The organism is Acinetobacter sp. C26M, assembly GCF_023702675.1.
Classification (GTDB): domain Bacteria; phylum Pseudomonadota; class Gammaproteobacteria; order Pseudomonadales; family Moraxellaceae; genus Acinetobacter.
On the sequence record NZ_CP098478.1, the window covers coordinates 1,958,677 to 2,016,347 of the forward strand.

The following is a 57,671-nucleotide window of genomic DNA, read 5'->3' on the forward strand; positions in this document are numbered from 1 at the left end:
TATTTTTACCTGAATCAAAAGCTTATTTGAATAAAACGGCTCAAGTCAGAACACAAAAGCAAAGTGTATTGAATGTACTTTTTGCCAAACCACGTGTGGTGGTGACTTCCACGCTTTGGCTCAGTTTTTTTGGTACTTTGCTGGTTTTAGCATTGTTCCAAAACTGGTTGCCGACCTTAATCTCGGGACTGGGACTCAATAAGCAACAGGCCAGTTATATTCAGATTGGCTTTAATTTGGGTGGTTCTATCGGTGTATTGATTTTAGGTTTGATGTTGGATCGACTGAATAAATTCTTTATCGTTGCAAGTGTTTATGCAGGCATTTTGGTTTCATTGATTGGTCTGGCTTATTCCAATAGCGCGTCGAGTTTTATTTTGTTTGCTACATGTTGTGGGATGTTCGTGATTGGTTGCCAGTCAATTTTATACACCTTGGCAGCCAAATATTATCCTACTGAAATGCGGGGAACGGGAGTCGGGGCTGCTGTTGCTGTAGGACGCTTAGGTGCTTTTTCAGGGCCTTTAGTGGCAGGCTATCTACTCGGAACAGGGCAAAGTGAGATTGTTGTAATTGCCTCTAGTATTCCTATGATCTTATTGGCAGCAATCTCGGCATTAATTTTACTACGCAAGCCAGAGCATTCAATTACTCGGAAAGAACCTTTAGGCACGGTGACATCTTCACTTTAAACATAGCATAAACCTTGACGGTATAAAGTAAACCGTCAAGGAAAGTACCTAAACAGCATTAAAATTTCAATTTTTTCAGACCACGGTTGATACCGTTTTGTAGTGCCGCCTTAATAATTGGACCAATCAAAGGAACACGGCCTTTAAAGCTAATGGTGTAATCCAGTCGAGTGCGATCACCGCCTAGATCAGTAAATTTCATAACACCACGATGCGCTTTAATTGGACTAATACCACTGGTAATCGCATATTCAATTAATTCATTTTCTTGGTAAACCAAGTTGGTTTCAACAAATGAAGGTGCTAAAGGAATCGAAAGTTTACGCGCAGAGCCCACGCCATTTCGAGCATCTTTACCATTATTAATGCGGGTGATTTTTGCAGGTGCAAAAATCTTGTTGAGATTTTCATGTTCACTGAGAACTGCAAAGACCTTATCTATCGGTGCATTGAATTCTTGTATTATCTTGACCTGTTGTGTTTTTAACATATTGGAACCCTTCCAAATAAATTGACATAGTGTATTGTCAGTATCTGGATGTTAGCATGCTTTATGTGCCTCCTGAATTCTCCTTTGTCGGAAATTCGCATGCTTTTTTATACAACTCCGTCATGTCGATTTTCAGATTGAGCATGATACAAAAGATCTTATTCTAGTTGATTATTCGCTTTTGGAATTGGCTTGGCGCGATGCCTGTCCAGCGTTTATAAGCTTGGGAAAACGTAGATAAATCAGAGAAACCTAGATGTTCTGCGACCTGTGTTAGCGTTAGATTTCCTGATAGAAGGTCATTGGCACGCTGATGTAATGCTTCATTTTGAATCTGCCTAAAGGTGGTATTTTCTTCTTGTAAGCGTCTTTTTAACGTCCTTTCACTACTATGTAATCGATCTGCGATATGATTAAGCTTGAGTAATGTGCCTGTCGGGGCATTCATTAGAAAGTCACGAACGATCATGGTCGTCGTTAAGGTGGTATGACGCTGACGAATCAGCTCCTTACATAAGCGTTCACACATCGCTGCCGTGTTCGGATTCGCATGAGGCATTTGCGTGTTTAATTGAGCTGCATTGAACTTTAAGACATTGTTTTTTTGATTAAATATAATCGCTGTCCCTAGATATTGTTCAGGGAGCTGTAAGAATAAATGTTGCGGTGCTGAATATTGTAGATGAAACGCATCCAACTGAAATGAATCTTCATAAATATCCCGGATAACTCTTGCAGTTGCAGCCATTGCCCGTTCAACCACAAAGCGTTGCAAGGCGCTAGTGAGACCAGCAGGTTCAGTAAAGCTGATGATGCATTGTGGATTTTCTTGATGAAAATTAATCTTAACAAAGGTATAGGTGAGTGGCAGGTAGTGTTGTACCAGTTTCATGGCATCTAAGCCTGTGGCACTGCTCATTAGGGCATAACCTAAAATGCCATATGTCGTAAGCTGGTGCTTAAAGCCAGCCAATAAGCCCAAACCTGCTGTATGAGGTGATAATAATTCAATAAGATGATTGATGACACTGATCTCTTCATCTGGTGTGACAACACCATTGACATCATTTAATCTGCTTAGATTCAGTCCCGTTCCTGTCAATACGTTGTGTGGTGTGATGCCGAGTTGTTCACCTAACTCGATTAATAACTGCACACTTGATGGTGCTCTGAGGTAGTCTTGGAACTCAAACACTGATTGGCCTAAAAACTAAAACTGATGTCCCAATCTAGCATGGTTGATTTAAATCCTGAAGCCTAATATTTGTTTATTCGATATGAATGTGTAAGGCAAAACATGAATACAGTTCAGCAGAAGAATTCAGCCATTAGAGTGTCTAAGTTTCTCAACAAACTCGGTATTACTACACTAATGGCATGTGCAATCAGTACGACATCCGCAAAAGAAATAAAAGTTGGAGACTCAAACATGGGCTATGAAAATCAAATTGCTTGGCAGCAAATCGAACAATTTCTTCCTCAACAATTCCATATTCCAAAAGATCAATTACCGAAGGAAGAATGGTGGGCATGGAAAGGTAATAATGTCCATTTAGATACTTATCGGAATCCGAATGCAAAAATTAAAGTCATTCTATTTCATGGTGTGGGTACCAATGGTCGTCAAATGTCGATGATTTTGGGTAAACCATTGGCTGACCGAGGTTATGAAACGATTGCTGTTGATATGCCAGGTTATGGTATGACTCAAGTCGGTAAAGGAAATGTGATCCGATATGATGATTGGGTACAGGCAGGAAGTGACTTGATTGATCTAGAATTGACCAAAGATAATCGCCCAATTGTACTTTATGGTTTGAGTGCTGGTGGAATGCTAACTTACCATGTGGCGGCCAAGAATAAAAAAGTAAAGGCAATTGTAGGAATGACCTTTCTTGATACAAGCGATCAAGTAGTGAAAGATACAGTTGCGAGTAATTTGTTCATGAGCCGTGTCGGAACACCGATTACTCATTGGACAGCGAAAACACCTTTGGCATCGATGCGGGTTCCGATGAGTTGGGCCAGCAAAATGAGCACTTTGGTGAATAATAAAGAGGCTTTAAAAGTGTTTATGAAGGATAAAACCTCGGCTGGGAACTCCGTTTCTCTGACATTTTTAGACTCTTATATTCACTATAAACCCGAGGTGGTAGCAGAAGATTTTGATGTGAGTCCAATTTTATTGACTCAACCTGCCCAAGACCGTTGGACACCGCTTGATTTAAGTACGCCATTTTTGAGCCGTATCCATAAAGTGCCTGTTAAAACCGTGATGTTAGAAAATGCAGGGCATTATCCTTTAGAACAGCCAGGACTAACCCAAATGGTCGATGCGATTGATCAGTTTTACCAAACCACGGTTAACAAATAGAAATAGGTGACACCTAAAAAAGACTATACCTCGGTATAGTCTTTTTTATGAAAGCAAAGAAAACTCAGTTTAGTAAGCGAGTTTTAACAATACTCGAAAGAACATTGCAATCGCCAATAAACCTAAAAATCCAGCGAGCCAAAGTACGATAAACCATTGTGTTTTAGATAGTTTCATTACACTGCCTCCTAGTGATAACCCGTATCTCCAACCCGTACTTTATCTCTAAACACCCAGTACGACAGGATGGTATAGCCGATAATGATTGGGATTAGAATCACTGCACCGACCAAGGCAAACTTCTGACTAGAATGTGGTGCAGCAGCTTCCCAAATCGTGACCGATGGTGGAATGATATTCGGCCAGAGGCTGATTACAAAACCAGTAAACGCCAAGAATACTAAGGCTAAGGTAAAGATAAAGGGTTTAAAGTCTTGACGTTGTTTACATGCTTTTAAAATCAAGAATGTAAATAGCAGTACCAAAACTGGTACAGGGCTAAAATACAGCAGATTCGGCAAGGCAAACCAACGCGCTGCAATTTCAGGATGGGTCAGTGGTGTGTATAAACTAACGCCCGCAAAGACCACAAACAAAACAATGATCAGTTTAGGCATCAGTGCATACATTTGATCTTGTAGTTCATGATCGGTTTTCATAATCAACCAGCCACAACCGAGCGCTGCATACATGGCAACTACACCCAACCCCGTAAATAAGGCGAAAGGAGTGAACCAATCTAAACCTGAACCTGAGAAAATACCATTGGTGGTTTGGATGCCTTGAATATAAGCGCCTAAAATCACGCCTTGCAGGAAGCTGGATAGAATTGAACCCCAGATAAAGGCTTGATCCCATAAATGCTTGGTGCGATTGGCCTTAAAACGGAATTCAAAGGCAACACCACGAAAAATTAGGGCAATCACCATTAAGGTAATCGGCATATATAAGGCTGAAAGAACGGTTGAATAGACCAATGGGAAGGCCGCAAACAAGCCTGCACCACCGAGTACCATCCATGTTTCATTACCATCCCACACGGGTGCAACGGTATTCATCATCACATCACGTTCTTCGCGACTTTTGATGAATGGAAACAGAATTCCGATCCCGAGATCAAAACCATCCAGAATGACATAAATCAATACACCGAGACCGATAATGCCGACCCAAATCAGAGATAAATCAATCATGGTGTTTCTCCTCTTTGGTCTGGTCTTGTTTGTCAATGCTTTCATCGACCGCACTTAAAGGACGCATAGGGGTTTTAAAATGTCCATGGCCTGCTGGCTCAAGATCAACAGCCTCAACAAATTGCGGGCCTTTATGCATCAGTTTCAGCATGTAATAGATCCCGATGCCAAATACAACACAGTACACCACCACAAAAATAATCAGGGTGAGACCAACTTGTTCGGCTGAAACAGGGGAAAGAGCATCTTTAGTCCGCATCACGCCATACACCACCCAAGGTTGACGACCAACTTCGGTGGTAAACCAACCTGCCAGTACAGCTATAAACCCTGATGGCCCCATGACTAAAGCAAAGCGATGAAACCATTTACTTTCAAACAGCTTACCTGTTTTTCTGAGCCAAGCACCTGTGAAGGCAAGTAAAACCATGAGCATACCTAAGCCAACCATGACACGGAAACTCCAGAATACAATGGTTGAGTTTGGTCGATCTTCTGGGGCAAAGTCTTTTAAGCCTTTGACTGTACCATTCATAGAGTGAGTCAAGATCAGACTGCCTAAATTTGGAATCGCGATTGCGTATTTGGTACGTTCTTCTTGCATATCAGGAACACCAAATAAGTACAGTGGCATACCTTCGTCATAATTGGTTTCCCAATGACCTTCCATTGCGGCAAGTTTTGCAGGTTGATGTTCCAAAGTATTTAGACCATGTGCATCACCAACAAATACCTGTAAAGGTGCCAAGACAAGAATGAGCCACATCGCCATAGAGAATGAGGTCTTGACCAAGGCATCACGGCGGCCTTTGAGTAAATGCCATGCAGCTGTTGCAGCAACCAATAGTGCAGCAACCATAAATGCTGCTATCGCCATATGCACCAGTCGGTATGGGAAAGAAGGATTAAAGACGATCGCCCACCAATCGGTTGGCACAATAATGCCATTTTCAATGCTAAAACCTTGAGGTGTTTGCATCCAACTGTTGGAGGAAAGAATCCAGAACATGGAGATACAAGTACCAATCGCAACCATTAAGGTGGCAAAGAAATGGGCCTTGGGACTGACACGTCCCCAACCAAACAGCATGATGCCCAAGAAGCCGGCTTCTAAGAAAAATGCACTCAATACCTCATAGGTGAGTAGAGGCCCTGTAACACTTCCAGCAATACGGGAGAATTCACTCCAGTTAGTACCAAACTGGTAACTCATCACCACGCCTGAAACCACGCCCATACCAAAGGCAACTGCAAAGATTTTAACCCAATACTTAAACAGGTCTTTATAAATTGGATCTTTAGTCCGTAACCAACGCCATTCTAAAACCGCCAAGAAGCTGGCCAATCCGATGGAGATGGCAGGAAAAATAATATGAAAAGAAACAGTAAAGGCAAATTGTATTCGTGCCAGTTCGAGAGCAGTAAACCCTAAAGTCATGATTGCACCTCATCTTGTTGTTGATGAGATAAATCGAGGGCCGAAACAGTCTCTACCCAGTTAAGCGTATGATTAGAAATAGAAAACATGACTATAATCTCTTGAATATAAGTTTTTCAAAACTAAAAAGTTTTGAGCTTCAAGTCAGAATGATAGTAATGGAGGAGGTGCTCGACCCTGAGGAGTGAGAAAGAGTTGCTGAAGCTGAAAGAAAACATGGAAATAGTTTTCAATAAAAGCCAGAAAACGAACCTGAATTCGGACTAGAATTTGCTTTAGATCGACATCTGGTAACGGCAGTACATGGCTGTACACCACGCAGTATTGACACTGATGGTTTGCGTCATGGTGATGATGGTGACTTGCCGATGTTTTAACTTCAGCTGAAAAAGCTTGATGCTCATCTACAGTATCATGCTGAGCAGAAAGATGATGATTATGGAGAGGAGAGGTAGAATGGTGGTCTTGCAATAAAACTTGGGCAATAGTCTCACATACTGGAGAAACTTGATATTTCTCTGGCAGTAATGGCTGTAAGAACACAGCGATTTGTAAAAAGATTGCATAGAATCCAAGCAATCTTCCAAGCATCAACACCCGATTGATCTCTTTCTGGAAATCATTGGTAAAATACTATAGCAAAGAAATCTTTTTTTGAAAGATATAATTAAATTAATTTAATAAACCATGATGCCTTTATGTTGGAAAGTTTATATATTTCAATATTATAAGCATTATCTCTGAATCAGCTATCATTTAAATTTACTTTATAATGGTAATAATATTTAGATAGCATAGATATTTTAAGCAAATAAATAGTTCATATTTGCTCTTATTTCTTATTGAAAAGACCGCAGATCTATCAAGCCTTTCATTTATTAGCGAATAAAAAATAGCTAACATGTTAGAAACTTGAAAATATAGATGATCAGAATGAAAAAAGGCTTAAAGCTAGATCATGACACACTATTTATGCGGTTATTCTTCAAATCTTCATCGGAAGTGACCGATGAAGAAGTGGAATACTACCGTGAATATCCTGACCAAATTGATGAAGTCACCGCCCCAATCAATATCCATAAATTTTTTCTCTGGGCTGGCGCATGTTTAGGTGTAGCTATTGTTGCAATTGCAAAGTTCCTTAAATATTCTCAGGTGCATTGAGCTTTTTATCAGAAGGTATTCTTGAATTTGTGATCGATATCATTTACGAAAGTGGTATCGCGCTCATTGGTGCAGCTGTAACCGCTTATATGCTTGGTGTTGTGCTGAATAAGCAACAAGATAATGCTGCAAAGTGGCGTGAAGAAATTCGCCGAAGAATAAAAAATAGCACAGGATAATAAATGATAGTGTGATCTGAGTGGGGGCAAACGGAAATCAATTTTTGCTTAGACTGCTTCCCACTTTCTAGGCTTTGGTTAGATAATTATAGATCGACTGAATAATCGCATTTCTCAATACCTGTGGTGCGATATTGACGGGTGTTTCAAGCACTGCAGCGTGGATTAAAGATTCTAACAATTGGAGAATCATCCAAACCATAAGCACTGTATCTTTTTCTACGATTTCATCTTGATGTAATTCGACCAAGCGAAAAATTTCCTGTCGAATTCCTGTTTCATCTTCAACCCGATTGATATCAAAAAATGGGAGTTTCTTTTCAAGTAATTGATGTAATTCTGGTTCAAAAGAATGCGCTGCAATGACAGCATCGACTAAGGATTCAATTCTTTGTTTTAAGGTTTGTGCATTTTGATGATCAATCACAGTTCGAAGTAAATCATGAATGTGTTGGGTATGTTTTTTATGTAGTGCAACAATTAAAGCATCTTTATTGGGAAAATACTGATACAGAGAACCAATACTAATACCTGCTCGTTCTGCGACTAAATTGGTATTAAATTTTGCATAATCCATCTCTTTCAAAATTTCAGCTGCACTTTGTAATATCGCATCTACAGTCACTTTCGAACGACCTTGGCGGGGCATTTTTCTGGGTTTAAAGGCTGTTTTCATTTGAATAAATCAGACAGAGTAAATGTGAGCATTAACTCACTTTTTGTAAACGCTTGCAATCTTATCGCTATGACAAAATATGAGTAATAACTGAATTATTCTCAAAAAAATAAGAGAATTTATTCATAACCTATTCATTTAAATAAATTAAAGTACAGTACTGCGAATGCGAGTATCTAATGTGAGCTTTTGCTCATATTATGAATCTACCGTATCACTTCTTCAAATTATTGAGGAAAAAAGCAATGAAGATCAAACTCTCCCTCGCATTTTCACTCATGGTATTGAGTAGCTTTCATGTCTATGCAAATAGCAATGTTGCAGAAAGTAGCATTCAGTATCAACTGACTGCAGCACCTATTGTTCAGGTTGAAAAGAAGCAACTTATTGCAGCTGGAGTCTGGTTAATTCCTGATCCATATATTAACTATGTGCCTAATATTGGGATCATTGAAGGCAAAGATGCGATCTTAGTAATTGATACGGGTATGGGCATGCAAAACGGCCGACATGTTTATCAAGTCGCAAAAGATATCGCTAAAAATAGAAAAATTTATCTCACAACCACACATTTTCATCCAGAACATCAATTTGGTGCTGCTGAATTTAAAGATGCGACCTATATCATCAATCAAAAACAAGAGCATGAGCTAAAAGATAAAGGCGCAAATTATCTTCAGATGTTTCGAGCATTTGGGCAGATCGAAAAAAAAGCGCTTGAAAAGGTGGTGATTCGTAATGCAGATAAAACCTATAGCAAGCGAACAGTAGTTGATTTAGGTGGTCGATTGGTCACTTTGCAGGAAATGCCAGCACATACACGAGGAGATCAGATTATTTATGATCAAACGTCAGGCACAGTTTTTATGGGCGATCTGTATGAAAAAAACTTTTATCCGATTATGCCTGATGCTGACGCGAAAGGGAGTGAATGGATCAAGGTGATTCAACAGACAATTGAAATGAAACCGAAAATTGTTGTACCTGGTCATGGCAGGCTTTCAACAATACAAGATCTACAAGCATTTAAACAGCATATGCTTCGGGTGAAATCTTTAGTCAAACAGCACATTGCATTAGGACTTAATCAGGATCAAATCATTCAAACAATTTCGCCAACGATCTATAGAGAATATCCAGATTGGAATAACCGAGTTTTTCTGCCATTCCAAATTGCAAACTTTTATGCGGAGTTAACGCAGCAAGCAATTGTGCTGCCAAGCTTAGTCAAAGAATTACAGTCTGATCCAACTCAATAACTTTCTTTAGGAGTATGACATGGAATTAAATTTAGAAAATTTTCCTACGGTGGAAATAACACATCAGCATCAGGGCAGTTTGATTGATTTTATTGAGCAGTTAGATCAGCTATTACAAAAGCAGCAAGCTTTTGTGTTAGTTCGGCATTTGCAGTCCAAGTTTAACGAACCATCGCCATCACAAGAGCAATGGAAACAAGCGATTCAGTGGATCAAGGCCCATACACAAGCATTATCGATTGTAAAAGGATGGATTGAAATTACAGAAATGGAGATTGAAGAAAGCTATTTACTCCGTGATCAGAAAGTCTGGAAAATCCCTTTTTATAAAGCACACAACCTGGACGAAGCTTTGCAAATCAGTCACCGACTATTGAATACTGCCGTATGAAAATCAAAAAGAATCCAATGTTACTGAGCATTGGATTACTAATTTATCTACACAAGCTTGTATGGATATCTTTAAAAAAAAACAGCTTTTGAAATTAGACTGGCATATCTAGGTCATCAAATGTTTCTAGTGTTTTTCCTGCTTCCAAATGTTTCTGATAATATTCCAGCCGAACTTGATCTAAAATCGTACTTGAAAGACCAACATTCCAATAACCTGTCACCTGTACATCTTTTTTAGGCAGTGATTTTTCCTCTAAAAAGAATTGTCGAATCGCTCGTGCTTCATTCCGTTCGCACGCCACCCAAACACTTATATTATTTGTTTTTTTAAATTGATAAGCTGCTTTAAGTAACAAGCCCATTTTCCCTGCTTGGTCTTGTCGTTCTCTTTGCAGTAAATGTATTTGGACATTTTCTTGATTTGGAAGATAGTTACAAATATTGGCATCGTGGCTTTCGATAAAAATATCTGCACTTAGATTATTTTGCCAATGTTGCAAGATTGAATAAAGGGCAGGCAGGGCAGTTTCATCGGCAAACATCACGATGTGCTTATCTGCCTCAAAATCTGGGACAAAGTGCGGTCTTGGTCCGATCAGTTGAGTTGTTGTTCCGACTTGTGCTTTATGGATCCATTGCATTGCAGGACTTTCATCTTCATGTTCGATCAGGTCAATTTCAACTTCGGAGTGATTGCGATTAAATGAGCGAATGGTGTAAACACGAGTTAAATTCTCAGCAACTTCGAGACGTACAGCTAAATTGGGTTTATCCCACATATCTGGCTGATCTGTATTAATTTTAGCATGAACTCTTAGAATGCTAGGGAATGGTCTTGAAATTGCAGTAATTGTCATCTCGGTCTGTTCGAGATTTCGCATATGATCTTTTTGTTTGAGTATATTGTTATCGTTTGAGGTCATTTTTTGCGTAGTCATTGTCAATTTACTCATCATAATTAAGTGAAATTTCATTAATTATGCATGATAATGATAATTACTTGCAATAACTTGTGTGTAATATAAAAGCGAGAAGATGCGCTATGCATTTTATCGCTGTGCTTAAAATTTTTTTTTGTCAGAGCTTTTCTCTTATCCAGCCATATGCAGCTGCAAACGGCAAGGCGGTTCTCGCCAAGTAAGGTACATGCCATAAGCCACCATGGTTTGCATTTTCCATGATTAACTCTAATGGATGATTTAGTTGTTTACTTGGATTGGTTGCACTTTCTGGATTATTTAAATCATGTACCCAAAGTGCAGCCATAATGGCATTGGTTGTCTCAGGACTAAATGTTTCTACTTTAAATAAATCCGCACCCGCAAAGGCTGCTTTGAGAATTGGATTTTTAACCACGGAGTGGGTTGTTGTAGAAGGGGCAATATTGATGACTGTCTTTTGGCCACGTGCGCGACTGCGTATTGCAAACCATTGCTGTAGGCGCTTAGCAAGAGCATAGTTCGGTCCTTGTTCAATGACCATACAATCGGAGATGCCGTATTGTTGACCATTATCAGATTGAATTAACTGCTTTGCATTTGGTTTAAAGAAGTTAGTCAAGGAAATATTGTGAATGGATTTAGTTACTAGTTTTTCCAAAACTGGACGTTGTTGGATCTTTTCTTGTATTGAATTCACTACAGATTTTGGAATCGCATAAATATCAGTAGGCGTCAGCATAAACATGATACTACTGTCCGCTTTCTGTTTGCTCACTTGCTCCATAATGCTAATCATGGCGATTGAAACACGGACATGTTTCTCACCATCTAAATAAGCAATACCTGCCAGATCTAAGGTTTCTGTAAAGGTATTCAGCCAATTCGCAATTTCTGGGGTTTGAGTCAATAAGTTCGCACCTAGCTGTTTTTCTTTATTGGCTAAGCTAATCTGTGGCGCAATTAATGTCGCGTTACCTTGCTGAACTGTTTGAGTAATTTTTTCCCATATTTGAGGATTTGGTAAATCAATCGCAATAATATTGGCGCGCCATTTTGCTAACCAACTGAGGGGACCTGCTTCAGAAGCCGCACCGAACAACACCATCGTCCGTGAAGATAGATCAAACCATTCTGGATGGGCTTGAAGTAGGCGCAATGCTTTTGCATGGCTAGGTTCGATAACTTTCTGATTTTCCCAACGATCTATTTGTTCGAGTAATGCTTGTCCCTGTAATTTTTCTCCATTGAAAGGAATATACCAAGGTTCAATAGCAGAACTCCCCATACCCTTTAAAACATAGCGATCAAAAGGTTGGTTTTCAATATCAGACATGGCCTGTTCTAAGGTCGATTTTTGACCAGCTCGGTTAAAGGTGAAGAGACTTTTAGCTGTATCTAGACCACTCTGAGCAATGAGTAATGGATAATGTACGGAGCTGATTCCTGTTTTAACAAGTTCTTGAAAGTAAGCTGGATATTTTTTTCTCCAATTTTTTTCATTTTTAAGTTGTGGAGCTAATGGCGAATTCACACTGCTCAATGCGGCATATAAAATCTTTTTTGCTGTATTTGTTGTACTGGGAGTCTGCTTGCCAGATTGAATTGGAAATTGTATCCCATCATTTTTAGACTGTAATCTATTACTCAACTCACTGCTCCCATCTATTGAATACAGACATCCTAGGTTAGGATGCTTCTATGCTTTATCCATTCTATATTTCAGAATAAAGCCAAAGTCTGAAATACAAAATAGCGAAAATAGCGCAATTGATTGACTTTTTTGAATGGTGAAAATGTCTTAAGAAAATTGACAAAAATCGTAAAAACTCTGTTTATACAACTTGTTATGATGAAATCTATGTTTTTATATTGATTACATTGATAGGTAAAATATTACTTTATACATACTTAAGTAGCTTTAATGAATAACTGAGCAGCAGTCTGATCAGCATTTTAGAGCAACAAGTAATAGTAACAATGCGCAGTGCTACCATCATCCCATTCAAAGCGAATTAGGGGGATGCAGCCATTGTGTTGGCACAATTATTTTTCGCATACTCAACAAATTGCTCTGATCCCATTGTCTCAGCTTTCACTTTACAGCGATATATCACCCCATACATTGGATGTTTTTGCGTATTGGTCATATAGAAGTTTTTAACATGCATAAAAGAATAATAATGGAATGGGGTCGTGTTCTCATCGCCATCATAGACATATTGAGTTCCGGTATAATGTATACGCAAAGCTTTGGTTTGGTTCATCAATTCATCTAAACTATCCATGACTTCATGGGTACACACTTCGAATGCTTTGGCTTCATTTTTATCAAGATTTTTTAAATAATCACCAGCACATTGTCTGATATACGCTTCATAAATAACACCTTGCTCTTTTTTAACCGAAAAATACTGATATTTTTGATCTGCAAGTGTTTTTGTTAGATTTTTTTGAAGAAATTCACTGCCATTGATTGTAATTGATGATTCTTGTGAATCTTTATTTAACAAAAGTGCTAAGTTTTTTGCCAAACAATTTGATGAACTTAGCGTTAAACAAACAATTAAAGCTATACCGCGATAACAAAATTGAGCTGGGATCATGTAAATACCTTTAAACACATCCATTGTTTGTATTTCTCTCAACATAGAAACGATCAATCACGACATTCAAGATTTTTGCTATTTTTCTATGTGACCAATTATAAAATTCTTATGTTAGCGAACTAACATAAGAATTTAGCTATAAACCATTATGATCAAAGTTTATCTTGAGTTTTGGTTTCAAAATCACTTGCATCATGGCGTTCATGCAATTGGGTTGCTAAGTCTCCGAAAGTACGATTGACCATTCGACCTCGCTGTACGGCAGGGCGCGCTAAAATCTTATCGGCCCAACGTTGTACATGTTTATATTGATCTACAGCTAGGAATTCATCAGCATTATAAACCCAACCTTTGACAATGCTGCCGTACCACGGAAAAGCAGCAATATCCGCAATGCTATATTCTGTGCCAGCCAAGTATTCATGTTTAGCTAAATGCTGATCTAGAACATCTAATAGACGCTTGGTTTCCATAGCAAAGCGGTTAATTGCATATTCAATTTTTACAGGCGCATAAGCATAGAAATGCCCTAAACCACCGCCGAGGTATGGTGCACTTCCCATTTGCCAAAATAACCAATTTAGGCATTCAGTACGTGCGGCTAGATCGGTAGGAATAAAGGCTTTAAATTTTTCAGCCAAATAGAGCAGAATCGAGCCCGATTCAAAAACACGTATTGGCGGAGTTTGACTATGATCAACTAATGCTGGAATTTTAGAGTTCGGGTTAATTTCCACGAAGCCACTGCTGAATTGTTGTCCTTCACCAATTTTAATTAACCAAGCATCATATTCAGCATCTTGATGGCCTAAGGCTAACAGCTCCTCAAGCAGGATCGTCACTTTCTGACCATTCGGTGTTGCCAAGGAATACAGTTGAAGAGGATGTTTACCAATTGGTAATGTATGTTCAAAGCGGCTGCCCGAGGTAGGTTGATTTAAATCAGATTTTTCTCCAGTCCATTGCCAAACTTGTGGTGGTATATAGTTTGATTCACTCATTGTTATTTGCCATATGATCAACAGATATTTCTAGTCTAGGCGAGCTGATTCAGGATTGGGTAGCTTTTTTGTGCTAAAGCTTTATCTGTTTTTATGCGAATTTTATTACTAAAATCTTGGTTGGATCGTCTGAAAATGTTGACGGATAACCTCAAGCCAAGCCTGTACAGCTGGTGATATCGGAAGATTCTGTTTCCATGCCATAACTAAATGCCACTGAATATTAGGCTTTTCCAATGGTATTGCTGCAAATAAATTGGGATCAAGCATGTCGGTATAATATCGTGGCAGTAGAGCAATACCCATACGTTGTAACACCATATCCGCCAGTAAATTCCATTGACTGGTACGACAAGCGATACTCGGATAGAAGCCATACTGTTGGCAAGCATCAAGAATAATACTGTTCAGCGAAAAATTTTCAGGAAACATTAAAAAGGATTGATGTTGTAGCTCTTCCAGATTTATTTTTTTTCGTGTTGACCAAGCTGCATCGCGTCGCAATAGAACCATTAATGGGTAATCACATAATTCAATACTATTAAAAGTCTGGCGATCGAAAGGCTGCAATAACACACCAACGTCCAGCTCATTGTTGAGTAGAGCTTGTTCTATTCCTTTAGAACCCACTTCAAGAAAGGAAAGCTCGATATCTGGCCATTGTTGGTGATAATCAAACAGGGCTGTGGTGAGTAGTTGCGAACCGAGTGGTGGAACACCGAGTTTTAAGGTGCCTGTTTTTAATTGTTGATAATTTTCGATTTCCAGAAAGATATTTTGTTCTGCCTGTAATAATCCTACCGCATGTTGATAAACACGCTGCCCAATTTCAGTCAGTTCCACCTGTCTTTTACGACCATATTCAGGTTTTACAAAGAGTTGTACCTGAAGTTGTTGTTCAAGCTGTTGTAGCGTTTTACTAATTGTAGGTTGAGTAAGACATAAATCTTCTGCAGTACGGGTAAAACTTTTGGTTTTTACCAATGTAACAAAGCATTGTAACGATTTGAGTGAAAGCATAATCAAACTAAAATTATTCCATTTGAGCATAATTTTAACATGAATAATTCATATTATATGACTTGTGGCTAGATAAGATAATCATGTTGTTCACCATTTAATTTCTTAAAATGAGTACCGAAGCTGTTTCAAAATCTCTCCCACAAAATTCACTGTTGGCATTAGTTAAACAAATCTTGATTCTCGCTGCGTTTTGGTTGGCGGGTTATGTCTTAAATCAAAAGTTCGGTATTCCTGTTTCAGCAGGGATATTGGGAATGTTTTTATTGCTTTTTAGCTTACTCTTTAAAATTATCAAGATGGATCAAGTTGCCATGGGTGCTACATTTGTCTTAGATGAGCTATTGCTGTTTTTTATTCCCGTCGTGGTGGCAGTGGTGCAATACAAAAATCTGTTTATGACCGAAGGATGGCAAATTGTATTGAGTATTGCGGTTGGTACTGTTTCGGTCATGTTAAGTACATGCTTAACTATTCATTACTACAACCGTTTCAAGAATTTTCTACAAGCACGAAAACACTTTCAACAGAAGCATAGCTAAAGGTCATCCGTATGAACATTTGGTCAATTGTTTGTTTGATCTGGACTTTAATTGCATATGTGTTGGCAAAACGTGTATATCAACAATATCCTCAATTATGGTTATCTCCAGCGATTAGTGTGCCTGTACTTACGATTATCTTGATGATGATTTTCGGCATTTCATATCAGACCTATGCGCAAGATACTCAGTGGATTGTGAATTTACTCGGGCCTGCAACCGTCGCCTTCGGCGTGCCGATTTATCGCTATCGGGAAACGATCCGTAAAAACCTAGGCGTTCTATCAGTTGCGATTATTGTCGGAATGAGTGTTGGCGTAATATCCGCGTATGAAATGGCAAAGTTATTTCATTTTAGTCCTGAAGTAACCAATAGCCTAATGGCACGTTCCATTTCAACACCTTTTGCCATGATTTTAGCTGAAGATATTCATGGTTCCGCTGCTTTGGTTTCGCTATTTACTGTAATTACAGGTTTGGTTGGGATGGTTTGTGGAGACGCAATTTTAGCCATCACCAAAATTCGCTCAAATGTGGCAAATGGTGCAGCATTTGGTAATGCAGCACACGGTTTTGGAACGGTGAGGGCGCAACAACGTAATAGCGAGGAAGGGGTGATTGCAAGTCTGACGATGGTGATCGCTGGAATTTTGATGGTTTTGATTGGACCATTTGCTATTCATTTATGGTTATTAATATAGATTGAGATTTATATCATCATTTTATCTCTAATAGGAATGAAGTAAGTCAGTAACAACGGCTATGGCAGCTATTACTGACTTATTTTGTTTACCACTTATGACTATAAGATACTTTAAGTGTTACACCATTCGCGACCAAATGGCTGGTATTGTTACTATTTCTCATGAGTTGACTATAGAGTGGGTAGTACTGCTTATTAAATATATTTTCTAAGCCAATCGTCATGGTGTCTTTTTTATTCAGTGCGAAACTACTGAGTAAGTCTGCGGTTGCGTATGACTTCACATCATAACGACCAAAACTATTTATGCCATTCAAGCGGTAATCTTCTGCACCGAAATAAGTCGCTTGTAGACGGTTAGTCCATGTATCTGTTGGACTATAAGAGATATATCCCGTGAGTTTTAATGGTGGAATACGATAACCTGTCATGTCTTGTTCAGCACTACTATTCTGTGGTGTCTCACGACCTTTCATCCACGTGACGCTACCACCAGTTCCCCATACTTTAGCATCGTCAAGATAGTCGAGAGTCGCTTCAACACCTGTTACTTTTTCTTTAGTTCGAGTAAGTATGAGTCCATTATAAAAGGCTTGGACAACACCAAGATCCGAGGTGGAATGGAACACTGCAAAACTAGAGCTAAAGTTACCAAAATGACCATTCCAGCCTAATTCATAATTATCGACTTTTATTGGCTCTAAAAATGAAGTGGCTAAGTTAAAGTCTACGGTGGCATTTCGAATCACAATACCAACATCAGGTAATTGAAAACCTTGGTTAAATGCAGCATAAATTGAGTGCTCATCATTTGGTGAAAAGCTAAGATTAGCGTTGTATAGCCAAGCATCTGCTTTAACTTTTCCACCTTGAACCGTATATGGATTTGGCTTACCTAATTGAGATAAAGGAACAAAGCTATCAATTTCTGCATAACTGTCTTCGTAACGCGTACCAACCTCAGCTGCCCATTGATCATTGAAACGGTGCTTTAATTGCGCAAATCCACCGATACTTTGAGTGGTGAGTTCTGGTAAATAAATCAGTTTTCCATTTTTGACAAATTCCAGACCACCAGACTGATCATAAATTTTGGGATCAAAAGTATCTAATGGCATTTCACTTTTTTCACGGCTAAAGTCACCGCCCCAAACAATTGAGGTATCACCTAGGAACTCAAGTGGCGTATTGACTGTTAAACGGCTGCCCAATACGTTATTCTCTTGGTATACCTGATCCACTTGCCCACCGCGAGTTGCTACTTTGCGGGCATCAAATGGAGCAAAGCGTGTAAAGAAATCTCGATAATAGACTTGAGCATCAATTTTATTTCCAAAAAAATCTTTATTGGAATAGGTTAAATTGTAAATTTGATTTTCATTTTTATTTTGGTCTTTTAATTTCAGACCCTTAATTGCTTTAGCAGGGGCAGTACCAGCAGGGAGTAGAGCAACACTCGGGTCAGAGGCATAATCTGAGTCTTGTTCAGCATTATAATAATTTGCTGCAAATTGAAGGTACTGATTATCATCGATATGGTAGCCAAGCTTAGCGCCTATACTATAGGCATCAGCATCAAAAAGATCGCCTTGACTTGGTTCAGGAGCTACACGTCTCCCTCTCGCATCATATGGACTACCAATATGTTGATAACCAAAATCTAATGCATAATCAAAATTATTTAAACTGCCAGAGAAATATTGGTGAATATCTCCACTCAAAGCATCTGAACGGATATTGGTTAAGCCACTTTGCAGCCCAATCACTGTTTTTGCAGTAGGTTCACCACCAGCTGCTTTGGTTGTTATCGAAATAGTTCCACCAGCTGCACCACTGCCATAAATTGCATTACTGCCACGTATCACTTCTATACTTCTAATACTTTGAGGATCAATGGCTGAAATTCCTCGTGAGGTATCTCGAGTTAAATTCATTGGAACGCCATCGACTAAGATCAGTGCATTACGACCACGTAAAGTTTGTCCGTAATCTGTAATGGTACGACTTGAATCAGATAAACCTGGAACTATTTTAGCGAGTACAGTGGCAATATTTCCAGAAGAGGAGTTTTTCAGAAGTTCAATTTGTTTTTCATCTAGTTTGGTAACTTGCTTCGCTGAGGAAGACAGTTCATCTGTACGTGATGCAGTAATTGTAATGGTCGGAAGTACATCTGAGCTTTTTTCAGAATTCGCAGTTTCTGTAGGAGATGCAGCAAAAGATGTGTTGGATAACAAGATGAATCCACTGATTGATAAAAGTGGAATAATATTTCTTATTTCATTTTTCTGGTTAAACAGTTTATCTTTTTTCATCTTATTTCCTTTTATCTCACCCTGAGATTACTTTTGAATTGACGGGATTATAATTGAGAATGATTCTATTTAAAATGTAAAAGCTTATACTCAACTCAAGCAACAAACATTTCTTCAATTGTTTTGTGTCAAAAAAATTATAAGAAAACTAAGATATGGTGCAGAACATGCTTGTTCAATTCCAGAAAATTGTGAATACTCAAGCCCGTAAAATTCATGCTGAAAAATTATCTTCTGGGGTTAGGCAAAGACTGTGAAAACGTATCCATTTTCTCGTTTACAAAAAGCATTATTGGCGGTTGGTTCTTTTTCATGTCTCGGGCTAAGTTCCGTATCAGTTTATGCTGAAACTGAAGCTGATACACCACGCTTAGCACCTATCACAGTAAAGGCCCAGACAGCAGGGGGGATTTATTATCAACCGACTGTTAATTTATCGGGTTTTACTCAACAGAATCTTGCTGAAATCCCAGCATCTATCAGTACAGTAACAGCGGAAAGAATTGCAGATCAACATGCAAAAACACTATCAGATATCGTTAAAAATGATGCAGCAGTTGGTGATGGATATGCACCTATTGGTTATTATCCAAATTTTGTTATGCGTGGTTTTGCTTTGAATTTAGGTTCAAGTTACTTATTAAATGGTAATTTGTTACGGGGTGAGCAAAATGTTGCACTTGAAAATAAAGAACAGGTTGAAATTTTAAAGGGTATTAGTGCCATTCAAAGTGGGATGTCTACACCCGCTGGTGTGGTTAACTATGTGACTAAACGGCCTAAAGATATTCGTTCTCTTACATTGGAAACAGATAATAATGGTGGTAATCGTGTAGCCGCAGACTTAGGTGGTTTACTTGGCGCAGATCAGCAATTTGGCTATCGGGTTAATCTCGCCAAAGAAGAAATCCATCCTTATGTAGAGCATGCTAATGGACAACGTTGGTTTGGTTCACTGGCTTTGGATTGGAAAATTTCAGATCGCTCAAAACTTGAATTTGATCTTGAAACTCAACGTCAACGTCAGCGCTCTGTACCTGGTTACCAATTGCTTGATGGCAAAAAAGTACCTACAGATGTTGAGTGGGATCGTTTATTGGGGCATCAAAGCTGGGGTAAACCTGTAATTAATGAGAGTCTGAATACTGGTTTAAAGTATAGCTACCAAGTCAATGATGATTGGACTGCAAACTTTTCAGCATCACAAAGTCGTGTAGTGGTTGATGATTATTCTGCATTTGCTTGGGGTTGTTATAGCGATGTATGCCAAACTAAGGGCAATTACTTTGACCAAAATGGTAACTATGACATTTATGAGTTTCGTAGCCCTGATGACAGCTATCTAACCAACCAATTTAAAGCAGGATTAAACGGAAAATTTAACACGGGATCATGGCAACACAAGCTTAGTTTAGAGTTATCCCAAAGCTATAAACGCCATACGCAATATGATGCTATCTTTCAACTTGCATCTGAGGCTCCTCAATCCACAGGTAATATTTATGAGGATCCTGCTACCTACATACCAAGCGAAAAAGCTTTAGCTAATCATTACAAGTCATTAAACAGTCAACAAACAGCCCTTAATTTGATTGATCAGATTGATTTTAACAACAACTGGTCAGTTTTAGCAGGTGGTAAACTTTTGCATTTAAATGAGGATGCTTATGATGCTGAAGGCAATAAAATTAGAGATACTGATTTTAATCGCTTCTTGCCACAATTTGCATTGATGTACCAACCTTGGGAACGCACTCATATATATGCGTCATATGCCAAAGGTTTAAGTGATGGTACTCAAGCACCTGCTTATGCTGTAGGTAATCCAGATAAAGGTATTGAAGGCAATGCTTATGCTACTTTGGCTCCTATGCATTCAACCCAGTATGAATTAGGGATTAAACAGCAGTGGCAAAACTTACTTTTAACTGCAGCCTTGTTTGATTTAAAACAAGATAACCAATATACCAATTCAGACAACTATTATGTAGCTGATGGTGAACGACATAATTTTGGCCTCGAACTTGGTGTACAAGGCCGTTTAAGTCAAAACATTGATATTACATCAACTTTAGCACTGACACGTTCACGTCTGAAAGATATACAGGTTGAGGCATATAAAGGGCATCAAACTCAAAATACACCTACTGTGCGTTTCGCAAATTATGTGTCTTATCAACTACCGCAAGTGGATGGCTTACGTTTATTAGCAGGTATGCAGTACAGTAGCAGTAAATATGCGGAGAAAACAGGTACAGTAAAAGTGTCTGGTTATAGCGTATTTAATGTCGGAGCAGCTTATAATTTCCGTGCTTATGGTTATGACAACACGTTGAGATTCAACGTAGATAACTTATTCAACAAGAAATATTGGCGAGATGTTGGTAGTTTTGCTGGGGACGATTATTTATTCCTTGGCGCACCACGCACGGCACAGTTGTCATGGAATATACGCTTCTAATCGATAAAACTAATTTTTTTGATTTCTACATTTTTTGTCGATCAAAAATAGCCCTAGAGATTTGTACTAAGCGATGAATCACAAATTTTTAGGGCAGAGTTTATTTCAATTATAAGCTATCTCTTAAGATTGCTTGCCCAGTTGTTGGATTGGTAAATGTCACATTTTCTAGGGCACGAATCAACCAACATCCGTTCTGTTTGCATAAGACAGCAAGAATCAATGTATCTACCTGATGTATACCAGCAGGGTGAGCTAAACCTGCTGTTAATCTGCTCCAAAAATGGATAATAACGACATCATCTGTGATTGGGCTCAGCTCTATGATTTCATTCTGAAGCGTCGAATCGCGATAGATGGTTTCATGAATAGGAAGATGTAAGGCAACAATTTCTTTTATACCTTTTACATAATGCCCAAAGCGATTCACAAAACTTGCATCCTCACAAAAGAGCGAGGCAAACGCAGCCATATCATGCTCATTCCAAGCAGTTTGGAATAAATATGGGATTTGCGCTGCGGCAGTTGCTTTAGCCATGATCTTTTCCTTAGCTCAATCCCTTGATCAATGCACTGATCGTCATCTCTTTTAAAGTATTTGGATTTCCCCAAGGATATTCTGGAATACCAATCAGACTTAAGGTAATCCCTAACATACTGCAGAGTAAAACGTTCTTGATTTCGTTCGCATCACCTGCACGTATTTCACCACGGGCTTGTGCTTCCTTAATGGCACGGGTGTAAATTTCTAATTGAGGGACTGCTTGCGAAGCATCGACAAAATAATGTTCCTCAGCATTCTGTGGATGATCTTCAATCAAAAAAATTGCTCTGCAATCATTTGGTCGATTTAACCAAAAATCAACTTGAGCAGTACATAGCTTTTGTAGTCGTTCTGATTCAGGACTATTGTTGTAGCATTCTTCAAGTTCAAGCATTAAATCTAAAAAAATCACTTCCCAAATATGGTGCAGTAACTGTCTTTTACTCGGAAATAAGGTATAGAGCGTTGCGGGTAAACAGTCTGCTTGGGCTGCAATTTTACGCATAGATACACCTTCGTATCCATGTGCTGCAAATAGGTCTCTGGCCGCCTGAATAATCACATTTCGATTGGCATCAATTTGTTCCTGACTGCGCGGAGGACGTCCACGGCGGGGTGCTTTTGTTTGATTATTTTCCATAGCTATTGATTTTAGTGAACACGTTCCATAAAATCAAATTTAATTTTAATGAACACGTTCATTAAAATATGGATGATAATTTTAATAGCAGGAAATAATGATGGATACTCAAACAACTGAAAAAACGTGGGATGTAATTGTGGTCGGTGCTGGTTTAGCAGGTTTAAAAGCAGGATTGGAATTAAAGAAAGCGGGTAAAGATGTATTGCTTTTAGAAGCGCGTGATCGTGTCGGTGGGCGCTCAAAAGCAGGTGAAATCTATGGAGAAACCATTGATCTAGGTGGGCAATGGGTTGGTCCGCAACAACAACTGTTATTGGCACAGGCCAAAGAACTGGGTGTTAAAACCTATCCTCAATTTATCAAAGGCGCGAGCTTGGTCAGCCGTAAGGGTTTAGTCAAATCATATCGCTCCAATATCCCCAAGCTGCCAATTGCTTCACTGCTTGAAATTGCGCTACTTGAGCGCCGTTGGAATAAAGAAGCTCAAACATTGCCGAATGGTGAACCTTGGTTAGCAGCACAGGCAAAGCAATGGGATGCAGAGTCGGTTGAAAGTTGGCTGTTAAAACATGTGCGAACAGACGGTGCGCGAGATTTTATGCGAACCATCGTAGGGGCACTCTTCTGTTGTAACACCTCTCAATTGTCCTATCTGTTTTTTCTCGAATATTTTAGACAAGGGCATGGACTTGAAAGTCTTATCTCAACTGAAGGTGGAGCACAGCAAGATAAATTCATCGGTGGTGCATGGCAAATTTCCAAGCGTATTGCAGATCAATTACAAGAGCATTTAATCCTAAATTCACCCGTTTTAGCTGTTGAGCAGCATGCCGATCATGTCAGAGTTGTGTGTAAAGCCCACAGCTATAAGGCAAAAAATATCATCATTGCCACACCGCCTGGACTTGCATCCAAAATTCATTACACACCACCGTTACCTACAAAGCGTGAACGGTTATTACAAAGTATGACCATGGGTGCTGTGATTAAAGTTCATTTGGCCTATAGCAACGCTTTTTGGAAGCAACAAAACTTAAATGGTGCTGTGGTTGCGACAGATCGAGCAGTCAGCGTTGTGTTTGATCAATCTCCAGAAGGAGCAAGTCATGGTGTCTTATTGGGATTGATCGAAGGTGATTATGCAATTGAATTAAGTTCGCTTGATGTTGATATGCGTCGCCAACGGGTCATTGCAGATTTTGTTTATTACTTTGGTCAACAAGCAGCACATCCTTTGGAGTATGTGGAACAAGATTGGCTCACTGAAGCGTGGTCTCAAGGGGGATATGTTGCGCATATGCCACCAGGAGTGATGACCACTTATGGCGATTGCATCAGACAGCCCGTCGATCGAGTTCATTGGGCGGGTACAGAAACGGCAACCGAATGGAGTGGCTATCTAGATGGTGCTTTACAGTCTGGTATACGTGCTGCCAAAGAAGTTATTTACAAAACAGACATTAAGTCTGTGATTGTTCCGTAGTCGCCTTGTATTACATGATCTTCATTCTGATGAATAAGGAATAAAAATGTTGTCTCAACAGTTTCTAAATGGAATTCACTATGAATTGCAAAATCGTGCTTTTGCGCTTATCGCAATTGCACGTATCGCCAATCGCTTAAAGGGAACACAAGAATATATTTTCTGGAGTGCCTATGAAAAGTTAGAACAGTTCAATACAGCACATTATTTTGCATATGCAGAGAAGTTAGGTCTCGATGCAACGCCATCTTTTTTGACTAAGGCAAAAGCATCACTGATCAGTTCAACGCCATCTTTCTTGTTGGATGAGTTACTTAAACTGGTTTATTCAAAAACCAAAGTTTATCTGGAGGACTTAAAACAAGTCCATGCTTTAGGAGCAGATACTGATCGTGAGTTTTTAGACTATATGCTTGCACAAGAACAAGTCCAAATAGAATTGATGGAACTGGCAATTAAAAAACAATATCGTGAAATCCCCTCTAAAATTGAGCAGTTTATCCAGCACTATCAAGATACAAAACTCGTCTAGCGCGTGTTTTCTTCTTATTAAGTTAAAAGTAAATCGTCCTATACCTGCATCGATATAGGACGTTTAAAAAAAATTAATGACTCAGTCATTTAGCACACAATTATTTATATTCGGACTTTATCATATATTTCGCTCGCAGCTGATGTGATCGCTAACATATGAATAGCACCATGAATCATGCCTGCTAACAAATGGAATTTCACATTGACCCCAGCAGCTTGCAATTTCTCTGCATACTTTTCACCATCATGTCGAAGTGGATCGTATTCACATACAAAAATCGTGGCATCGGGTAAGCCTTGTAATGAATGCGCGAGCAAAGGGCTGACTAGTTCATTTACTTTGTCTGACTCAGTATTAAGATACTGATCCCAACAATAAGCCATGGTTGCCGTCGTTAAACCAAAACCCTGCGCATATGTTTGATAAGAAGCGTTACTCATGGTGGCATCTAATGCTGGGTAGAACAGCAGTTGATGACTGATTTTAATATCAGGGTGTTGTTTTGCCAGTAGGCAGGCTGCTGCTGCGATATTTGCTCCAGCACTGTCTCCACCCACTGCAATACGGTTTTTATCAAGACCAAATACCGAAGCATTTTGCTGAATATAAGACAATGCAGTAAAAAAATCGGTTAATGGGATCGGGAACTTAATTTCAGGTGCTAAACGATAGTCGACAGAAAATATCACTTGCATCGTTGATTCTGCCAATAAACGACAAGTACGATCCCATGCATCTAGGCTGCCAAGACACCATCCACCACCGTGTGCAAAGACCATCGCAGGGCGTTGTTGCACATGTTCTAAAACATAGGGAACATATACACGAACTTCAATTTCTGCTTGATCCTCAGTCATAACAGTAAAGCTGTGTTGATAAGATGAATCTCGATCAATACCTTGTTGTTGGATAATCGATTGATTTATCTGTGCCCTCAGTTCATCCAATGTATTAGCAGCGGGCAGCGCAGACTGAGACTTAAGCCAATTTTCGATTTCAATATTTAAAGTCATCTTGCTTTTTCCTGCTGTAAAAAATTAAGAATCAATGAACAAAATACTTCTGGTTGTTCTTCCATAATGAAATGTCCGCAATCTTTGACAATTGCACTCGATAACTGAGTGCTCACCTTTTTCATGGTTTCATAAGGCGCATTGTTTGTTGCATGCTCAGCACCAATTGCGAATACGGGCATGTTTAAATTTTTGGTTCCCCTTAATTTATTTTGACGAATGGTTTCAGGGATGGCGCGATAGTAATTAAAACCTGCTGTTAAACGTCCTGAAAGCTTATAAGCCTCTATATAGGTTTCAGCAGCAACTTTATCTCGATGCCATGACCATTTATCAAAAATATAATTGAGATAAGTTTCTTCACGCCCCATGACTAAAGCTTCAGGCAAATCGCTAATCTGGTTAAACATAAAATGCCAGAGAAAAATATTCTGTTCAGGTGGAACAAAAACTGCGGGCGGTGGAGCCAACCCCGGAATAACAGCTTCTGTGAGAGCAAGATGAGTGACGGATTCAGGAAAGTCGCAGGCAAGTGCATAGCCCACCCACATCCCGATATCATGCCCAATAACCGCATAGCGATGATGTCCAAGTTCAGACATCAGGCTAGATAGAATGGCTGCAATACGTCCAGTATCATAGTGGCCATCAAGTGGAGCTGAGTAACCCGTTCCAGGTGGATCAACGGCAATCGCTTGATAACCATGTTGAGCCAACTCAGCCATGACATGGCGCCATGCATACCATGTTTGCGGCCAGCCCGGAATCAGTAAAACAACAGGCCCATTACCTATGGATACATAATGTAATTTTTTAGCTTCAATGTTGATGTAGTGATGATTAAATTGCTTTGATAATTTTTCAGTATGCGTCGTCATCATTATTTCTCGTTCTACGCTTAAATGCCCAATAGTTGGTTGATTTGTGTTTGATTTACTGGCGCAGCGGCAAAGTCATCAAATATCTTGTCGGTTACATGGATAATATTTTTCTTAATAAATTCAGCACCTTCACGTGCACCATCATCTTTATTTTTTAGACAACATTCCCATTCTAAAGTTGCCCAACCCTGATAGTCGTTATATGCTAATTTTGAGAAAACCGATTTAAAATCAACTTGGCCATCTCCTGTAGAACGGAAACGACCAGCTCGATCTCCCCAATTTTGATAGCCACCGTACATACCTTGACGGCCTGTTGGTGTGAACTCGGCGTCTTTTACATGGAACATACGGATGAAGTCCTTGTAGATATCTAAGTATTCTAAATAGTTCAACTGCTGAAGAATAAAATGACTAGGATCAAACAAAATGTTGCAACGCGGATGATATTTGGTGCGTTCTAAAAACATTTCAAAACTCGCACCATCATGTAAATCCTCAGCTGGATGAATCTCATAGCAAAGATTGACATCGTACTCATCACAGGCATTGAGAATTGGCATCCAACGACGCGCAAGTTCATCAAAAGCAGTTTCAATCAGTCCTTCAGGACGTTGCGGGAAGGGAAAGATATAAGGCCATGCTAAAGAACCAGAGAATGTTCCCATCTCATGTAGCCCTAGACGTGCAGAGGCTTGAACCGAAGCTAACATCTGTTGCTCAGCCCATTGCATTCTTTCTTTTGGCTTTCCATGCAAATGATCTGGTGCAAAACCGTCACATAAAGCATCATAAGCAGGATGAACCGCCATTAATTGCCCAAAAATATGTGTGCTTAACTCACTAATTTGCAGACCGTTATGATCTAAAATCCCTGTGATCTCATCACAATAGTTTTGACTTTGCGCTGCTAAATTGACATCAAATAATCGCTTATCCCACGCAGGAAGTTGAACAGCCTTGAAGCCATTGTCCGCAACCCATGCTGAAATGCTTGCTAAATTATTGAATGGAAAAACATGATCACTGAATTGCGCGAGATGAATACTTGGGCCTTTGATTGTTTGCATCTTTGAAACTCAATTGGTTGTCGATCGACAAACAATAGGCTTTATGTGATTTAAAAACAACTCATTTTTTAAATCACAGTCATAAATTGGGTATAGATACAACAAATCATATTGATTTATTTGCGAAAAATATTTTTCCGATTAATAATAAAAAACACTAAATTTGATAAAAGAAGCACTATGGCGGGTAGACCAAGAGAGTTTGATCGAGAAAAAGCCTTGGTCAAAGCACGAGATTTTTTCTGGCAGCATGGTTACGAAGGAACATCCATGTCAGATTTAGTTGAGGTTTTGGGTATTGCTTCAGCACGTATTTATAAAGCATTTGGTTCAAAAGAAGCGCTTTTCAGAGAGGCTGTTAAACATTACGAACAAAATGAAGGTGGCTTTGCAGTCAAAGCATTGCAGCAGCAAAATATCAAAGCAGTAATAACCCAATTATTTCAAGAAGCGATCAAGTTATACACTCAAACAAATCACGCGTATGGTTGTATGGTTGTTTCTTCAGCAAGTGTATTAAGTGAAGAAAATCAAGATCTTCTCGTCTGGATGAAACAGCAGCGCATTCAGCGTGTTAATGGTCTGATTCAACGTTTTGAACAAGCTAAACGAGATGGTCAATTGCTGGAGGATGCGGATCCTGAACAATTAGGGCAATATTATGGGCTGGTTTTACATGGCTTATCTGTACAGGCAAGAGATGGTTATTCGGAACAAATACTATTATCAAACATCAGCTTGGCACTAAAAAATCTGGATCAATATCTTGTAAGAGCATAAGTTGATTTTAGATATCAACGGCTAGATTGCATAGCAGAAAGAAGGAACAACAATGTTCCTTTATTTAGAGTTTTGGTGAAAATAAGAAAGGAATGGAAGCATAATTTCAACCTATGAATAGGGATGAAAGTTTAGTGATAAATTACAATTGAATTTAGAAAGACTTTAAATGATAATAATTATTATTTGTATAATCGAATGGCGTATTTTATGTCATCTCCTGCGATAGACCAGCAAATTTCAATGCTATACCAGCAGCACCACACATGGATTTATCACTGGTTATATAAAAAACTAGGAAACTCAGCAGATGCTGCAGACTTAGCTCAAGACACTTTTTTGCGTCTGTTGGCACGACAGCAACAATTAGAATTTCAGCAACCCAGAGCCTATCTCGTCAATATCGCGAAAGGGCTGATGGTGAACTGGTTACAACGAAAGGAAGTAGAACGTGCTTATCTTGAGGTTTTAATCGAGCAACCTGAAATACAACAACCATCACCAGAGCGTCAAATCATAATTATTGAAACCTTAGTAGAGGTTATAACGTTATTAGCAGAGTTACCCTACAGCGTGGTTCTAACGTTCTTGTATGCCCAGTTAGAAAAATTAAAATATCAAGAAATTGCAGATCGCTTGGATATTTCAGTTAGTACCGTGAAACGTAATATTCAGCGGGCTTACCTTCATTGTTTGCAAGCAATGTTGGCTGCTGAGGATCTCTAAACTCATGTCCAATTTGGATAAACAACAAGTTTTAGAGCAAGCGATTGAATGGCTCATACGCATGCAAGAAAATGAGCTGTCATCACATGAACTTGAACAACTACAGCAGTGGCAATCACAAAGTGCTGTACATCAAAAGGTTTGGGAAAAGGCGTTATTACTACAAACAAAATTTTCAGATGTCCCGATCGATCTTGTAATACCTGTCGTACAAAAAGTGGGCTACTCATCAAAGCAATATCATAAAAAATATTTATGGTTATTGGCACTTATTCCGCTGTGTTCAGGTTTTTATTTAAGTAATCAACAGATGCAATGGTTTGCTGACTATCGCAGTGGCATAGGTGAGCGAAAAAGTATTACCTTGCCAGATGGCGGAGTCATCTTACTGAATGCCGCTTCTGCCATAGATGTTGAATATACAAACCAACAACGAACCATTATTTTACGCAAAGGTGAAATCTGGATTGAAACTCGACATGACCAACTTAATCGCCCATTTGTGGTGAATACCCAACAAGGTTCAGCACAAGCCTTAGGAACAAAATATTTGGTAAAAATGACGCCAGAGTATTCAATGGTCACTGTAACACAAGGAAAGGTCCGTGTTTCTGCACAGCAATCAAAGCACAAGCAAATCGTTGAAGCAGGACAACAGCTGAGCTTTAATGCGCATGCGATAGATAAAACAAAAAACTATGAGGAAAGCAGTATCGCATGGACGAAAGGTTTTTTAATGGTGAATGAAATGAGCTTAAAAGAGTTTGTTGCTCGTTTACAACCCTATCAAAAAGGCATAATGCGAACCAATACTAATGTTGAAAACATTAAAATATCAGGAACCTATCCAATTGATCATTTGGAAAAAGTCTATGCAATGCTTGCACAGACTTATGATCTTAAAATTGAGCAGTACGCAGGTGGTTATTTCACCCATATTCAAGCCGCAGAATAAATAACAGAAAAAAATCATTTTTTTATGAGCTGATTTTAATTCTCAACTGGCATAGATGATAAGGAACATATCATTGTTAATGACAAGGGGAAAATATGTACGCTCAACAGGGAAAAAATGTGCTTACAAAAGCAATCGGGATCGCAATACTCAGTGCTATATACGGTATTTCAGCCACAGCCTATGCTGCCGATAAGCAAACACAACAACACTTTGAGATTCGATCAGGTCAGTTGGGACAAGCATTATCCAGTTTTGCTATGCAATCGGGTATCGCATTATCATTTGATCCCAATTTAACCAAAGGACTAAATACCCTAGGGTTAGAGGGCTCTTATACTGTTGCAGAAGGATTCGAACAGCTTTTAAAAGGTACAAAATTACAATTAGTTCAGCAAGACCATGGTGGCTGGACGATTGAGAAAAATAACAAGACTTCTCAGCAGCCCAAACAAATTCGCGAAGTCGGACAATTAAAAAGTATTGCCGTGAATGGTATAGAAAAATCAACAGATGCTTCTCAACTTCCCGTGATTAGTGTTTCTGCACAAGACCAGCCACGTGGATTAAAAAGACAGACACAATCGGGGGTTTTAGGCAATAAGTCGATACTGGATACACCTTTTTCTATAACAGTTGTTGAAAGTAGTGACATTGAAAAGCGCGGTGCAAAATCGATCGGACAGATTTTTGCCAATGATGCATCTGTTTATACTCCAACCAACTCAATGTCTACAGATTGGTGGGGTACCCAAATTCGTGGATTAGGTGTTCGCAACTACTATGTTGATGGTGTTCCTGTGTATTTATCTTGGGGTGGTGATTTTCCTGTAGAGGTTGCTGAAAGTGTCACTGCTTTAAAAGGACTAACTGGTTTTATGTATGGCTTTGGCACACCAGGAGGAGCCATTAGTTATCAAACAAAACGCCCTACAGCAATTCCAAAAAGCAGTTTACAACTTGATTATCGCAATTCGAGTTTATTTTCTGCTTATGTTGACAATAGCAATCATTTAGACAGCCTAGATATAGACTATCGCTTCACTTTGGGGGGAGATGCAGGCACGGCCTATAATGAAACAGATAACCGCCGCTTTGTGACATCATTTGCATTCGATAAGCAATTAACTGATGATTTAACTTGGGAAAGCAATGTTATTTACGAATATAACAATCGAAAACATGAGCCAATTCAGTTCTATCTTGATAGTTATGATGTGATTGGTAGTAATGGAAAACTACCCCAAATCAACTATGACTATGATCATATCAACATTGATGGTTCCTACTATAAAACAGCGACCTTGGTTGCTTCTACAAATTTAAAGTGGAAAATCAATGATGACTGGACTGCCAAATATGATTTTGGTTATACCCGCAAGAAACACCTATCGAATAAAATATTTGCCAACCTTGCAAATGAGCAAGGCGATTATGAAGGGAATCTATATAGTTTTGCGGGTTTATCGCAGTACTTTTTAAACCAGTTGCAAGTAACAGGCAATATCCAGACTGGATCAATTCAACATGAGCTGGTTGCGGGTACAGGCTATATCCGAAATTTTGATAAATATTCGGAATTTTTCTGGGGTGATTATTTTACAGGCAACATCTACCGAAAACCTGACTATAAAATAACCCATACGCCTAACTTTTATTTATCACCAGAAAGCACACCAGAAAGTCAGACCTATGGCTTCCTAAGCGACACCCTTCATTTTGGTTCGCAATGGCAAGCTATTCTCGGTGTGCGATATACCTATTTTGATAATGAAGCAGCAAGTGGCTCTGACAATGGGTATAGTACCAAGAAGGCGACGCCTACCGCTGCTTTGATTTATAAACCGATTCCGGATGCGACTATTTATGGCAGTTATGTAGAAGGAATAGAACGGGGGCAACGCATTGAAGCACCGTATGCCAATGCGGGTGAACAACTAGATGCCACAGTCAGTAAGCAGTATGAAGTGGGGTTTAAATATGATCTTGATCAATTTAGCTTGAGCTCAGCTTTATTTAAAGTTGAGCGTGTAGAAGCGATGGATGTTATTCGCAATAGCTTAAAATATTTGACTCAAGATGGCCTGACCACTTATCAAGGTTGGGAAATGAATGGGACATATAAACCATCTGATCAATTGAAGTTCGGTGTAGGACTACTTCGTTTAGACAGTGAAATTAATCGTGTATCTGATGAGAATAAAGCCATTGAAGGTAATAGCCCTGCATTTGCAGCAAAATGGCAAGCAGTGTCCAGTGCTGAGTATAGTTTTCCAATGATTGAAGGTTTAAGCGTACATGGGAATGTTCGTTATAATGGATCTTCATATATTACCAATACCAATCAAATGAAAGTCCCAGCTTATACGCTTGTTAATTTGGGAACATCTTATAATTTTAAATTCAATAAGTATGATGCGGTATTGAATGTCAATATCAACAATCTATTCAACAAAAAATATTGGGCAGGTGGTGGATATGGGGCTGGAAATGTGGGTGAAGCATTGAATGGTTCACTCGGTTTAAAAATAAACTGGTAAATGGAATTATTAAAAATCATGTTGTGAGGATTTATTCACGCACGACCAAGTGCAGCACCAACAACAAGAGTGGGGGTGCTGTTTTTGATTATCAATTAATATCTCCATAATAATGCTGATCTAGATTAAATACTTAACAGATCAACAGCAGTCGATAATCGCCATTTTTTTCAATAGGCGCTCTATGAACACAAGGCAATGCTTGTTGTGTTGGATGGTCTACCGCTAGACGCCAAAGATGGCCTGTACCTAAATTGACAGGTTTGGCATTGGGTTTAGCTTGATAATGTAAATCAAAAAAATATTCTTCTAAGAACTTTTCAAATTCAGCTTCTGAACCCTCATGTAGTTCTTTAAGTTTTTCTCGTATTTCTGGAATTACAATTTTTTGCTGAACCTGATCAGAAGGGAGGATTTCACTTGCAGGACCATAATAGGTACATAAAAACGTATCTGTTTCGATAGGTGAACGATCCACATGATAGGAATATACATCGGTTGAAATGAAATCGAACTCTTCATCGCGTTCGTAGCATTTAAGTAAATTAAGAGAGGGAGACGCACCAAAATCAGTTAATTGCTGGATATCCTCTAAAAGAATTTCTCTTGCTACAAGACCTTGTTCTGAAAGTTGCAGTGCTAAGAGATCTTCAACGGAAACTTCAGTAATATTGTCTTTTAACTCAAGTTTAGTTACGACTTCCTTAAAATCTCCAACCAGCTCTCTATGCCAGCAAATCGCATTCATATCTCCTTGAAAATTCGAATTTACTAATTCAGAAAAGGTAGAAACCACACTAATTTGAGTGCTGTCAGAAAATATTTGCTTCATTTGAAAACTAAATCATAAACCATGTCTGATTATACAATTAGCTTGAGCGACTTTGAAATTCTTGATCGTGCTACTTTCATCGTTCCAACCTGAAACATATTCAAAAAATCATAATATCAACCTTGTCAGATGTTTCTAATAGCGACTCAATTCGTGCAATTTTGAACACAATTAGGATTCACGATGAAAACTATAAACAATAAGAATGTGTGCCAATTTTAGATGTATTTGAAAAAATATGGGGCTGTCTCTAATTATCGATAGGAAGAGGCTTTGCCTTTTGAGCTGCTGTGAAATCAACACTGATTTAAAAAAATGATGAAATATAAACAACAAATAGATATTGAATTTTAATTAAGCTATTGAAAAATATAAACAATCACATTTGGCATAAAAGCTGCTCAATACAAGTGATATGAAATTGGAAATATCCTAAGGAATACCTATGTCACTTGTTCTCGATAAAAAAGAAAATTCTAAAGAATTTGTAAAGAGTAGTTTATCTGAAATTTGGGTCACTCGATGTCCTGTACCAACAGCAACTGGTATCTCACTAAAACGTGGAACACTGATTGAAAAGTTTGAACAGCACGGTATTGATGTTGCTGTTTTACAAGATGCCCGTAAAGGTCTATCTGTTCATCATTTTGATCATCAACTGCCTGCATTATTTCGTGAGGGTGGAAATGTTCCAGCATTAGCTGCTCGTTCTGAAGGCGCTCCAAGTCGACTTATTGGTTTGACGTGGATTGATGAATGGCAGGTGATTATTGTTCGCCCTGATTCTGAAATCAGTAAGCCAGAGCATTTAAAAAATGTGAAAGTTGCTTTACCAGAGTACGCCGATAAGCGTGCTGGCAGCATTTTTAGAGCAATGTCATTACAAGGTATCCGAGGTGCTTTGCAACTTGCAAATTTAACCTTCCGTGATGTGGATTTTATTGAAGTCCCTGAAAGAGCTGAGTCGCCTAATCAAGTACGTGATGCCAGTACTTATTGGTCTGGATTAGATGCATTAATCACAGGTGAAGTTGATGCCGTTTATGTAAAAGGTGCATCAGCTGTTGAAGCTGCTACAAAGCGCGGTTTAAAAGTTGGGATTGATTTGGATCAATTTGAGGATGTGACTTCTCGTGTAAACAATGGTACGCCTCGTCCAATCACTGTACATGAAGACTTATTGAAAGATCACTTTGACGTTGTCGTTGATTTTTTGGAAGAGCTGTTTGATACCGCTGATTGGGCGCAAGATCATTTAGATGAAGTGCTGGTTATTCTTCAAGATGAAACGATTGCTGGTGCAGAAAGCGTAGCGACAGCCTACCGCAATAACTTTCATAAGTCTTTACATCCATCATTAAGTGAAGAGCGCTTAGAGCTTTTAAGACAACAAAAAGATTTTCTTTGGTTACACGGTTTTCTCGAGCGCGATGTTGATCTTGATACTTGGGTGGATCACCGTCCTTTGCTCGAAGTTTTAAAGCGCCGCCAAAATAAACAATTTTAATAGGATATTGATCATGACAACGCTTATTCAAACTCCGCTATCTCCTGAACTAAATGACTTTATCGAATCGAACCGTGAAAAAGCTGAATTTGCTTTTGAAGTGTTTCGTGAAACCAGAACAATCACGGCAAATGGAACAGTCAATTTTGTTGAACGTGGACCTGATAATACCTTAATCACTTTTAACTATGCAGGACCTTGGTCTAAAGATAAAAAAAGCAAAGTACTTGTGGAGACAATTGATGGTGAAGTTTTATTGGGACGAAAAAATGCAGGTGGGCGTTATAACAAACTTTTTCGCGAGCATGCAGATGTCACCACAATATCTCATGTACACGCGCCGAATTTAGGGGCTTGGGCGCAAACCCATCGGACCTTACCGATTCGTTATGTGCCTGTTCAGCGCTTTCATTTATTTAAAGAACTACCAATTTATATTGATCGTCGTCAGGCCGAGGTAGATTTCATTTTAGATCAACTCAAAGTTGATATCGAACATCGAGCAATTTTAGAAGCCAACGGTGGTGCGACTGTATGGGGGCGTCAGGGCTTACAAGAAACAGCTGAATTTATCTTGTTGCTTGAGGAAGGTGCACAGATTCAGTTACTTGCTGAATTAGCTGGGGGAAGCCGTGAATACGGACAAGGTGTTTTACACCAGCAGTGGCGAATGAGTGGTTTAACCGATAAAGCGAAGTCGCTTGGATTACTTCCACTTCACTAGAAACCTGATTCAAATATAAATATAGAGAATATTATGGCTGTAAAACTTTTATGGTATCTCACTTCTCCAGATGGACCATATCCTTGGTTGGAATCTGGGCGGTGGGATACCGATTATGAACACTTGCAACAGGTTGCGATTACTGCAGATCGGCTTGGTTTTTACGGTTCACTTATGGGTACCAGCGAGTATGAAACACTTGCTGTTGCTGCAAGTTTAATTCCAGTTACTGAACGTTTAAAGTTTCTGGTTGCCCAACATCCTGGAGAAGTCCAGCCAGCAGTTTTGGCAAAATATGCGCAAACGTTTGATGCATTTTCTAAAGGGCGCTTGTTGTTTAATGTCGTTAATGGAAATGATAAGGGATTGGCAGCTTTAGGTATTCACTATACGCATGATGAGCGTTATGACTTTAGCAAAGAATACTGGACTGCATTTCAGCAAAACTATTTAGGTGATACATCTGGATTTGATGGCGAATTTATTCAAATTGCGCCACGTCTAGAAGGGGGATCTCCTATGTCCAAATGGCGTGGTCCAACTCAAAAGCAGGGTGTTCCTTTATGGGGAGCTGGAACTTCTGCCAAAGGCGTTCAGCATTCTGTTGAATTACTCGATGTGTATTTGAGTTTTGCGAATACGCCACCGCTACTTGGAGAAAAGTTTAGCAAAGTTGCGGCTGAGGCGGAAAAAATTGGACGTACTTTAGCGTTTGGTACTCGATTACAAATTATTGTACGGGAAACAGAAGAAGAGGCTTGGCAGTATGCTCAGTCGCTACTTGACAAGATTGATGTCAATTATGCAATCGAAGCTGTTAAACGGCAGCTTCCACCCGATGAGACTTTTGAGAGTTATCAAAGCCCAAATCCGATCGTTCAAAGGAATCTTACATTGCTCCGACATGGAGTATTACCTCGTGCCAAAGATTTTGAAATTTATCCTAATGTTTGGACTGGGCCATCTTTATTTGGTTTTGATATTTTAAGCCCAGCAGCGGGCACAGCCTTGGTCGGTAGTGCTGAAAATATTGCAGAACGGATTAAAGAATACGAAAGCTATGGTGTATCTGCCTTTATCTTATCTGGTTTCCCTTTAATTGGAGAAGCCTATCGTGTAGCTGATTTATTGTTCCCTTTATTAGAGCTCGATCATGGTTTTGAGTTACCTAAACTTAATAAAAATTCATCCATTGATTCTCTCTTGAATCAAGCAGTCGTCGTTTAAGGGGGAAACATGCACAAAATTACGCGTCGAGAGCTCATCAAACAGACCGGATTGGGAATTGGAGCTGTTGCTGGGATGAGCCTGATAGGATGTTCTAAAACTGAGTCTTCATCTTCGGAAAATGCTGATCCGAGTCAAACTCAAGATGATACCCCGAAAAAAGGCGGTGTGATTAAAATTGGGGTGATCAATGGTAATCAAGCAGGTAATCTAGATGCACATAAGCCTATTGGCATGTCCAGTGCATTTAGAGGCTGGCCGTTATATGCAAAATTATGGGAATGGGGCAGAGATATTCAGCCCAAACTCGCACTTGCAGAATTTGCAGAACCAAATAATGATGGAACGAAATGGACCATTCGCCTAAAAAAGGGTCTCGAATTTCATCACGGTAAAACCATTACTGCTGATGATGTTATTTTTTCCTTACGCCGTTTGACTGACCCTAAACTCGCTTCACCATTTGCTGCCTATCTTTATTCATTGCAAAGAGATGGTATTAAAAAGCGAGATGAATACACCGTTGAGATTCCTTTTGTTCAAGGAAAAGGCTTGGTTGCTTTACCTGAAGCATGGATGAGTTGGGGAGGCATCGTTCCTACAGATTATGACCCTGTTAAAAATGTCGTAGGTGCTGGGCCTTTTAAGCTTGAAAGTTTTACACCGGGTCAGCGCTCACGCTTTGTCCGTTTTGAAAATTACTGGAAAGAAAATCAACCTTATGCTGATGCAATAGAAATCATTGATTTTAAAGATCAGACAGGACGTCTTGCTGCTTTGCAATCAGGTCAAATTGACATTGCTGCAGGGGTAAGTGCCGAGCATATTGCTTTAATTCAAGCCAATAAACGACTGAATCTTGTTTCCTCTGAAACAGATGCTTGGCAATCTTTTGATATGAATACCTCAAAAGCACCGTTCAATGATCCTCGAGTACGTCAAGCTTTTAGATTGATTGCCAATAGAGATGATTTGGTTAAACGGGCTTTAGCTGGACAAGGACGAGCTGCAAATGATCTCTATTCCTTTAGTGACCCTGTATATGACCACAGTATTCCACAACGTAAGCAGGATTTAAATAAAGCGAAGGCGTTGTTGAAAGAAGCTGGTTTTAGCAATAGCTTGGCAGTTGATTTATATACAGGTCCGGATAGCAATGCTGCATTGGTTTTTGCACAGCATGCAGCTCAGGCTGGTGTTATCGTTAATGTTAAACAGGTTGAAGCTGCCACCTTTGCTGATGCTGTAAAACAGGATTGGGCATTTAGTACAGGTTCGAACGTTTCACGCCCTTTTTTATTAACCGTCTTGCAAATTGATGGGCCAGGTGCGGCAAATAATAAGACCCGCTTTAACAATGAGCGTTTTACAGAACTAGTGCATGCGGCATTGCAACAAACTGATTTGGAAAAACGCAAAGTTCTTGTTCATGAAGCACAGCATATTCAGCATGAACAAGGTGGTTTACTCATTTGGGGTTTTAACAATGTACTCGATGCACATTCGAGCCAAATTGGTGGAGTAACTCCTGATCGCACAGGCTTTGCTGCGTGGCGTACAGATGAATTTTGGCGTAGGGGGTGACCGCTATGACAACGCAATCCAGCAAAATAGAGACAGCCATTTCACATCAAACTATCACTAGATCATTTGAAGTACCAGCATGGTTACCTTGGTTTTTCACACGGTTGTTGTCAGGTGTATTGGTTGTTTTTGTGATTAGTCTCATTGTTTTTATTGCTACACAAGCACTTCCATCTGATCCTGCTCGCGTCATTTTGGGCCCAGAAGCGCCTGAAGCGACAGTTCAAATACTTCGTGAACAATTAGGCCTGAATGATCCAATATTGATTCAATACTGGCATTGGTTGAGTCAATTATTACAAGGTAATTTTGGTCGTTCGATTGATTCCAATGTACCTGTTGTGCAAATTGTTCAGAATTATTTCGGAAACACCGTTGCATTAACGATCTTGGTTATTGTCATCACTGTACCACTTTCAGTGGTACTGGGTGTGTGGCTATCACTCCGTCGAGATAGCAAACTAGATCGCATTATTGTTTCAAGCTCTATTCTATTCAAGGCTGTTCCAGGGTTTGTGATTGCAATCTGGTTAATGATGTTTTTCTCAACCTCAATCCTTCATATATTGCCAGCTGCGTCCTTGTTGATTCCAGAGCAGTCAGCTTTTAGCCAAATCGAGTTTCTAGTTTTACCGATTTTAACGTTGGCCTTATCGCTTATTCCATATCTGATGCGTTTAGTTCGTGGTTCTATGATTGATGCACTTGAGTCTGACTATGTAACCTCTGCACGATTGCGTGGTATTCCTGAGCGTCGGATCATATGGAAACATGTTTTACCCAATGCATTGGTGCCAGTGGTACAGGGAACAGCATTAACGATACGAGTTCTGCTGAGCGGTGCTCTCATTATTGAGGTGGTTTTCAGTTATCCCGGTATTGGTAATGCACTCAATGCCGCAATTGAATTAAGAGATATCCCGACCATTCAAGCAATTGTTTTATTACTGACCATTTGTGTGGTAGCCGTTAATTTAATCGCAGATTTAATCACGACTTTACTCACACCAAAAATACGAACAGCCAAAAGACATAAAGCACGTTCGCCTGGTCTGCGTCAGGCATTACGTTTATGGAAGTCAGGTCGACCAATTACCGTCAAACCTGTTAACCGCCGTAATGCGTTAAAGAACATTCAGCAAGGAGGTGGGAAATGAGCTCACTTCATTGGTATCAAAGAAATTTTTTTCAAACATTAATTCGTGAAAGACAGGTACGTTTTGGATTTGTAGTCACGACCTTAGTGCTGATTTTTGCACTTGTTGGCCCACTATTGGCTCCATTTGAGCCTACGGCTTTAATCGGTATGACATATGGTCCGCCTGAGGGAAAATCTTTTCTTGGCTATGATTATATTGGTCATGATGTCTGGTCACGCGTACTTTCTGGAGGGGCTTCTATCATCTGGATGACACTGGCTGCCAGTTTGATTGCATTAATGATTGGCACTAGTTTAGGTGTATTCGCTGCTTTTGCCCGAAATAGGATTGATCAGTTCGTGACATGGCTTACAGATGTTTTTATGGCCTTTCCTGATCTTATATTGGTCTTGCTGATCGTTTCCATGTTAGGTCGGGAACCTTGGCTTATTGTTTTAACGGTTTCAATTGCTTTTATTCCTGGCGTAGTACGTCTTGTACGAAGCGTTGCACTTAATCTCGTAGAACAAGAATATATCGAAGCAGCCAGAATTCTCGGGTACTCAAAAACCTATATTTTATTTCGTGAAATTTTACCCAACATGTTGACGCCTTTACTCATCCATCTTGGTGTGATGCTGACATGGGCTGTGGGTATGTTATCTGGTTTGGCTTTTCTTGGTTATGGTGTAGCACCTCCAGCAGCAGATTGGGGACTCATGATTAATGAAAATCGTGCTGGTTTATTGGTGCAGCCGTGGGCGGTATTTGCTCCTGTCATCTTCATTGCCTTGTTTGCGCTCGGAACGAATGTATTGGCTGAGGGCGTCGGACGTGCAGCAGCTCGGATTGAGGAAAAATAAGCATGGCAGATCTATTTAAAAATACCGTATTGACTGTAAAAGACTTAACTGTGGCATTGGTAAACACTGGTAATCATATCGTTTCTGATATTTCATTTAATCTACGAGAAGGTGAAGTTCTAGGATTAGTTGGCGAGAGTGGTTCAGGTAAAACCACATTATCCAGTGCCTTATTGGGCTATGCACGATATGGAGCCAAGATTATTCAAGGCACAATTGAACTGGATGATGAAGATATTCTCAGTTTAGATGATCATGCTTTACGTCAAGTGCGTGGTTATAAAATGAGTCACGTCGCCCAAGATCCAGGAACAGCACTCAATCCAGCATTAAGTATCGGTCAACATTTATTTGAACTATTAGAAGTCCATCAAACACAGCTATCTAGTACGGAAAAATACCAAAAGGTTGCCAAAATTTTAAATGAAGTAGGATTGCCGCATGATGAGCTATTTCTAAAGCGCTATCCTCATCAGCTTTCGGGTGGGCAACAACAACGAATTTTATTGGCCTTGGCATTCTTGCTACAGCCACGTTTGATCGTTCTGGATGAGCCAACCACCGCATTAGATGTGACGACGCAGACATTGGTGTTGAATATCATTCGTAAATTATGTCGGGAATATAACGTTGCTGCTATCTATGTATCGCATGATTTAACCGTTGTAAAAGATATAGCCGATCGAGTGATTGTTTTGTACTCAGGGCGGATTACTGAAGATACGGTATTAACCCAACTATTTGAAACGCCTAAACATCCTTATACACAAGGTTTACTTAACGCGATTCCTGATGTGGCTATCCGTAAATATTTATCTCCAATTGAGGGACGGGCACCTTCACCAAATGAGCGTCCAGTGGGATGTGCATTTGCGGCACGTTGTAGTTTCGCCACAGATATATGTCGTCAAAAACAACCGGAATTAACTCAATTAAAACATGGGTTTGATCCGCATTTTGTTGCTTGTCACCATTCGGATCATGTCGGTGTGATTGATTTTAAAGAGATTGATCATCAAGTGATTGAAAGAGAAACAGATCGGGAAGCCTTGTTAAAAGTTGAACATATTAATGCATGGTATGGGCAGCAACAGGCACTTTTTGATATCTCACTTCAACTCAAAAAAGGCGAATGTTTAGCATTGGTGGGTGAATCGGGTTCAGGAAAAACCACTTTATCGCGTGTCATTGCTGGTCTGAATGAAAATGCAGATGGACGAATTACATTGGCAGATGAAGTCTTGTCGTTGCGTGGGCAACAGCGTCATTTGCAGCAGCGGCATAAACTGCAATATATCTTTCAAAACCCTTATAAGGCTTTGAATCCAGCACATACGATTGGTCAGACATTAATTAAAGTTGTACAGCATTTCTTTGGAGCATCTCGACAAGAAGCCATAGAAAAAGTCACGCAGGTACTTAAACAAGTCTCTCTGCCTATACAAGTTCAGGAACTCTATCCAAGAGATTTATCGGGTGGGGAGCGACAACGAGTGGCGATCGCACGAGCTTTGTTGTGCCAACCTGAGATTTTGATTTGTGATGAGATTACATCTGCTTTGGATGTTTCAGTTCAGGCTTCTATCTTAAAACTGCTACAAGACCTCCAACAGCAAGGTGTGACCTTACTATTTGTGACCCATAACCTAGGGGTTGTTCGAGCAATCGCAGATCGAGTCGCCGTATTAAAAAATGGACATATTGTTGAATATGGCGAAACAGATCAAGTGCTTAGTCATCCTCAACATACATATACCACAACTTTGCTTACCCATGCGCCAAGCTTATTTAAAAACAAGGTCCTTGAAGTTTGCGCATAAAAAAGAATAGATTTTCTGGAGTTAACAATGAACGACATTAACCAACGTAATTTTTTAGAATTAGGCAGTATTAGGCATATTCAAAGTGAACAAGAAGCACTTGATATTGCAAAAGAGGTGGCAGATCAACTGAATCAATTTGCTCGAGACCCCAGTTATAATAAGACCATACCTTATGAACAGGCACGCTTAATTTCAGAAGCTGGTTTAACTGCAATTATTGTACCCAAGCAATTTGGGGGCTTAGGTGCCAGTATTTCAACTTTGGTCAATGTGGTGAAAATTATTTCATCAGCAGATGGTGGTGTTGGGCAGTTATTACAGATTCACTTCACCATGTTCCGAGGAATTCTAACTGGCTACGATGAAGACATTCGTAATCAACTACTTGGTGATATCTTAAGCGGAAAGCGTTTGGGCAATGCACTTGCAGAAGTGGGTGGTAAAGATAAATTTCAGCATAAGACGCGTGTAGAGCGAAATACAGAAGGGCAATTAATTTTAAATGGCAGTAAATTCTACTCTACGGGTTCTTTACTCGCAGAATGGATTTCCTTATTTGCGGGTAGTGATGATGGACCTGTCTCGATTTTAATTCATCGTGATACGCAGGGTGTAGAGTTACTCGATGATTGGGATGCGATGGGACAAAATAATAGTGTCAGTGGCACTGTTAATTTTAAAGATGTGATTGTTGATGAACGTTATGTTGCCAAGCGGAATACGGGTGGTTTAGGCACTGTTTTACGTACCGGGCTGACTTGGCCTCAGATTTTACATGCTGCAATGGACACAGGAATTGCCAAAGGCGCGCTACAAGGTGGGATTGATTATTTACAACATCATGCTCGACCTTGGGTAGAAAGTGGGGTCGATTCGCCTACGCATGAGCCTCATATCATCAAACAGATTGGTGAATTTGCTGTTTTGGTTCGTTCGGCTGAGGCATTATTGGATCGTTCCGCACAGATTTTTGAACAGCATTTGGCAAATCTAGAGGATGAAGACTTGCAAACTGAACTGATTTTATCGGTTGCTGCCACTCGTAGTCAGTCTGACCATGCATCTTTAAAAATTTCGAGTGAAATTTTTGGATTACTTGGTGCTAGTTCAACTTTATCGAAATGGAACCTAGACCGTTTCTGGCGTAATGCACGAACCCATACCACGCATGATCCAATTCGCTGGAGGCTATATCATGTTGGAAATTATTATTTAAATAATATTCCACCAGGAGAATATAACTCTGTACTTCTGAAGAAGCAGGCGGAAAATGTGACTAAATTTAATTAAACTGAGTTCGACTTAAATATTTCTATAACTTATTGAAAAAATATCTTGGTGGAATCTTACCAAGTTCTCATCCAATTTCAGGATAAGCTGTCGGCTCGACCTACTTTTGTTTCGGCATGAGGAGCGAAGCTCCGCAAGGGCAACCATCTTGCGCAGCTATCGCTGCTCACTGCAAAACCTGTTCATTTTTTTGGATTTATTTCAAATGTATCGTAGAAACATTATTTTACGTACATCACGCAGGTTGCTGATGACGTTTCCGAGTATCATATTTCTTGTTGAATTCAGCTTAATTAATAAAATCAAGTTGTAAAAAAGGTTGTCATCATGACAACCTTTTTTATTTTAAAGTATTAAGCCACTTGAGTTTGAATAGAAATATCTTGTGCCAGCCATTCACGAACATTAATTTGTGCTGGTACAAAGTTCCAGCGATAGAGAAAGTCACTCAAGTCTTGTAATGCAATAATAGAGATTTCATCAAAGTTAGTGTTCAGTTTCAGGTGTGCATCCGCACCGTATGCTGCATCAACCCATTGCTCACTACTATTACATTCTTTTGCGAGATAGCGATGAGTTTCATCAGCGTGCGCATGTGCCCATTGTTCTGCTTGTAAAACAGCATCAACAATCAATTTTGCCTGCTCTGGATATTGCGTTAGAAAATCTTCATCAACAGTGAGCGTTCTTGGTGTTCCATTATTGGAGCGTAGAATAGGATCTGGATGTGAACCAATATCAATAATCGTGTGCAGGGCGAAATCATGAGCAATTTGTGCAGCATGTGCACCTTTTAGAAAAATGGCATCTACATCACCTTTAATTAATGCCACGATCTCTGCACTTGCGCTGATTTTATTGCGACTACCATAAAAGCTAGAATCATTTTCTTCTGGCTGTTGTTGCTGTGCGGCTAAAATATCTGCTCGTAAACAATCGACTAATTCAAGATCGTTTACCTTCAAATTTACTGTTTTTAAAGCATTTTCTAAACCACGAATCGCCTGTGCACGTGAGAAGTCAATAATTGCATCTTGATTCAGTGGAATTCCAAAACGTTTGCCTTTTAGGTCAGCAACAGTTTTGATGTTTGAATCATAGCGTGTTAACAACAATTGGACTTCATCCGCCCAAGATAAGCCAATCACTTTGGTTTTTTGACCAGATGCATATGCCCAAATTGCAGGAATACTGCCGCCATGCCGAACTGAATTGGCAAGGGTATGGTTAAAATGAGAGTTACGAATATCTTTGGAATTTGATTCTCGAATTGATTTTATTTCAATCTGCTGCTTATCAAACTTTTCTTTGAGCCAACCCTTTTGAATTGAAATGCCTAAGCCTGTTGGAACAGGGCAACGTGTGTACCAAAGTGTGTTTAATGGTTGAGTTTGAAGTGTTGTCATTGTGACATCCTTTTGTGATTTGTATGCTTTAAAGCAAAAATGGTGCCACTCATTAATTTATTGATATTTATAGGTTATTTTTAATATCTTTTTTTATGATGTTGATATATCAATTTTTGTTGCGATTACAGCAAATCAATTTCAATAGTGTTTTAAAATCAACACTCACAATAAATAAAGATCTATAAAATCAATATAAAACAATAATTTAAAATATTTTTTTAGATTATCGATCTGGCATGAATCTCGCACTAATACAAAATCTTAAATTTATTCTATCTTTTATGTTTAAAAATTATCCATTATTACGAAGTTTGGCTTTGTATCGATTTATGCCATTTCGTTTCTTATTGACGACGACCTTATTTGTTATTGCAAATATAGGGTTAGCACTCCAACAATATTCAATTGGTCATGCGATTGATACCTTAAGACATAGTGAAAGAGAAACCTTATTTCAACATACGCTTTCTGATCCTTTGAACCCCTGGTTTTGGTTCATTCTTCTTGCGAGTATTGCTGGCATTAGGGCTGTTATTCAGTATCTGGCAGGGTTAAGTGCTTTAACCATTGGTCAGCAATTACTGAGTATTTTAAGGGAAAGAATCTTTTATCAAGTACAGCATTTAGATGTTTCGTGGCACTGGAAGCATGGGTTGGGAGAGGTATTATCTCGAACCACCCGTGATTCAGACAAATTAAAAGAAGCGCTCATCAATTTTTGGCGACAAGTGTTTGAGTCAAGTTTGGTTGTCATCGTGACCGTTGGACTCTTGTGTTGGTACCACCCTTGGCTGGGATTAGTTCCTTTATTATTTATTTTTTTAGGGCTTTGGGTCCTATTTAAGCTGACCAATCAATTGGTCGTATTGGATCATCAAGTTGCTTCTGCCTACGAAAAAGTCAGTGATAGCTTAGCGGAAAGCGTGAATGGGATTCGAGTGGTCAAAGCGTTCCAGCTTGAAGAGAAACTTTCACAGCGCTTTAATCATGCTGTAGATCTATTTATTCATCATTCTATCCAGACCATCAGGACTAGTGCAAAACGATTACCTATCCCACAAGTGATTATTGCCTGTTCCTATTTATGGGTCATTGCTTTTGGTGCTTATTTAATTGGACAAAATCAGTTGCAAGTGGGGCAATTTGTGGCTGCCATTCTCATGGCAAATTTATTGGTGTTTCGTATTGAAAGCATTGGTCAAGTTTTACATATTTTTGCTGATGCACGTTCATCTGCAACAAGAATATGGCAAATGCTAGATCAGAAGTCCGCAATAGAAGATCAATTATACCCTCTGCCGTTGCAATGGCGTGATGAGTTAAACATTAGATTAGAAAATGTAAGCTTTCAGGATAAAACAACGCATAAGTATATTTTAAAACACTGTCATGTTGAATTTCGAGCAGGTGAAATCGTCACTGTTGTAGGAAAAACTGGCTCAGGTAAAACGACTTTGATGAATTTACTCAATCGGTTTATTGATCCAACAGAAGGTCAAGTTCTGATTGGTTCTGAGCAAACAGGCTGGACCAATATTAAAGATTTAAGCTTATTTGAATTACGTCATTTGGTTCAGATCATTCCTCAGGAAAATTTCTTTTTTAGCGGCACATTGGCAGATAACTTGAGAATTGCGAAGCAAGATGCAACGGAGCAAGAGATGAGAGATGCGTTACATTTAGCGTCGGCATCAGAACTATTACAACGACTTGATAATGGACTAGACACGCTGATTGGGGACAAAGGTGTGACTTTGTCAGGAGGACAAAAACAACGTCTAGCTTTGGCCCGCTCTATTCTAAAGAATTCACCAATTTTAGCTTTAGATGACTCAACCAGTGCCTTAGATGCGACGACAGAAAAACAAGTTCTACAGCGACTATCAGCGCTTTCTAATAGTGGAAACCTTTTAAAAAAAACCATCATTATTAACTCCAATAAACAGACCACGATTGCTTTATCTGACCGAGTTATTGTTGTTGATCAAGGGCGTATCATTGCTCAAGGTACACATGTTGAATTAGTTCAAGATTGTTTATTTTATCGTGAGTTGATGGGCTTTCAGTTACAACAGCAGGAGATTAATGCATGAATAGCAGTGTTAAAAATTTCCGCCCATCTGAAAAATCTGCTGATTTACAAATCGAAGAAAATTTGGCAAATACCTCAATTCATAGAGGGGTGCTAACAAAACTTATTCCTTTAATTTATCCCATCCGTTACTTGTTGCTTGCCTTAATTGCTGTAGAAATTTTACAAGTGATGAGTGTTTTTGTTCGCCCTTGGGTTGTGAAATATATTCTGGACTCGGGCTTTCAACAAATTGCTGGAAAAATGATAATGCATCAGCCCGTTTTATTGATTGCGATAAGCATTCTGGCATTGAGTTGGATGTGTCGTTTTGCTTTAGCAGGCTTATCAAAATATCTTTCAGGCCAAGCAGCGTTGAAAGTGATTAATGGCTTAAGACGTTCTTTGTTTCAGCATATCCAAAGTTTAAATATTGGATATTTTGATCGTACCAAGGCTGGCAGGATTATTTCGCGGGCCGATCGCGATGTTGAAACGCTAGAGCCTGTTTTAATACAAGGGCCACCAGAGCTACTTTCCGCAATTTTGCGTTGCGGATTAGCTTCAGTACTGCTTTGGCATATCTATCCACCTTTTTTTTGGTGCTTATTTGCGACGCTACCCATTTTATTTGGGATGACTGCGATTTTTAAGAAATCATCGCAAAAACATTGGGGACGAGTTGCAGAGGAACGCAGTCGATTTACTGCTCATTTGGTTGAAACAGTAAATGGAGCTAAAATCATTCAGCAGTTAAATTACACCGAGACAAATCAATCTCGTTATCAGGGTTTATTAACAGATTTTAATAATTCTATTATTTATGGCAGTAAGCGGACCAGTTGGTTTGCTCCTTTTACAGGCTTACTTTCAACGCTAGCCACTGCTGGATTTATTGTGATTGGTAGTTATGCGTATAGTGATGGCTTGATTAGTATTGGGCAATTTGCAGAAAGTATTTTCTATGTATTTTTATTCTTAGCGCCCTTACAGGAACTGACCGATCTATTTGAACGTTATGCCAATGGCGCAGCATGTGCACAACGTATATTTCTACTTTTAGATACACAATCTACGATTCAAGAACAACCGAATGCTGTGAAGCTTGAACAGTTGAATGGTCATATTCGATTTCAGTCGGTAGATTTTGCTTATACTCATAAACCTGTTTTACAAAATTTTAATTTGGATATTGAAGCTGGAAAAATCATTGCGATTGTCGGTCCCACAGGACATGGAAAAAGTACTCTGGTCCAGTTACTAACACGGTTTTATGAACCTCAGAAGGGTGGCATCTTTCTAGATCGTTATCCAATACAAAATATTCAGCTTGCCAGTTTAAGGCAGCATGTGAGTATTGTTTTACAAGATAATGTTTTATTTAGTGGAACAATTTTAGATAACTTACGTCTAGTTCAACCTAAAGCTTCAGATCAGCAGCTTATCCAGGTGATTGAAGAGTTGGGGGCCGATGAGATATTGCAACAGCTATCGCAGGGCTATTTCACCGAAGTTGGAGCACTTGGTAAAAATCTTAGTCATGGACAAAGGCAACTTGTTTGTCTGGTTCGTGCTTATTTGGCAAACCCTAAAATATTAATTCTAGATGAAGCGACTTCTGCAATTGATATTTATACAGAGCAAAAAATACAATATGCGCTTAGACGATTATGCCAAAATAGAACCTGTATAGTCATTGCGCATCGGCTGAGTACCATTCGTGAAGCTGATAAAATTGTTCTAATTGAAAATGGTCATGTCGTAGAACAAGGTTCGCATGAGCAGTTAATACAACAACAGGCAGCTTACTTTCAATTGTATCAGTCCTATCTACAAAATCAGCTGGTTTAAGCGGTTTGGAAATTTAAAACTGTAGTTTTATGAACATTTTTTTGAATCATTGTTTAAATTTAAACAATGATTCTTTTATTTTTTTACTCAATATATTGATAATAATAAACAAAATACTTGGCATTGGCTTTGCTATATCGGTTTAGATCGTTAAGGAAGCTTATATGCGTACATATTTTTCTCATTTCATTCTTCACTCCTCACTTTTTGCACTGAGTACACTCACTGCCTCAATTGCTATGGCAAATGATCAAAAAAATTTGTCAGAGAAAGAGGATGTCATCACATTGCAATCTGTCGTTATCACTGGGTCTAGGCGGGCAATTCATAGCTCGCTAGATGCACCGGCACCTGTTGATATTTTAACTGCTAAAGAATTGCAGGAGACTGGCGCGACTGATCTTGCTGCAGCGTTAACACGGCTGTCTCCTTCTGTGAGTTTACCAACTTCTCCAGCAGGTGGATTTGGTGCATCAGTTCCACCAAGTATTGCGCTCAGAGGATTATCTGCAGATCAAACTTTAATTTTGATTAATGGGAAACGTCGACATACAGCAGCGTATTTCACCCGCCAAGCATATGCTGGTGGAAGGGGAGCAGCAGTAACTGATTTAAGTTTAATTCCCGTGAGTGCAATTGAACGCATAGAAATTTTGCGGGATGGTGCTGCGGCACAATATGGATCGGATGCAATCGCTGGTGTTGTTAATATTATCTTGAAATCACGTGATCATGGGGGCGGGCTAAGCTATCAAACTGGTGGCTATACTCAAGGCGATGGTGAACAACATAAAGTTAATCTTTGGAAAGGTTTTACACTTCCTAATGATGGTGCATTGACGGTTGCATTAGATTTAGGCAAACGTGAAGCTGCAAGTAACACGGCACCTGATACACGAACTTTTTATGATGGTTCAACTAAGGCTCAATATACAGAACAAGATACCCCCTATAGAACATGGAAATTTGGCTCACCAGAGCAAAAAGATCAAGTCAATGTGACTGCAAATCTAGATTTACCTTTGACTGATGACGTTGCAATTTATGGTTTTAGTAGTTATGGACATCGCAAGACGATAGGTGAAAACTTTTATGAGCCACCTTCAACCAAAACAGTACTAAATCAATCCAGCTATTTTAAAGAACGTTATCCAGATGGACGTTCGCCGTTGAGCTTAGTCAATGTAGATGATTTTGCAACGACAGTTGGAGTAAAAAAAGGGGAACAGAAGTCAGGTAAATATGATCTTTATGCGACTTACGGACAAAATAAAGTCAGCACAGAACAGGGCAATGGCATTAACCCAAGTTACGGCTCCAACTCACCTTCAAATTATGACTTGGGGGAAAATATCTTTGCACAATTAAATACAGGGCTAGATTATAGCCGTGATATTGCAATTGATGGGTTAGCAAGTCCGCTGACGCTATCTACAGGGGTGTTATATCGCTGGGAGCAATATAAGCAAAATGCTGGTGATCCGATTGCCTATACCCGAGGTCCATATTTCAATCCAAGCACAACTTTGGGAGTTGGTGTTCCTGGGATATATGCCGGAATTACTGACCAAGATCAACGAAAAATTAGTCGTGATGTTTATGGTATCTACCTAGATTTAGAAGCAGATATTGTTAAAAATTTGAATGTTGGGGCTGCCATTCGAAGTGAAAAATATTCAGACTTTGGGTCGACCACCAACGGAAAATTATTTGCCAAATATGATGTATCACCTCAGTTTGCAGTACGTGGTTCAGTCAATACAGGCTATAGAGCACCGTCATTGGCACAACAAGGATATTCGGCTTATAGCGTACAAACGGTGCAAACCCCTTCTGGTTGGCAAGATGTGCAACAAAGAACTCTAGTTGCAGGCAGTGAGGCTGCCTTACTGATTGGCGGAAGCTCACTTAAACCAGAAAAATCCACGAATTACTCATTAGGTTTTGTGTGGAAGCCGTTTGCGAATACCTCAGCAACCTTAGACCTTTATCAAATCGATATTAAAAATCGTATTTTGCTTTCAGACAATATTACTGGAAGTGTAATCACCAATGCATTTGCCAATTCACCGTATTCAAATATTGCCAATGTAGCGTTTTTTAATAATTTACTAGATACACGTACTCAAGGTTTAGAGTTCGCGCTTAAGCATGATTTAAACCTTGAACAATATGGCAAGTTAAATCTGAATCTAGGTCTGGCCTATAACAAAAATGAAATCACGGAAACCAGAGATTCTATCACTACAAAAGGTGAGCGGATTCCCGTTTCAAGTATTGCAGGACGAAATACGCAAAGCCTGATTGAATCTACTGCACCGAAAACAAAACTGACATTTGGTGCGCTTTGGTCAAATCAAGCGTGGAGCGTCAATACTGCAATTCGTCGCTATGATAAATGGACCACCTTAAATAATACCAATACGGCATTAGACCAAACCTTTGATCCGCAGTGGATTGCAGATTTGGATATCGGCTACAAAGCAGATGTATTTGTGAAAGGTCTCAAGTTCAATTTAGGGGCGATCAATTTATTGAATAGCCATCCTGATAAAGCCAAAGATTCTTCGGTCGGCAACATTGTCAAATATAGTTTTAATGCACCTGAAGGTGCATTTGGAACGTATTTATATGGCCGCGTAAGTTACGAATTTTAAATCAAAAATGATGAAACAAATTTTAAGGTAAATGACAATGCAACATACTTTTTTATCAACGTTATGCAAATATTCTTTAATCACAACGATATTAACTGCGAGTTGTTTAACGAAGGCTCAATCAGCGCCAGCACCTGACAATAGATATGGTGATGGTCGAGTTTCTGAGTTTTATACATGGAACTCTGCTATTCCTACACAGGCAGGAAAATTATTAAAAACAGAATCTATTCATAACCCGTATATTCGCTTGGAAAATGATAGTCAGGCGATTCGAATTCTTTATAGCTCTACCAGTGGCAAAGATAGTAAAACACCTATTGTGGTTTCAGGAAGTATTCATTTACCAAAAGGGACACCTCCTAAAGGTGGTTGGCCAGTGGTGTTATGGGCACATGGTACGGTCGGTTTGGCCGACGCTTGTGCGCCGTCTTGGAGTGGACGATCATACCGCGATGTACAATATTTAAACCGTTGGCTTAAAGAAGGATTCGCTGTTGTCGCTACAGATTATGAAGGGTTAGGTGTTGCAGGACCGCACTTATTAATTAATAACCCCATGCTGGCCTATAGTATTTTAGATAGTGGTCGAGCTGCTCTAAAAGCAAAGTTGCCACTTGCCAATAAGTTTGTGATTGTGGGTCAATCTCAAGGAGGCGCGGGAGCTGTTTCGGCTTCTTCCTATTCGGCTACGTATGCACCTGACTTAAATATTAAAGGTTCAATTGGTACAGGCGTGATTTATCAAGATCCTGAGGCGACGCCTGAAAAGAATCAGTTAAAGTTAAACCCTTATGAGGTCAGTCCGTCGCTTGCTTATGGCATCTATAGTTTTTTAGTGACGCAAAGTTTATATCCAGAGATAAAAACAGAAGATATTTTCACACCTGAAGCAGTGCCTTTAGTTGAACAAGCAAGAAATGCGTGCTTAACAAGCTTTATGGGGGATATTCAAACTGCGGGTCTTTCGCCAGCACAAGCGTATAAACCTAATCCACCTGCAAACTATAAAAAACTGCAAGAGAAACAATCGAATGATTATGGTTATTATCCGACATTAAAAATCAGTCACCCATTATTTATCGGAACAGGGGCAAACGATCGCACACCTGATGCCCGATCTCAAATGAAGCTCGTGGCCGATGCGTGTAAAGCGGGTACCGTGGTCGAAGGTCATTTGTATCATGGCTTAGGGCATAGCGAGACCGTCAATGCTTCATTACAAGATTCAATTCCCTTTGCTAAAAAGGTGATTGCAGGAGAAAAAATTCAGGCTATTTGTAAGCCTGATTTACAATAAATATGACATAAAGATTTTCTCACTGGAGAAAATCTTTATTTTAAAAAGCCGCTCCTCAAAGATGTTGAAGAGCGGCTTGATGTTTTAAATGTTTAAGCGATGCGCTTTAATCTTTTTGCAGCCTCTTCACGTACAGTAGGGATGATATAGCGCCCATAATCGACCGTGTCATAGATCGGATCGTAGCCTCGATTTAAAAAGGTGCTAACGCCTAAATCTACATAATCGAGTAATGCTGCAATAATGGTGTCGGGTGTACCAACTAAGGCTGTCGTATCACCATAAGCACCTACAGCTGTTGCAGTAGGCATCCATAATGCACGATCATGTCGATCACCTTGTTGGGCTGCTGCCAATAAGCGTTGTGAACCGACTCCCTTGATTTTGTGCCCAGATAATGTTCCGTTATTTTGAAACGTTGGATTGTTCTGAATATCTGCCAGAATCTGTTCTGCTCGCTGCCAAGCAAGTTCTTCGGTTGCACCAATAATAAGGCGTACGGATAAACTCACAGGGGGCTGTGGTTTATTGGCTTGTTCTGCTGCGAGCTTTAATTTATTGATTTGATCTTTTACACCAGCCAGTGGTTCTCCCCAAAGTGAATACAAGTCGGCATGGCGGACTGCAATTTCATAAGCAATATCGGATGAGCCACCGAATGAAATCGGGATTGTTCCGTTGACTGGCTTTAACGGGCAAAAAGCATTGTCGAGCTTAAAGTATTTACCTTCATAGCTAATGGGTTGATCGCTTTTCCAGAGTTTCTGGATGATATCCAGATATTCACCCGTTCGTTCGTAACGTTGAGTTTTATCGACAATATAATCGCCTTCTTGAGGCTCCGCAGTAATCCCTGTGATCGCATGTAATCGAATTCTTCCACCACCCGTCGTATGGTCAAGTGTTGCAAAAGAACGTGCAGCTAGATTTGGAGTGACAAGAGCGGGACGATGAGCAATCATGAACCCGAGTTGCTCAGTATGCTGTGCCAGATATGCTGCGATTTGTGTACTGTCTGGACTGCTTGGTCCGCTAGCAATTAGAACTTTATCAAAACCAGCATATTCATGCGCCCGTGCATGATAACGTAGATAGTCGAGGTCTATTTTATGACCAATACGTGTACCTTTGGTTTCTGACCATTGGTTAGGAAAAACCATGCCAACAAATTCTATGCTCATTATTAAACCTATTTTGTGGATTTTTAACCAATGAGCAAATTAAGTGCCAAATTTAACCTGATATAAAATAAGTGATTAGGAAATAGTATTTTAATTAAGTGTCTAAATTTGATCAGAAGCATTTATATTCTGCTTGAAAATCAACATTTCGTAAAATGAGAATTATATTCTTAATAAAGTTATAAGGTTAATTTTTAGGGTATCGAATATTTAAATCGTGGATTAAATATCTGTAATTATTATTTATCAGTTTTGTAATTGAATTGTACTATTCTATTTTAATATCATCCTCATCTATTTAAAGGATTAATTATGAAATCCTATTTGGATAATGATTATAAAGTAATTACTTTGCCAGATAACGGGGTACCTGTAAAACCAATTCGAGCAAAAGCAATTATTTTTTCAGATCAAAACTCCCGTAAATTGTTAAATCAAGTTGAAACCATTGCTCCAAGCTCTGCTAGCGTTATCATTCAAGGTGAGTCGGGCACAGGTAAAGAGTTGATTGCACGTGAAATTCATTTAAAAAGTGATCGTAAAAACAAACCTTTTCTTGCCGTGAACTGTGGGGCACTCGTTGAAACACTGGCTGAGTCAGAGTTATTTGGCTATGAAGCTGGTGCCTTTACAGGGGCAAATAAGACACGCGCTGGTATTTTTGAAACAGCCGATGGTGGTACTTTGTTCTTAGACGAGGTGGGTGAGTTGCCACTGTCTCTGCAAGTGAAGCTATTACGTGTATTACAAGAAAAAGAAGTGGTACGCGTAGGTGGGCGTAAACCGATTCCAATCGATGTACGTATTTTGTCTGGTACGCATGTAGATTTGCGTAAGGCTGTGGCAGAAAACAAGTTTAGACTCGATTTATACTACCGTTTGAATGTCGTGGTACTGAATATTTTGCCATTACGGGAACGCAAAGGCGATATTTTACCTTTAGTCGATTTTTTCTTAAATTCGTATTCTCAGAAGCTGATTACAACAAAGCCAAATATTAGTGACAGGGCTAGAAATGCACTCCTAAATTATAGTTGGCCAGGCAACATTCGTGAGTTGGAGAACAATATCCATTATGCATTACTGATGAGTAGTGGTAAAACGATTGATATTGAACATCTACGATTTTCTGAAGAAGGTGGATCCGCAGCATTACCAGATAGTGATTTAATTCAGGAATTTGAAGATATTCTGAAGCGTTTATTTCAGGAATATGATGGTGAAGCGTGGCATATTATTGAAGACAAGATTGTGAATACTGCTTTTTCCAGTTGCTGGAATAATCAGGTCAAGACTGCAAAAATGTTAGGTCTATCCCGCAATGTTCTGCGTAATCTTCTATCTCGGTATAATTTATTACCCAATAAGAATGAAAATGAAATTGCATAGAAAAAATATTCTATTTTAAGAACATCCATGTTTGAGCTATGGATGTTCTTTTTTTATGGTTGTTAATTTGGTGATCCATAAACCTAATTCAAATAATAGCCACATGGGGACGGCAAGGGCGAGCATACTAAACACATCTGGAGGGGTAATGAACATTGCAATAAAAAAGAAGAATACAATGATGTGTTTGCGATGTTCTTCCAATTGCTGAATAGAGAGAATACCAATAAAAATAAGAATATAAGTCAAAACTGGGATCTGAAATGCTAGACCAAAAGCAAGAAAAAGCTTTAAACAGAAATCCAGATAGCTATTGATATCCGTCATTGGTAATACATTTTCAGGAGAGGCCAGAACAAAGAATTTTAAGGCTAAGGGTAAGATCAGACCATAAGCAAACAAGAGACCGAGATAAAATAAAGAAATACTGGAAAGGGCTAGAGCGACTCCAAATTTTTTCTCGTTTTGGTAGAGTGCAGGCGCAATGAATTGCCAGAACTGATACAGAATAAAAGGAATACTAACTAAAATTGCCAGATAAATATTGAGTTTGAACGGAGCTAAAAATGTACCCATGACGTCCGTTGCGATCATGGTTGAGTTAACAGGTAACAATGAGATTAAAGGTCGAGCAAGAACATGGTAGTTTTGTTGGGCAAGTGGCAGAAGCAGTAAAAAAATGGCAACAACCGCACCGATGCTATAGATCAAACGTTTTCTTAAATCTTTTAAATGCTCGCTATATCTCATTTCGGTGAGATTTTCACTGACTATGTGTTCGGTCATGCCGCTTGATCCTCACTGAATTTATTTGCTGAGTTAAAATGAGTTAAAAATGGCGTCTTTAGCTTGTCATGTGAGTGGATATAAACACAATTCTGGGTGTACTTTGCTTTGGTCCCTTGTTCCAGAAAAACACTTGATTGTACATTTTCAATTTCTTGTTGCATGAGCGCGAGTTGTTGTTTGAGCTGCTCTTCATTTTGTTTTATTTTTTGCAGCTCTTCTTGCATGATTCTTTTTAGTTCAATCAACTCCAGTTCATTTTCTAGATCATGCTGGATTTTACTGAGGTGATTTTTAATTGCCCTATATTTTAATAGTACCGTTCTTAATGTTTGGGGAAGATTTTCAGGACCTAAAATAATAAGCGCAATAATGCCAAAAGCAAATAGTTCCCCAAAACTGATATTAAACATGACAATCTATCACTTATAACTTGGTCTGCTTTTCGCTATTTGATTCTAACGAATTGATATCTTTGTATTGCTGGTTTTGTATTAGTTTTGGATCATCTGGATTAACAGAGTCTTTAAAGTCTTTAATTGCACCACCCAAATCTTTGCCTAGGTTTTTTAGCTTTGACGTACCAAATAATAAAATAACGATAACGGCAAATAATAGAATATGCCAAATTGATAAACCCATGCTAAAACTCCTGAATAATATATAATAAAGACTATTAATATCACGACATCGCCTGTTTTCTAAATCATATTAATATCGATCAATATTCGATTTAATTATGCGCTATGATCCAGTAGATGAAGTGCTTGATTACGAAAATTGAATAAGCTTTCACTGTCTTTATGTCTTGGATGAGTCAAGGGAATGGGGATAATTTCCTTGATTTTCCCTGGTCGGGCTGACATCACAATTACACGATCTCCAAGATAGACAGCTTCTTCAATATCGTGCGTCACAAGAATCATGGTGATTTTTTCATGTTGCCAGATACGTTGCAGTTCAGCCTGTAAATGACTCCGAGTCATGGCATCCAATGCACCAAACGGTTCATCTAGAAGTAAAATATCGGGTTTGTTGACTAGCCCACGTGCTATTGCTACCCGCTGTGCCATGCCACCAGACAGTTCATGAGGATAGGCATTCTCGAATCCAGTGAGCCCAACAATTTCGATATGCGCTTTCACCCGAGCATTTTTTTCTGAACGACTTAACTCTGTTTCTTCCAGTGCCAAATGGATGTTTTCGGAAACGGTCAGCCAAGGCAGCAAGCGATGCTCCTGAAAAATTAAACCTCGTTTTAAATCTGTCCCTTGGATTGGAATTTGATTGAGTAAAATTTCACCTTGATAGTCTGGGTCTAGTCCTGCAATTAGACGCAGTAGAGTCGATTTTCCACAACCACTGCTGCCGACAATGGAGATAAATTCGCCTTGCTCAATGTCGAGATGAATACCATCTAA

Annotated in this window: 50 protein-coding genes and 1 pseudogene (2 of these 51 only partly in view); 27 read left to right on the forward strand and 24 right to left on the reverse strand. The window is 39.3% G+C overall.

The features are described from left to right. On the forward strand, positions 1-692 hold the 3' portion of the coding sequence (gene mhpT / locus NDN11_RS08930; RefSeq protein WP_251111450.1) for a 3-(3-hydroxy-phenyl)propionate transporter MhpT. Its footprint begins 571 nt before the window's first position; 692 of the gene's 1,263 nt are visible here — the last part of the coding sequence; the start codon falls outside the window, past its left edge; the stop codon is at positions 690-692. Positions 693-750: 58 nt separating this feature from the next. On the opposite strand, the gene NDN11_RS08935 is transcribed toward mhpT, so the two are convergent. Together NDN11_RS08935 and NDN11_RS08940 are read right to left on the reverse strand one after the other, a co-directional pair. Continuing rightward, a complete protein-coding gene (locus tag NDN11_RS08935; RefSeq protein ID WP_005188446.1) occupies positions 751-1,182 on the reverse strand; it encodes an SRPBCC family protein in 432 nt (143 codons plus the stop codon). A gap of 163 nt (positions 1,183-1,345) precedes the next feature. Then, positions 1,346-2,377 carry an AraC family transcriptional regulator gene (locus NDN11_RS08940; RefSeq protein ID WP_251111451.1) on the reverse strand — a complete coding sequence of 344 codons (1,032 nt, stop codon included), beginning with the start codon at positions 2,375-2,377 and terminating at the stop codon, positions 1,346-1,348. 102 nt (positions 2,378-2,479) lie between these two features. On the opposite strand from NDN11_RS08940, the gene NDN11_RS08945 reads away from it, so the two are divergent. After that, entirely contained in the window at positions 2,480-3,556 is a 1,077-nt protein-coding gene (locus tag NDN11_RS08945; protein ID WP_251111452.1) for an alpha/beta hydrolase, read from the forward strand. 188 nt (positions 3,557-3,744) lie between these two features. Here the strand turns inward: NDN11_RS08945 and cydB are convergent, their stop codons facing one another. The 3 genes from cydB to NDN11_RS08960 all read right to left on the reverse strand — a co-directional run bounded on the left by cydB (position 3,745) and on the right by NDN11_RS08960 (position 6,778). Continuing rightward, a complete protein-coding gene (cydB, locus tag NDN11_RS08950; protein ID WP_251111453.1) occupies positions 3,745-4,749 on the reverse strand; it encodes a cytochrome d ubiquinol oxidase subunit II in 1,005 nt (334 codons plus the stop codon). Next, positions 4,742-6,187: a cytochrome ubiquinol oxidase subunit I gene (locus tag NDN11_RS08955; protein WP_251111454.1), complete on the reverse strand. Its 1,446-nt coding sequence runs from the start codon at positions 6,185-6,187 to the stop codon at positions 4,742-4,744. Before NDN11_RS08955 ends, cydB begins: the two co-directional genes overlap by 8 nt. A gap of 144 nt (positions 6,188-6,331) precedes the next feature. Continuing rightward, a complete protein-coding gene (locus tag NDN11_RS08960) occupies positions 6,332-6,778 on the reverse strand; it encodes a DUF2946 family protein (protein ID WP_167247846.1) in 447 nt (148 codons plus the stop codon). 342 nt (positions 6,779-7,120) lie between these two features. Between NDN11_RS08960 and NDN11_RS08965 the strand changes: the two are divergent. Next, positions 7,121-7,530: pseudogene (locus NDN11_RS08965) on the forward strand (hypothetical protein). A gap of 67 nt (positions 7,531-7,597) precedes the next feature. Here NDN11_RS08965 and NDN11_RS08970 read toward each other — a convergent pair. After that, positions 7,598-8,206: a TetR/AcrR family transcriptional regulator gene (locus tag NDN11_RS08970; protein WP_251111455.1), complete on the reverse strand. Its 609-nt coding sequence runs from the start codon at positions 8,204-8,206 to the stop codon at positions 7,598-7,600. Positions 8,207-8,451: 245 nt separating this feature from the next. Between NDN11_RS08970 and NDN11_RS08975 the strand changes: the two genes are divergently transcribed. Together NDN11_RS08975 and NDN11_RS08980 are read left to right on the forward strand one after the other, a co-directional pair. Beyond that, entirely contained in the window at positions 8,452-9,465 is a 1,014-nt protein-coding gene (locus tag NDN11_RS08975) for an MBL fold metallo-hydrolase (RefSeq protein ID WP_251111456.1), read from the forward strand. A gap of 19 nt (positions 9,466-9,484) precedes the next feature. Then, positions 9,485-9,856: a hypothetical protein gene (locus NDN11_RS08980; RefSeq protein WP_251111457.1), complete on the forward strand. Its 372-nt coding sequence runs from the start codon at positions 9,485-9,487 to the stop codon at positions 9,854-9,856. A 94-nt stretch (positions 9,857-9,950) separates the two neighbouring features. Here the strand turns inward: NDN11_RS08980 and NDN11_RS08985 are convergent, their stop codons facing one another. The 5 genes from NDN11_RS08985 to NDN11_RS09005 all read right to left on the reverse strand — a co-directional run bounded on the left by NDN11_RS08985 (position 9,951) and on the right by NDN11_RS09005 (position 15,426). Further along, positions 9,951-10,796 carry a siderophore-interacting protein gene (locus NDN11_RS08985; protein ID WP_251109389.1) on the reverse strand — a complete coding sequence of 282 codons (846 nt, stop codon included), beginning with the start codon at positions 10,794-10,796 and terminating at the stop codon, positions 9,951-9,953. 139 nt (positions 10,797-10,935) lie between these two features. Next, on the reverse strand, positions 10,936-12,447 hold the full coding sequence (locus tag NDN11_RS08990) for a hypothetical protein (protein WP_251109390.1): 1,512 nt from the start codon (positions 12,445-12,447) through the stop codon (positions 10,936-10,938). 364 nt (positions 12,448-12,811) lie between these two features. Beyond that, positions 12,812-13,402, reverse strand: coding sequence for a hypothetical protein (locus tag NDN11_RS08995; RefSeq protein ID WP_251111523.1), 591 nt, complete (start codon positions 13,400-13,402; stop codon positions 12,812-12,814). 155 nt (positions 13,403-13,557) lie between these two features. After that, positions 13,558-14,406, reverse strand: coding sequence for a glutathione-dependent disulfide-bond oxidoreductase (gene yghU, locus NDN11_RS09000; protein ID WP_251109391.1), 849 nt, complete (start codon positions 14,404-14,406; stop codon positions 13,558-13,560). A 108-nt stretch (positions 14,407-14,514) separates the two neighbouring features. Then, positions 14,515-15,426 carry a LysR family transcriptional regulator gene (locus tag NDN11_RS09005; RefSeq protein WP_251111524.1) on the reverse strand — a complete coding sequence of 304 codons (912 nt, stop codon included), beginning with the start codon at positions 15,424-15,426 and terminating at the stop codon, positions 14,515-14,517. 110 nt (positions 15,427-15,536) lie between these two features. On the opposite strand from NDN11_RS09005, the gene NDN11_RS09010 reads away from it, so the two are divergent. Both NDN11_RS09010 and NDN11_RS09015 read left to right on the forward strand, forming a co-directional pair. Then, the gene (locus NDN11_RS09010; protein WP_251109392.1) at positions 15,537-15,968 is read left to right on the forward strand and encodes a CidA/LrgA family protein; all 432 of its coding nucleotides are present in this window, start codon (positions 15,537-15,539) and stop codon (positions 15,966-15,968) included. Between the two features lie 11 nt (positions 15,969-15,979). After that, on the forward strand, positions 15,980-16,669 hold the full coding sequence (locus NDN11_RS09015) for an LrgB family protein (protein ID WP_251109393.1): 690 nt from the start codon (positions 15,980-15,982) through the stop codon (positions 16,667-16,669). Positions 16,670-16,757: 88 nt separating this feature from the next. Here NDN11_RS09015 and NDN11_RS09020 read toward each other — a convergent pair whose 3' ends face one another. Next, entirely contained in the window at positions 16,758-18,986 is a 2,229-nt protein-coding gene (locus tag NDN11_RS09020) for a TonB-dependent receptor (RefSeq protein WP_251109394.1), read from the reverse strand. A 253-nt stretch (positions 18,987-19,239) separates the two neighbouring features. On the opposite strand from NDN11_RS09020, the gene NDN11_RS09025 reads away from it, so the two are divergent. Then, complete coding sequence (locus NDN11_RS09025) at positions 19,240-21,447, forward strand: TonB-dependent siderophore receptor (protein ID WP_251109395.1); 2,208 nt, start codon at positions 19,240-19,242, stop codon at positions 21,445-21,447. A 109-nt stretch (positions 21,448-21,556) separates the two neighbouring features. On the opposite strand, the gene NDN11_RS09030 is transcribed toward NDN11_RS09025, so the two are convergent. Both NDN11_RS09030 and NDN11_RS09035 read right to left on the reverse strand, forming a co-directional pair. After that, the gene (locus tag NDN11_RS09030; protein WP_251109396.1) at positions 21,557-21,985 is read right to left on the reverse strand and encodes an SgcJ/EcaC family oxidoreductase; all 429 of its coding nucleotides are present in this window, start codon (positions 21,983-21,985) and stop codon (positions 21,557-21,559) included. Between the two features lie 10 nt (positions 21,986-21,995). After that, positions 21,996-22,631 (reverse strand): TetR/AcrR family transcriptional regulator, encoded by a 636-nt coding sequence (locus tag NDN11_RS09035; protein ID WP_251109397.1) that lies wholly within the window; start codon positions 22,629-22,631, stop codon positions 21,996-21,998. A 100-nt stretch (positions 22,632-22,731) separates the two neighbouring features. On the opposite strand from NDN11_RS09035, the gene NDN11_RS09040 reads away from it, so the two are divergent. Both NDN11_RS09040 and NDN11_RS09045 read left to right on the forward strand, forming a co-directional pair. Continuing rightward, positions 22,732-24,117 (forward strand): flavin monoamine oxidase family protein, encoded by a 1,386-nt coding sequence (locus NDN11_RS09040; protein ID WP_251109398.1) that lies wholly within the window; start codon positions 22,732-22,734, stop codon positions 24,115-24,117. 46 nt (positions 24,118-24,163) lie between these two features. After that, positions 24,164-24,649 (forward strand): hypothetical protein, encoded by a 486-nt coding sequence (locus NDN11_RS09045; RefSeq protein ID WP_251109399.1) that lies wholly within the window; start codon positions 24,164-24,166, stop codon positions 24,647-24,649. Positions 24,650-24,753: 104 nt separating this feature from the next. Here NDN11_RS09045 and NDN11_RS09050 read toward each other — a convergent pair whose 3' ends face one another. Genes NDN11_RS09050 through NDN11_RS09060 form a run of 3 tightly spaced genes read right to left on the reverse strand, consistent with a single transcriptional unit; the run spans position 24,754 to position 27,616 of the window. After that, entirely contained in the window at positions 24,754-25,665 is a 912-nt protein-coding gene (locus NDN11_RS09050; RefSeq protein ID WP_251109400.1) for an alpha/beta hydrolase, read from the reverse strand. Further along, positions 25,662-26,546 (reverse strand): alpha/beta fold hydrolase, encoded by an 885-nt coding sequence (locus NDN11_RS09055; RefSeq protein ID WP_251109401.1) that lies wholly within the window; start codon positions 26,544-26,546, stop codon positions 25,662-25,664. Before NDN11_RS09055 ends, NDN11_RS09050 begins: the two co-directional genes overlap by 4 nt. 17 nt (positions 26,547-26,563) lie before the next feature. After that, positions 26,564-27,616, reverse strand: a complete 1,053-nt coding sequence (locus tag NDN11_RS09060) for a sugar phosphate isomerase/epimerase family protein (RefSeq protein ID WP_251109402.1) — start codon at positions 27,614-27,616, stop codon at positions 26,564-26,566. A gap of 180 nt (positions 27,617-27,796) precedes the next feature. Here NDN11_RS09060 and NDN11_RS09065 point away from each other — a divergent pair, with 180 nt between their 5' ends. From NDN11_RS09065 to NDN11_RS09080, 4 genes are all read left to right on the forward strand, one after another. Beyond that, positions 27,797-28,396, forward strand: a complete 600-nt coding sequence (locus tag NDN11_RS09065) for a TetR/AcrR family transcriptional regulator (protein ID WP_251109403.1) — start codon at positions 27,797-27,799, stop codon at positions 28,394-28,396. A 210-nt stretch (positions 28,397-28,606) separates the two neighbouring features. Then, positions 28,607-29,122: a sigma-70 family RNA polymerase sigma factor gene (locus tag NDN11_RS09070; RefSeq protein ID WP_167247192.1), complete on the forward strand. Its 516-nt coding sequence runs from the start codon at positions 28,607-28,609 to the stop codon at positions 29,120-29,122. 4 nt (positions 29,123-29,126) lie between these two features. Beyond that, positions 29,127-30,077 carry a FecR family protein gene (locus tag NDN11_RS09075; protein WP_251109404.1) on the forward strand — a complete coding sequence of 317 codons (951 nt, stop codon included), beginning with the start codon at positions 29,127-29,129 and terminating at the stop codon, positions 30,075-30,077. 95 nt (positions 30,078-30,172) lie between these two features. Further along, a complete protein-coding gene (locus NDN11_RS09080) occupies positions 30,173-32,617 on the forward strand; it encodes a TonB-dependent siderophore receptor (RefSeq protein WP_251109405.1) in 2,445 nt (814 codons plus the stop codon). A gap of 133 nt (positions 32,618-32,750) precedes the next feature. Here NDN11_RS09080 and NDN11_RS09085 read toward each other — a convergent pair whose 3' ends face one another. Beyond that, the gene (locus NDN11_RS09085) at positions 32,751-33,449 is read right to left on the reverse strand and encodes a DUF1826 domain-containing protein (protein ID WP_251109406.1); all 699 of its coding nucleotides are present in this window, start codon (positions 33,447-33,449) and stop codon (positions 32,751-32,753) included. A 445-nt stretch (positions 33,450-33,894) separates the two neighbouring features. On the opposite strand from NDN11_RS09085, the gene NDN11_RS09090 reads away from it, so the two are divergent. The 8 genes from NDN11_RS09090 to NDN11_RS09125 are packed head-to-tail and all read left to right on the forward strand — an operon-like array spanning position 33,895 to position 43,606. Then, the gene (locus NDN11_RS09090) at positions 33,895-34,956 is read left to right on the forward strand and encodes an ABC transporter substrate-binding protein (RefSeq protein WP_167247200.1); all 1,062 of its coding nucleotides are present in this window, start codon (positions 33,895-33,897) and stop codon (positions 34,954-34,956) included. 13 nt (positions 34,957-34,969) lie between these two features. Then, a complete protein-coding gene (locus NDN11_RS09095; RefSeq protein WP_167247202.1) occupies positions 34,970-35,680 on the forward strand; it encodes a class II aldolase/adducin family protein in 711 nt (236 codons plus the stop codon). Positions 35,681-35,713: 33 nt separating this feature from the next. Next, positions 35,714-36,907, forward strand: coding sequence for an LLM class flavin-dependent oxidoreductase (locus tag NDN11_RS09100; protein ID WP_167247204.1), 1,194 nt, complete (start codon positions 35,714-35,716; stop codon positions 36,905-36,907). A gap of 9 nt (positions 36,908-36,916) precedes the next feature. Next, positions 36,917-38,491, forward strand: coding sequence for an ABC transporter substrate-binding protein (locus NDN11_RS09105; RefSeq protein ID WP_251109407.1), 1,575 nt, complete (start codon positions 36,917-36,919; stop codon positions 38,489-38,491). Positions 38,492-38,496: 5 nt separating this feature from the next. Further along, positions 38,497-39,648, forward strand: coding sequence for an ABC transporter permease (locus NDN11_RS09110; RefSeq protein ID WP_251109408.1), 1,152 nt, complete (start codon positions 38,497-38,499; stop codon positions 39,646-39,648). Then, on the forward strand, positions 39,645-40,493 hold the full coding sequence (locus tag NDN11_RS09115; RefSeq protein ID WP_251109409.1) for an ABC transporter permease: 849 nt from the start codon (positions 39,645-39,647) through the stop codon (positions 40,491-40,493). Before NDN11_RS09110 ends, NDN11_RS09115 begins: the two co-directional genes overlap by 4 nt. Positions 40,494-40,495: 2 nt before the next feature. Beyond that, a complete protein-coding gene (locus NDN11_RS09120; RefSeq protein WP_251109410.1) occupies positions 40,496-42,313 on the forward strand; it encodes a dipeptide ABC transporter ATP-binding protein in 1,818 nt (605 codons plus the stop codon). Between the two features lie 27 nt (positions 42,314-42,340). Continuing rightward, positions 42,341-43,606 (forward strand): acyl-CoA dehydrogenase family protein, encoded by a 1,266-nt coding sequence (locus NDN11_RS09125; RefSeq protein WP_251109411.1) that lies wholly within the window; start codon positions 42,341-42,343, stop codon positions 43,604-43,606. Between the two features lie 353 nt (positions 43,607-43,959). Here the strand turns inward: NDN11_RS09125 and NDN11_RS09130 are convergent, their stop codons facing one another. Next, entirely contained in the window at positions 43,960-45,012 is a 1,053-nt protein-coding gene (locus NDN11_RS09130; RefSeq protein WP_251109412.1) for an ABC transporter substrate-binding protein, read from the reverse strand. A 284-nt stretch (positions 45,013-45,296) separates the two neighbouring features. Here NDN11_RS09130 and NDN11_RS09135 point away from each other — a divergent pair, with 284 nt between their 5' ends. From NDN11_RS09135 to NDN11_RS09155, 4 genes are all read left to right on the forward strand, one after another. Beyond that, on the forward strand, positions 45,297-47,108 hold the full coding sequence (locus tag NDN11_RS09135) for an ABC transporter ATP-binding protein (protein WP_251109413.1): 1,812 nt from the start codon (positions 45,297-45,299) through the stop codon (positions 47,106-47,108). After that, positions 47,105-48,937: an ABC transporter ATP-binding protein gene (locus NDN11_RS09140; RefSeq protein ID WP_251109414.1), complete on the forward strand. Its 1,833-nt coding sequence runs from the start codon at positions 47,105-47,107 to the stop codon at positions 48,935-48,937. Before NDN11_RS09135 ends, NDN11_RS09140 begins: the two co-directional genes overlap by 4 nt. Before the next feature lie 164 nt (positions 48,938-49,101). Further along, entirely contained in the window at positions 49,102-51,594 is a 2,493-nt protein-coding gene (locus NDN11_RS09150; protein ID WP_251109416.1) for a TonB-dependent receptor plug domain-containing protein, read from the forward strand. 37 nt (positions 51,595-51,631) lie between these two features. Continuing rightward, positions 51,632-52,894: a lipase family protein gene (locus tag NDN11_RS09155; protein ID WP_502801315.1), complete on the forward strand. Its 1,263-nt coding sequence runs from the start codon at positions 51,632-51,634 to the stop codon at positions 52,892-52,894. Positions 52,895-52,986: 92 nt separating this feature from the next. On the opposite strand, the gene NDN11_RS09160 is transcribed toward NDN11_RS09155, so the two are convergent. Then, positions 52,987-54,075, reverse strand: coding sequence for an LLM class flavin-dependent oxidoreductase (locus NDN11_RS09160; protein ID WP_251109417.1), 1,089 nt, complete (start codon positions 54,073-54,075; stop codon positions 52,987-52,989). A 312-nt stretch (positions 54,076-54,387) separates the two neighbouring features. On the opposite strand from NDN11_RS09160, the gene NDN11_RS09165 reads away from it, so the two are divergent. Continuing rightward, positions 54,388-55,464, forward strand: a complete 1,077-nt coding sequence (locus tag NDN11_RS09165) for a sigma-54 interaction domain-containing protein (protein WP_167247227.1) — start codon at positions 54,388-54,390, stop codon at positions 55,462-55,464. Between the two features lie 36 nt (positions 55,465-55,500). Here the strand turns inward: NDN11_RS09165 and tatC are convergent, their stop codons facing one another. The 4 genes from tatC to NDN11_RS09185 all read right to left on the reverse strand — a co-directional run. Further along, positions 55,501-56,250 carry a twin-arginine translocase subunit TatC gene (tatC, locus tag NDN11_RS09170; RefSeq protein WP_167247229.1) on the reverse strand — a complete coding sequence of 250 codons (750 nt, stop codon included), beginning with the start codon at positions 56,248-56,250 and terminating at the stop codon, positions 55,501-55,503. Beyond that, positions 56,247-56,663, reverse strand: a complete 417-nt coding sequence (tatB, locus tag NDN11_RS09175) for a Sec-independent protein translocase protein TatB (RefSeq protein WP_251109418.1) — start codon at positions 56,661-56,663, stop codon at positions 56,247-56,249. Before tatB ends, tatC begins: the two co-directional genes overlap by 4 nt. 13 nt (positions 56,664-56,676) lie before the next feature. After that, positions 56,677-56,892: a Sec-independent protein translocase subunit TatA gene (locus NDN11_RS09180; protein ID WP_004655037.1), complete on the reverse strand. Its 216-nt coding sequence runs from the start codon at positions 56,890-56,892 to the stop codon at positions 56,677-56,679. Between the two features lie 95 nt (positions 56,893-56,987). Beyond that, positions 56,988-57,671 carry the 3' portion of an ABC transporter ATP-binding protein gene (locus NDN11_RS09185; protein WP_049175663.1) on the reverse strand. It continues 72 nt past the right edge of the window, so the window shows 684 of its 756 coding nt (coding positions 73-756); its start codon lies off the right edge, out of view; the stop codon is at positions 56,988-56,990.

Excerpts from the sequence above, each read along its gene's own strand:
- NDN11_RS08935 (WP_005188446.1), bottom strand. The coding sequence starts at position 1,182 with ATGTTAAAAACACAACAGGTCAAGATAATACAAGAATTCAATGCACCG.
- NDN11_RS08945 (WP_251111452.1), top strand. The coding sequence starts at position 2,480 with ATGAATACAGTTCAGCAGAAGAATTCAGCCATTAGAGTGTCTAAGTTT.
- cydB (WP_251111453.1), bottom strand. The coding sequence starts at position 4,749 with ATGATTGATTTATCTCTGATTTGGGTCGGCATTATCGGTCTCGGTGTA.
- NDN11_RS08955 (WP_251111454.1), bottom strand. The coding sequence starts at position 6,187 with ATGACTTTAGGGTTTACTGCTCTCGAACTGGCACGAATACAATTTGCC.
- NDN11_RS08960 (WP_167247846.1), bottom strand. The coding sequence starts at position 6,778 with ATGCTTGGAAGATTGCTTGGATTCTATGCAATCTTTTTACAAATCGCT.
- NDN11_RS08970 (WP_251111455.1), bottom strand. The coding sequence starts at position 8,206 with ATGAAAACAGCCTTTAAACCCAGAAAAATGCCCCGCCAAGGTCGTTCG.
- NDN11_RS08975 (WP_251111456.1), top strand. The coding sequence starts at position 8,452 with ATGAAGATCAAACTCTCCCTCGCATTTTCACTCATGGTATTGAGTAGC.
- NDN11_RS08980 (WP_251111457.1), top strand. The coding sequence starts at position 9,485 with ATGGAATTAAATTTAGAAAATTTTCCTACGGTGGAAATAACACATCAG.
- NDN11_RS08985 (WP_251109389.1), bottom strand. The coding sequence starts at position 10,796 with ATGACTACGCAAAAAATGACCTCAAACGATAACAATATACTCAAACAA.
- NDN11_RS08995 (WP_251111523.1), bottom strand. The coding sequence starts at position 13,402 with ATGATCCCAGCTCAATTTTGTTATCGCGGTATAGCTTTAATTGTTTGT.
- yghU (WP_251109391.1), bottom strand. The coding sequence starts at position 14,406 with ATGAGTGAATCAAACTATATACCACCACAAGTTTGGCAATGGACTGGA.
- NDN11_RS09005 (WP_251111524.1), bottom strand. The coding sequence starts at position 15,426 with ATGCTTTCACTCAAATCGTTACAATGCTTTGTTACATTGGTAAAAACC.
- NDN11_RS09010 (WP_251109392.1), top strand. The coding sequence starts at position 15,537 with ATGAGTACCGAAGCTGTTTCAAAATCTCTCCCACAAAATTCACTGTTG.
- NDN11_RS09015 (WP_251109393.1), top strand. The coding sequence starts at position 15,980 with ATGAACATTTGGTCAATTGTTTGTTTGATCTGGACTTTAATTGCATAT.
- NDN11_RS09020 (WP_251109394.1), bottom strand. The coding sequence starts at position 18,986 with ATGAAAAAAGATAAACTGTTTAACCAGAAAAATGAAATAAGAAATATT.
- NDN11_RS09030 (WP_251109396.1), bottom strand. The coding sequence starts at position 21,985 with ATGGCTAAAGCAACTGCCGCAGCGCAAATCCCATATTTATTCCAAACT.
- NDN11_RS09035 (WP_251109397.1), bottom strand. The coding sequence starts at position 22,631 with ATGGAAAATAATCAAACAAAAGCACCCCGCCGTGGACGTCCTCCGCGC.
- NDN11_RS09040 (WP_251109398.1), top strand. The coding sequence starts at position 22,732 with ATGGATACTCAAACAACTGAAAAAACGTGGGATGTAATTGTGGTCGGT.
- NDN11_RS09045 (WP_251109399.1), top strand. The coding sequence starts at position 24,164 with ATGTTGTCTCAACAGTTTCTAAATGGAATTCACTATGAATTGCAAAAT.
- NDN11_RS09050 (WP_251109400.1), bottom strand. The coding sequence starts at position 25,665 with ATGACTTTAAATATTGAAATCGAAAATTGGCTTAAGTCTCAGTCTGCG.
- NDN11_RS09055 (WP_251109401.1), bottom strand. The coding sequence starts at position 26,546 with ATGATGACGACGCATACTGAAAAATTATCAAAGCAATTTAATCATCAC.
- NDN11_RS09060 (WP_251109402.1), bottom strand. The coding sequence starts at position 27,616 with ATGCAAACAATCAAAGGCCCAAGTATTCATCTCGCGCAATTCAGTGAT.
- NDN11_RS09065 (WP_251109403.1), top strand. The coding sequence starts at position 27,797 with ATGGCGGGTAGACCAAGAGAGTTTGATCGAGAAAAAGCCTTGGTCAAA.
- NDN11_RS09070 (WP_167247192.1), top strand. The coding sequence starts at position 28,607 with ATGTCATCTCCTGCGATAGACCAGCAAATTTCAATGCTATACCAGCAG.
- NDN11_RS09075 (WP_251109404.1), top strand. The coding sequence starts at position 29,127 with ATGTCCAATTTGGATAAACAACAAGTTTTAGAGCAAGCGATTGAATGG.
- NDN11_RS09080 (WP_251109405.1), top strand. The coding sequence starts at position 30,173 with ATGTACGCTCAACAGGGAAAAAATGTGCTTACAAAAGCAATCGGGATC.
- NDN11_RS09085 (WP_251109406.1), bottom strand. The coding sequence starts at position 33,449 with ATGAAGCAAATATTTTCTGACAGCACTCAAATTAGTGTGGTTTCTACC.
- NDN11_RS09090 (WP_167247200.1), top strand. The coding sequence starts at position 33,895 with ATGTCACTTGTTCTCGATAAAAAAGAAAATTCTAAAGAATTTGTAAAG.
- NDN11_RS09095 (WP_167247202.1), top strand. The coding sequence starts at position 34,970 with ATGACAACGCTTATTCAAACTCCGCTATCTCCTGAACTAAATGACTTT.
- NDN11_RS09100 (WP_167247204.1), top strand. The coding sequence starts at position 35,714 with ATGGCTGTAAAACTTTTATGGTATCTCACTTCTCCAGATGGACCATAT.
- NDN11_RS09105 (WP_251109407.1), top strand. The coding sequence starts at position 36,917 with ATGCACAAAATTACGCGTCGAGAGCTCATCAAACAGACCGGATTGGGA.
- NDN11_RS09110 (WP_251109408.1), top strand. The coding sequence starts at position 38,497 with ATGACAACGCAATCCAGCAAAATAGAGACAGCCATTTCACATCAAACT.
- NDN11_RS09115 (WP_251109409.1), top strand. The coding sequence starts at position 39,645 with ATGAGCTCACTTCATTGGTATCAAAGAAATTTTTTTCAAACATTAATT.
- NDN11_RS09120 (WP_251109410.1), top strand. The coding sequence starts at position 40,496 with ATGGCAGATCTATTTAAAAATACCGTATTGACTGTAAAAGACTTAACT.
- NDN11_RS09125 (WP_251109411.1), top strand. The coding sequence starts at position 42,341 with ATGAACGACATTAACCAACGTAATTTTTTAGAATTAGGCAGTATTAGG.
- NDN11_RS09130 (WP_251109412.1), bottom strand. The coding sequence starts at position 45,012 with ATGACAACACTTCAAACTCAACCATTAAACACACTTTGGTACACACGT.
- NDN11_RS09135 (WP_251109413.1), top strand. The coding sequence starts at position 45,297 with ATGTTTAAAAATTATCCATTATTACGAAGTTTGGCTTTGTATCGATTT.
- NDN11_RS09140 (WP_251109414.1), top strand. The coding sequence starts at position 47,105 with ATGAATAGCAGTGTTAAAAATTTCCGCCCATCTGAAAAATCTGCTGAT.
- NDN11_RS09150 (WP_251109416.1), top strand. The coding sequence starts at position 49,102 with ATGCGTACATATTTTTCTCATTTCATTCTTCACTCCTCACTTTTTGCA.
- NDN11_RS09155 (WP_502801315.1), top strand. The coding sequence starts at position 51,632 with ATGCAACATACTTTTTTATCAACGTTATGCAAATATTCTTTAATCACA.
- NDN11_RS09160 (WP_251109417.1), bottom strand. The coding sequence starts at position 54,075 with ATGAGCATAGAATTTGTTGGCATGGTTTTTCCTAACCAATGGTCAGAA.
- NDN11_RS09165 (WP_167247227.1), top strand. The coding sequence starts at position 54,388 with ATGAAATCCTATTTGGATAATGATTATAAAGTAATTACTTTGCCAGAT.
- tatC (WP_167247229.1), bottom strand. The coding sequence starts at position 56,250 with ATGACCGAACACATAGTCAGTGAAAATCTCACCGAAATGAGATATAGC.
- tatB (WP_251109418.1), bottom strand. The coding sequence starts at position 56,663 with ATGTTTAATATCAGTTTTGGGGAACTATTTGCTTTTGGCATTATTGCG.
- NDN11_RS09180 (WP_004655037.1), bottom strand. The coding sequence starts at position 56,892 with ATGGGTTTATCAATTTGGCATATTCTATTATTTGCCGTTATCGTTATT.